Source organism: uncultured Shimia sp. (assembly GCF_913054185.1).
Classification (GTDB): Bacteria; Pseudomonadota; Alphaproteobacteria; order Rhodobacterales; family Rhodobacteraceae; genus Shimia.
On record NZ_CAJXIV010000017.1, the window covers coordinates 1 to 49793 of the forward strand.

Genomic DNA, 49793 nt, shown 5'->3' on the forward strand with positions numbered 1-49793 from the left:
TGCGGCACCACACCGGACGCCATAATGTTGCGTTGGAACACTTCGGCATACCCAGCCAGCGAGTCGACGCCTTCCTGAATGCGCGCCCCGCCGGAATCGTTCAGGCCAATTATCGGCGCACCGTTCTGAATCGCCATGTCCTGAATTTTGCAGATTTTCTGCGCATGGGTTTCCGACAAAGAGCCGCCAAACACCGTGAAGTCTTGGGAGAACACATAGACCATACGGCCATTGATCGTGCCCCAACCGGTGATCACCCCGTCACCCGCAGGCCGCTGTTCTTCCATGCCAAATTCGGTGCAGCGATGGGTTTTGAACATGTCAAACTCTTCAAAGCTGTCCTCATCCAACAGCAGTTCGATGCGCTCTCGTGCGGTCAACTTTCCTTTGGCGTGCTGACTGTCGATGCGGCGCTGACCACCACCCAAACGGGCAACTTCACGGCGTTCTTCCAACTGTTGCAGAATGTCTTTCATGGCGGGGCCCTCATTCGTCGATTTGGACAGGCGCTAAACACACTGCCCCCAAAAGCTTTGCGAAGGAGCATACGCGCGTTGCTGCACCCGCAAAAGGATTTTCCCGCAAATTTGCAAACCCTCAACAAGTAAAGTGAAGCAAATTGCAAATCTGCAAATACTTCACAATTGAAATTCATCCATGGACATTCCGGGGTCGCGCTCCTACCTCTTAGGACATGAGCAGTCTAGCCCGCGGTCAATTTCTGGACCGAACCTCACCGCCAAACATCTTTACATTGATCCTGCTGGCCGGGGTCTCTGCGTTGTGCATGAACATCTTCCTGCCCAGCTTGCCGTCGATGACCGAATATTTCGACACCGACTATGGCGTGATGCAACTCTCCATTGCGGTTTACCTCGGCGTGAACGCGGTGCTGCAAATTGTGGTTGGCCCGATCAGTGACAAATTCGGCCGCCGCCCAGTGATCCTGGCAGGCCTCGCAATCTTTCTGGTGGCAACTCTCGGCTGTATCTACGCCACCAACGCCGCCATCTTCCTGACCTTCCGCATGCTCCAAGCCGCCGTGGTTGTGGCCATGGTGCTGTCCCGCGCCGTGGTGCGCGATATGGTTTCCGCGGACGAGGCCGCCTCGATGATTGGCTACGTCACCATGGGCATGACCGTGGTGCCTATGCTTGGCCCTGCCCTTGGCGGCCTGCTTGACAGCGCCTTTGGATGGCAAGCCAGCTTCTGGCTCTTGTTTGCCACCGGCGTTGCCATCTTCTGGCTGACATACCGCGATCTCGGCGAAACCAAATCCAGCAGCGGCCTGACACTGGGCCAACAGTTCCGCGAGTATCCTGAACTCCTGACCAGCCCGCGCTTCTGGGGCTACTCTCTGGCCAATTGCTTCACTTCTGGCGCCTTCTTTGCCTACCTGGGCGGCGCACCTTTTGTGGCCACCGAGCTGTTTGGCATGAATGCGGCGCAGATGGGCATCTACTTTGGCGCCCCCGCCGTTGGCTACTTCATTGGCAACTTCCTTTCGGGCCGCTACTCCGCCCGCGTTGGCATCAACCGAATGGTCACAATGGGCTGCACCATTTGCGGTCTTGGCGTCGCTGCCTCCCTGTCAATCTTTGCCATGGGCTTTGGCTCCGCTGAAATCTTCTTTGGCTTTATGACCTTTGTCGGCATCGGCAATGGCCTCGCCATCCCCAACGCCACCGCAGGCGCGCTGTCTGTGCGCCCCCACCTCGCAGGCACCGCTTCCGGCTTGTCCGGCGCGATCATGATTGGCGGCGGCGCGGCGCTGTCTGCCCTTGCGGGTGCCCTGCTCACCCCAGAAACCGGCGCCTTCCCACTCCTGTGGCTTATGCTTGCCACGTCTGTGCTGGGCGTGACTTCCATCGTTATGGTTGTGCGTCGCGAGAAGTACATCGGCGTCTGATTTTGTGTTGCGCAGTTAACCTCTGCGCGACACAAATCCCGACCTCCGCAAAACAGCCGCGATACAGACGTAATACCGACGTCAAAATTGCCCCTTAAAACACCGGTTAACGACCAAACGCCGCAGCCCGCTTTGCCCTCTGGCGTCCATGACTTTGCAAAGCTATCTTTGCAGCTATGCAAGCCGGGAGGATTCCATGCCCACGCAAAAGCTCTACGCAGGCGCCAAACTGCGCGAAATCCGCACACGCCTCACCCTGACGCAGAAAGACTTTGCCCAAAAACTTGGGGTTTCCCTGCCCTATCTGAACCAGATGGAGAACAACAACCGCCCGGTCTCCACCACGGTTGTCCTCGCGCTCGCACAGGAATTTGGCTTAGATGTCACAGAGTTAAGCACCGGAGACAGTGAACGCCTGGTCTCTGACATGCGCGAAGCCCTGGCTGATCCGGTCCTCGCCGAAACCTCCGCACCCCTAGCAGATTTACGCCTCACCGCCTCCAACGCACCCGCCTTGGCGCGCGCCTTTCTGGAACTGCACCGCGCCTACCGCCAAACCCACGAACGTCTAGCCTCTCTTGACGAAGCCTTGGGCCGCCAAGACGTGCACATGCAAGCCAGCCCTTGGGATGAGGTCAGGGACTTTTTTCACTATTGTGACAACTACATAGACGCCGTCGACCACGCTGCCGAACGCTTCGCCCAAGGCGCTGTTGAACACGGCGGAATCCGTGCCGCAGCCCTCGCATCCCTGAAAGAAACGGGCATCTCCGTTGCCTTCACCGACATCGACCAGCTACGCCACTACGACGCCGAACATAAGCGCCTGCAAATCTCCCGCTACGCCCAGCCAGAAACCCAAACATTTCAACTCCTTCTGCAGATTGCCTTGCTGCAAAACGGCCAACTCCTAGAGGCCACTTTGGACTTCGCCCGCTTCCAGTCCGACGCCGCCCGCTCCATCGCAAAAATCGGCCTTGCCAACTACTACGCCGGTGCCGCTCTTATGCCGTACAGCACTTTCCTGGAAACCGCCCGAGACACCCGCCACGATCTGGAACTCCTGTCCAACCGCTTTGGCGCTTCTATCGAACAAGTGGCGCATCGTCTCTCCACCCTGCAACGCCCCGGCAACAAAGGGATTCCGTTCTTCTTTGTGCGCGTTGACCAGGCTGGCACCATCACCAAACGCCACTCCGCCACACGCTTGCAATTTGCCCGTTTTGGCGGCGCATGTCCGCTCTGGAACGTGCACCGGGCTTTTGAAACACCCGGCCGCTTCCTGCGGCAACTGGCTGAAACCCCGGACGGCGTACGTTACATCTCTTTGGCCCGTGACGTCTCCAAGTCTGGTGGCCACTTCGGTGCGCCAGTGCGCCGCTACGCCATCGCTTTGGGCTGTGAAATCCGCCACGCCGACGCGCTGGTCTATGCTGACCACATGGAACTCGACAATCCACAGGCCTTTGAACCCATTGGCATTTCTTGCCGGATCTGCGAACGCACGCACTGCCATCAACGGTCTGTGCCGCCACTGGAACGCCGCTTGACCATCAATGAAAACGCGCGTGGCGTGTTGCCTTACGATGTGGGTTAGGTTGGCACAATTCCTGTTCCGACTCTGCGCCTTCAGCGTGGTTTTTGCCTTTATGCTGGTGGTCGCCGCGCCGCTGCTGGAACGGTTGATGATCTACCCGCTGGACGACACGCGCGTCTCCCCTGCCGACGCCGATCTCCCAACCGTGACCGAAGAGGTTTTCCATCACGACGGCCAAGCCCTGATTGTCTGGACGGCACCACCAGCTCCCGGCAAGCCGGTGATCTTCTATCTGCATGGAAACGCAGGAAACCTCGCCAACCGCGCCTCCCGCTTTGACCTGCTTTTGCAGCGCGGCTACGGCCTCGTTGCCCCCGCCTATCGCGGCTATTCCGGCAGCACAGGCACCCCACAAGAGGCCGCCATCATCGGCGACACAGTGGCAATCTACGACAGCATCGTGCGCCCCATGAAGGCCCCCGTGGTGGTCTATGGTGAAAGCATCGGCGCCGCCGTAACCTTGGGCGTGATTGAGGCAGGCATCACGCCCGACGCTATCCTTCTGGAAGCACCCTACACGTCCCTCAAGGCCATGGCCGCACACCACTATCCAGGCAACGGTGGCTTCACAAAACATCTGTCAAATCAATGGGACAGCCTGTTTCGAGCCAGGAGGGTCACCTTGCCCCTTTTGATCCTGCACGGCACCAAAGACGAGCTCATCCCGATAGACATGGGGCGCCAGATTTTCACTGCCGCCCCATCTATTCAGAAAGAATTTGTCGAGGCACCTGGCGCCGGTCACACCGGTCTATGGCGCACCGACACCTGGCCAAAATTGACCAGCTACATCAATCAGTTTGCCTTGAGATAAGCGTAGATCTCATCTTTCAGCGCGCCGCGACGCTTGCGCAAATCAACTTCGGAAAGCTCCTCACGTGGGGCCACATTGGTTTCCGCCGCGTGCACTTTGCGGTTCAACTCGTGGTAGTCATCCGCCAGTTTTTCAAAATGCTTGTCGCTGACTTTCAGCTCATGCATTTTCTCAACAAATTCAGGGAATTCCGCAGCCAGCTCGTGTGGGGTATTGGACATGTGTTCGCTCCTTTTTTCTAAGTCGCACACACCTTAGCCCCGCACAGTCACCGTCACTTTGACGCGGATCAAGTCACCCTCAAAAACACCCATCAACGCTGCGCCTTTTCCCAGGCCGGATGCACCCAAGGCTCCGCATTGGACGACGCCAGCCGCCGCCCCAGAATGTGATCCGAAGCCTTTTCGCCGGTCATGATCGACGGCCCATTCAGGTTGCCATTTGTGATCCGCGGAAAGATCGAGCTGTCTGCCACGCGCAGGCCGTCCACACCAATCACCCGGCACTCACTGTCCACCACCGCCGACGGGTCATCCACGCTGCCCATCTTGCAGGTGCCACATGGATGATAGGCGCTCTCTGCATGTTCGCGAATGAAGCTGTCGATCTCATCATCCGTTTGCATGTCTGCTCCGGGCTGGATCTCACTCTTCACAAACGGCTGCATCGCCTCCTGCGCAAAAATCTCCCGTGTCAGGCGAATACAAGCGCGGAAATCTTCCCAGTCCTGCTCGGACGACATGTAGTTGAAAAAGATGTTTGGCGCAGCTTTCGGATCAGACGACGCTAACGTGACCGCGCCGCGCGAAGGTGAGCGCATCGGCCCGACATGCGCCTGAAAGCCATGTCCTTCTGCCGCTGCCTGACCATCATAGCGCACAGCTATGGGCAGAAAGTGATACTGAATATCCGGATAGGATATCCCGGCGCGCGATCGAATAAACCCAGCCGTTTCAAACTGGTTAGAGGCACCAAGACCAGCTTTGGTAAACAGCCACTGCGCCCCTATTAGCCCCTTGCTGATCAAGTTCCAATATTTGTAGAGTGTGATCGGTTGCTTGCAGGCCATCTGCATGTAGACCTCTAGATGGTCTTGCAAATTCTGCCCCACGCCGGCGCGGTCTGCGACCACCTCAATGCCATGTTCCGCCAGATGTGCCGCCGGCCCTATGCCCGACAACATCAACAGCTTTGGCGAGTTTAACGAAGATGCCGCCAGGATCACCTCGGCATTGGCGCGGATCACCTGAACTTGACCGCCACGTTCAATTTCGACCCCCGCAGCCCGTCCGTTTTCCATCACCACCCTGCGTGCCAATCCACGCACAATGTCACAGTTTTCACGCTGTAACGCAGGTTTCAGATAGGCATTGGCTGCCGACCAGCGCTGACCTTTGTAGACGGTCATATCCATCGGGCCAAAGCCCTCTTGTTGCTGCCCATTGTAGTCGTCCGTCACCGGATAACCCGCCTGTCGTCCTGCCTCGACAAAGGCTCCGTGTAGCGGATTGTTCCGTGGGCCCCGACTGATGTGCAGGGGCCCGTCAGAGCCGCGCCATTCCGCGTCCCCACCCTGCCCACTCTCGTGCCAATTCTCCATGCGTTTGAAATACGGCAGAACGTCCGCATAGGCCCAACCATCCGCGCCGCTCTCAGCCCAATGATCATAATCGCCCGCATGCCCCCGTACATAGACCATACCGTTGATTGAACTGGACCCACCAATCACCTTGCCACGGGGGCACACCAACGTACGACCACCCAGATGCGGTTCTGGTTGGGTTTTATAGCCCCAATCATAGAGGCTCATGTTCATCGGGTAGCTCAGCGCCGCCGGCATCTGAATAAACGGCCCCGCATCGGTGCCGCCATGCTCAATCACCAGCACGGATTTGCCCGCCTCGCTCAACCGGTACGCCAATGCGCATCCAGCGGAGCCCGCACCCACAATCACATAATCTGCCTGCATCTTGTTCTTCCTGACAGAGCCACCAAAGAGAGGATTAGTAGGGCGCTTCCACGTCACCCATACGCACGTAGACCGACTTCACCTGGCTGTAGTGGTTGATCGCTTCTTTGGAGTTTTCACGCCCGACACCGGAATTTTTCACCCCGCCAAACGGCGCTTCCACCGGCGCATCGTTGTATGAGTTGATGAAACAGCTGCCCGCTTCCAACTGGCCAATCACACGGTGTCCGCGAGACAAATCGGACGTAAACACACCAGCGGACAAGCCATATTCGGAGTCATTGGCCCGCGCAATCACCTCTTCTTCGGTGTCAAAATCCAGCACGGACATCACGGGGCCAAAAATCTCTTCTCGCGCGATGGTCATGTCATCGGTCACATCGGCAAACACAGTTGGCTCCAGATAAAACCCGTCGCGTTCCAAACGCTTGCCACCATAAACCAGCCGCGCGCCTTCTTCTTGTCCTTTGGCCATGTAGCCCAGCACGATATCCATCTGACGTGCGCTGACCATCGGACCAAAGCTCGTCGCCTCGTCGAGCGGATCCCCAATCACAGCTGTGCGCAGGCGCTCTGCCAAACGGGCCAGGAATTTTTCCTTGATCCCCTTCTGCACAAACACCCGCGTGCCGTTGGAACACACCTGTCCGGAGCTATAGAAATTGCCCAGAATGGCACCACCCACGGCGTTCTCCACATCCGCATCATCAAAGATGATCAGCGGAGATTTCCCGCCCAGCTCCATGGTCACATGCTTCATGTGGCTCGCTGCTGCCGCGTAGACCTTCTTGCCGGTAGGGACCGAGCCGGTCAGGCTGACTTTGTCCACACGCGGATCATTGACCAGCGCTGCGCCAACTTCACCCATACCTTGGATAACGTTGTAGACGCCCGCTGGCACGCCCGCTTCATGTAGGATTTCAGCAACTTTCAAGGCGCACATTGGCGTGGTTTCCGACGGCTTGAACACCATCGCATTGCCACACGCCAAAGCAGGCGCACCTTTCCAGCAAGCAATCTGTGTAGGGTAGTTCCACGCGCCAATGCCAACACAGACACCCAGCGGTTCACGTACCGTATAGACCCAATCTTCGCCCAGTGGTATGTGCTCACCGGTTAGGCTGCCCGCAAGGCCGCCAAAATACTCCAACGCATCCGCACCAGAGGTGGCGTCTACCGCGATGGTCTCTTGGTAAGGCTTACCGGTGTCATAGGTTTCCAGAACCGAGAGCTCGTGATTGCGCTCCATGATCATCGCCGCTGCACGGCTCAGGATGCGCCCACGCTCCCGACCGGTCATCGCCGCCCAGATCTTTTGACCTGCCTTTGCGCTTTCAAGCGCCTGATCGATGATCGCTGGCGTTGCTGCATGCACCTTGCCAATCACCTCGCCTGTGGCCGGATAGATGATCTCAATTGGTGCGCCCGCCGTGTCCTCCACGTAAGCCCCGTTGATGAAATGGCTGGCCGTCGGTTGCAGCTGCATCGCGCGTTCCTTTTCTACGCCCCTCCCAAAGGGGCTGCGGATTCTCAATCTGGCAGACAAACTAACATCATGAGTCATTTTTTTAAATGACCATTTAAAAATTTTATTGAGACAACAACATTGCCCCTCCGGGCGATCTCGCTAAAGTGGCGTCATGGGCCGAACACGTATCCGCGATATCCGACATGAAGAGTTGATCAACGCCACCATTACGGCGGTGCACAAACGGGGCTATGCCGTTGTCACTATGGCAGAAATTGCAGCCGAAGCCGGAGCATCAGCTGCCTCGATCAACTATTATTTCGGGTCAAAGGAAAAGCTGATGGAGGCGACCATGCGCCGCCTGCTGACCTTGTTGAAACAAGCCATGCTGGAGCGATACGCCACTGCAAAAACACCGCATGACCGGCTGATGGCGGTGCTTGATGCCAACTTCTCGGACCGATTGTTCACCAATGAGCAGTGCTCGATTTGGATACAGTTTTGGGCCAACGCGCCTTATGCGGAGAGTCTGCAACGCTTACACCGCATCAACCGATCTCGTGTAACAGCTCACTTCCGCGCCGAGCTGCGCGCACTGGTTGCCGACGATCGCCGCGAAACCCTGCGTGAGGCGTTGCAATGTTACATGGACGGGGTTTGGCTCGAGGCCGCGCAATCGGACGCACCGCTGGACCCGGCCCAAGCACGCAAAGAGGCCCGCGAAGTGGCGGACCTCATGCTCAAATCTGAAAGCTAATACCGACTACGGACGCACGTATTTGAACAACGTGCCATCGCCCCCGGCCAATTGCATGATCATCTTTTCAGCTGTCACCGCTTCAATGATCATACAAGGCGGCTCATCCCATGGATTGATGTGGGCAATCATCACCGGCCCCTGACCGTTTGATTTCTCACAGCTATCGGCCAATTGCAGTGTGTACTCTGACGAGTAGTCCCCATTGATCTCCTCGGTCACCCGATCCCCCCAAACGCTCGAGGTATACGCGGGGTCCGCCGCAAAGACCCATTGCCCCTGCAGATTGGCGCGGATCTCCGCAAAAGGATCCAGAGCTGGATCATGGCGCATCGCAAGTACTGTCACCTGTGCCGACATGTCCCCCATCTCAACAATGTCAGCCCGCAGCCACAGCGGCGCATTCACATAAAGCGTGCCCATCGCCTCCACGATGTAGCTCGGCGTGGATTCATTCCAACTCACCCAATAGGTGAACCCGTTACTGGTCAGCTCGCAACTTGGCACTTCCTGCTCGAACACACAGCCCTGCAGCATCGCCACATCTTCCAGCGGCTCACCGTAGGTGCCGCTCTCCACACCGCTATCAATGAACATCTGCGCCTGCGCTATGCTCGCCATGGCCATCGCGACCCCAGCCAACATCAGTGTTTTCAACGTCATAGACCTATCCCCTTCGCATTTGGCGCAGCCTAGGGGCACAAGCCTTAACAATCTACTCCCTCATGTGCGTTCTACTCCCCACGCGGAAACCGCTGGTTTTCCTCAACCACATTCAGGTCCATGTGATTGCGCATGTAGCGCTCCGAGGCCTTTTGCAGAGGTTGATAATCCCATGGAAAATGTCCTCCTTCTCGCAACGCCTCATAGACCACCCAGCGCCGCGCCTGACTTTGCCGTACTGCCGCATCAAAGGCCGCCAGATCCCACTGCGCTTCGGACTTGGCCCGCAAGCTCTGCAGCGTGCCCCGATGCGCCGGTTCCTCCGCCAGGTTGGTCAGCTCATGAGGATCGGCCTCCAGATCAAATAGTTGATCCGGGTCGAGCGCACAGCGATTGTACTTCCACCTGCCATAGCGCAGCGACACCATCGGCGCATAAGAGGCTTCTGCCGCATATTCCATCATCACCGGCGTGTCGCGCTCTCCGCCTTGGCCGAGATGCACCAGGCTCTCGCCTGTGGTCCAGGGCATGACCTCTTCCATGCTCACGCCCGCCAGTTCACAAAGCGTTGGACAGACATCGATGTTGCTCACCGCAGTGGTCACCAACCCGGGTTCCATATTCGGAGCCGCGACCATCATCGGCACGCGGCTGGAACCTTCATAAAAGCTCATCTTGAACCACAGCCCGCGTTCGCCCAGCATATCACCATGGTCGCTGACAAAGACGATAATCGCCTCCTGCCGTGTGGCCTCTAACGCCTCCATCACCTCACCAATCTTGTCATCCAAATAGCTGATGTTGGCAAAATAGGCTCGACGCGAGCGACGGATGTCCTCTTCGGTGATGTCAAAGCTGCGCCAATCGTTGGCGTCAAAAATGCGTTTGGAATGCGCGTCTTGATCTTCATAAGGAATGGCCCCCACCTCCGGTAGCAGATGGTCGCAATCCTCATAGAGGTCCCAATACTTTTTGCGCGCCACGTAAGGGTCATGGGGATGGGTGAAGCTGACGGTCAGGCACCACGGACGGTTGTCCTGCCCCCGCGCCAGATCATAAACCTTGCGGGTGGCGTGATAGGCAACCTCGTCGTCATACTCCATCTGGTTGGAAATCTCAGCCACACCGGCACCGGTGACGCTGCCCATATTATGGTACCACCACTCTATCCGCTCCCCCGGCTTGCGGTAATCCGGCGTCCAACCAAAATCTGGCGGATAAATGTCGGTGGTCAGCCTCTCCTCAAAGCCATGTAGTTGGTCCGGTCCGACAAAATGCATCTTACCAGACAGGCAGGTTTGATAGCCGGCCCGGCGCAGATGGTGCGCGTAGGTCGGAATGGAGGAAGCAAACTCCGCCGCATTGTCGTAAATCCCAGTGCCGCTCGGCAACTGCCCCGACATAAACGCCGCCCGCCCCGGCGCGCAAAGCGGACTGGCAGTATAGGCGCTTTGAAACCGCGTCGACCGTGCCGCCAGTTTTTTCAGGTTGGGTGCGTGCAGCCACTCCGCCGGCCCATCCGGAAACAACGTCCCATTGAGCTGATCCACCATAAAAATCAGGATATTGGGACGGGACATGGCGGCACTCCTTGGGCTGTTTGCCTCACCCTATGGAGGGCAAGGCATCCCGCTCAAGACGTTTCGCGACAAATCATCGCCGATAAACGAACGGCTGCGGATTGCCGTAGTAAAACAACACCATCTCATCATCCGTGACACTGTCGATCATGTAACAATATGGCTCTCGATCCTCCGGATTGGTCTGCAACAACACCGGCCCACCTGGCCCAGCATCACAGCCCGACGCAATCTGCAAAAAATACGTTGCCGCTGGCTCGCCATTATACATGTCCGTCCATTCCGCGCCCTCAATCAAAATTTGCGCGGTCGGGTCCGTCATATCGCGCCACATCCCCATCATTGCTTCGCGAATGTGCTGATAGGGGTCCAACTCCGGAAAATAACTCACCTCCCGGATCACCGTGTCCACCGTGACGTCGCCATAACTGATCATGTCGCCGCCAAAGGCCACCGGAGTGCCCACCGGTAGGAACTCCAACGCATCTAACAGCGCGTCCTCGGTGCCATTGCCGTAGTTGACGTAGTATTTCCAACCCTCCGCGTGAAAGCTGCAAAACGCATCTTCGTACTCATACGCGCAGCCCTGAAAAACGCCGACCTGTGAAAACGGTTCGCCAAAAAATCCAGAGTTTTCCATCGGCAGATACAGCGGCAAAATCCGCCGCGCCTCGGACTCAGTTGTATAAACAATCTCTGCCGGTGGGGTCGCCGCCGAACCACCCGAACTCCCGGAATCAAGCGCCGTGAAAATCCCCGCCTTGATATTCAGCCTATAGTCTTTGGCGGTCTTACCCGTATCGATTTTGGCAAACATCGACTTGTCATAGCCACGCGCCTCACAATCTTCGTCTCCAACAATCGAGAAACCGGACAGCTCCGTACAAAAACTATACCGTTCCGCCGGATCAAACTCATATCCAGTTGCCGTCGCAAAAACATAGTAGTAGCGCCGTTTCAGCTCCCCAGTGACGGGCGTGTCACACTGGCCCGGATCAAGGTTCCACCACCCGCGTGAGCGATAGGAATCGCCGTCCTTATAAGCCACGGCCACGCTCTGCGAAAAATTGGCTTCATTGCAGATTTCCAGCTCCGCCTGAACGGTCAAGGGGGCCGTCGTCACCGCCAGCGCCACCATCCAGAAAGTTGATCTCATCGTGTCCCCCCCCCGATTTCCTTCAGGATAGGCGCACTTTCAGCGTTGTGGCAAATCTCAGAGCTTGGTCTGCCCTTCCAGCGGCGTGATCTGGCGCCGCGTCAGCACCGCTTCACGCCAGGTGATAAAGCTGATCGCACCAATGATAATCAGCGCGCCCACCAAGACCCAGACATCCGGCTGCTCGCCAAATCCAATCCAACCAAGCAGCACAGCCCAGACCATTTGCAAGAAGCTCACCGGCTGTGTCACGGTCACTGGCGCCGCCTTAAACGCCAATGTCATTGTGAAATGCCCCGCCGTGGCAAAACAAGCGACACCAAACAGGATCACCAATTCTTCCAAGGTGGGCGTCACCCAAACTGACAGCGCCAAAGGCGCAAGCCCTATGGTCACCGTGACCGACAACATGCCCACCACCACCATGGGGCTGACCTCTTCACTCAGCCGCTTGGCTATCAGATAGCCGCCGGCAAAGCCCAGCGCGGTGAACAGCATCGCAAAATGCCCGGGGCTCAGCTCTCGAAACCCGGGGCGCAAAATGATCGCCACCCCGATCAAAGCCACAATCACCGCCGCAATCCGGCGAAACGCCATCTTTTCCCCTAGGAACAACGCGGCACCGATAGTGACATAAACAGGTGAAAGGTAATTAATCGCCGTGACTTCTGCGATTGGAATCCGCGCCATGGCAAAGAACCAGGCCACCACTGCCCCCGTGTGCAACACGCCCCGCAGGCTAAACAAGCCAACCTGTCGTTTGGTGAGCTTGGCATCCAATATCGGCTTGATCATTGGGATCAGGAACACAATGCCCAGCGCATAGCGCAAAAACGCGGTCTCTGATGCCGGAAGCCGCGTGCCCACCAGTTTCACAAGCGCCGTCACAGCCACAAAGCAGAGCCCCGTGACCAACATCCAAAACACGCCCTTTAGAGGGGAAGTGGCACCTTCATCCGTCATGCCGCCACATACACATGCCCGGACAGCAGTGTCGAGATAGGAAACCTGTTAAGCAAAACTTTGCCGCGGCGTTATACCATCCGTTTGGGCAATGGAGTGAATTCCTCATCATCCCCGGGCGGCAATTGAAACCGCCCATGCGCCCAATCGCCCGCTGCCCAATCGGCTTTGGCGGCTTGGATCTTTTCCTTGCTGGAGCTGACAAAATTCCAGGAGATGTATCTCGGCCCGTTCATGGTTTCCCCGCCCAGCGCCATCAGCCGTGCGCCCTGCGGTCCCGCCGTCACTGTGATCGCGTCTCCAGGCCGAAACACCACCATGCGCCCCGGTTCAAACACATCCCCGGCGATCTCCACGGCACCTTCCAAAACGTAAAGCCCCCGATCCTCATGGTTATCCGGCATCGGCAACTTCGCCCCCGCCTGCAACGCCACATCGGCGTAAAACGTCTCCGACATCATGGTAACCGGCGCCTGCGCGCCCCAAGCATCCCCAAGGATCAGGCGCACTTCTTTGCCTTCGCCCTCAAGGTACGGCAGCGCCTCTTTGCCGTGGTGCTCAAACGCCGCCGGATCATCCTCACGCGCGTCTGGCAAAGCAATCCAAGTCTGGATGCCAAACAACGAGCTAGGCGCTTTTCGAGTCACTTCCGAGGTGCGCTCCGAATGGGTCACGCTATTACCCGCCACCATCCAGTTCACCTCACCTGGGTAGATCATCTGATGTGTGCCCAGACTGTCGCGATGCTCAAATTCACCGCGATACAGGTAAGTCACCGTGCCCAATCCGATATGAGGATGCGGACGCACATCAATGCCCTGCCCGGTCAAAAACTCCGCTGGTCCTGCCTGATCAAAGAAAATGAATGGCCCCACCATCTGTCGCTTTGGTGCAGGCAAAGCCCGCCGTACGGAAAATCCACCAAGATCACGCGACCGTGGGACGATAACTGTCTCAATCGCCTCCAACGCGGTGGCATCGGGCAATGTAGGTTCTAAGGCCGGGTTCCAACTCATGGCGTCCTCCTAGGTTGCTTCCTGAAGGATATGTGCATTCTCCCTGCGCACAAAACAGGCACCACCCCACACCTTATGTGCGCAAACTCACGGGAGCGTTGATTTTTGATACCCCATCCCGGGATCTCCCACCGCAACAGTCTCCTGCGTCCATTCCCAATCCACGCGGTCGCAATTTTCAATATACGCCCCCCGCAACACTTCCTTGCCTGCATCCGCGAGATCAAACACCACCTGTTCGACAATCGGCACCAGAACTGATGTACCCGGTGAGCCCGCATAGTATCGCAGCACGGCTACATTGGGGCGATCTGTTATGGGCCGGTCGAAATACAAAAGCTGCGGAGTCACAGGGGCCTGCGGATAAAGCGGCAGCTTCACATTCTGGTACATCTCGCTGATCGCATATGGCTCATCATTTTGCCAGATGACCGACCATTGGTTTTCCTCAATCGAAGCGTGCACTTCAAAAGGATAACACTCCGCCCAGGCAGCGGCTGGGATCAACGCCGCCACCGCTGCCGCCAACAATCTTTTTTGCATCTGTGATCTCTTGTTGCTCAAATTTTCAAGAGTAAACTGAGCGCTATTCCCCACATGGTCAAGCCAACCAAACCATCCAAGACCTGCCAAGCGCGTGGGCTGGTGAACATCGGACGCAAAAGCTGCGCTCCATACCCAAGGCAAAAGAAGAAAGCAAAACTCGCAACTGCTGCGCCAAGTCCAAAAGCCCAAGACGGTTCATATTGCGCCGAAATGCCTCCCAATAAGATCACGGTATCCAAGTACACATGTGGATTGGCCCAGGTGAGCAACAAGCAGGTTGTGAAAGCTGCTACAAGGCTGCCCGCCGTCCGCCCCTTGTCTTCCAACTTTCCGCCTCCGGCGAAGGCTGTTTTAAAATTCAGGGCGCCATAAACAAACAAAAACGCAGCTCCGGCATAAAGCACGATGGTCAGCGCCCAGTCATTGGCGGCAATCAACGTCCCAAACCCCGCGACGCCCAGCGTGATCAACAGCGCGTCACTCATCGCACAGGTCAGCACCAGCGGCAGCACATATTCGCCCCGCAATCCCTGACGCAGCACAAAGGCGTTTTGCGCCCCAATTGCCATGATCAGCGAGAACCCCAATGCAAACCCTGCCAATGCTGGTCCCATAATACCTGTTTCACCCATGCCTATCGCGCCTTTGTCTGTCGTTTATCTTGGGTTTGACTACGGCTCGCGAGTGGATTACTCAAATTAAAAGAATTGGCGGCACATTAGGAGCACTTATGAATCTTCCGAGCTACAAACTCCTACCGCCCGCCAAAGGCGAAAGCAACGTAGCCTATTGCCGCCGCCTGGAGGCCGCTGGCCATGATGAACTCTTCCTGCGCAAGGCACTGGCCTTCCATTTCCAGCTGCCGCAAGACGACATGAAGCATTGCCTGGACCAATTCCCCGAAGCCCGCTTGCGCCACATCGACACGCTCACAAAACTGCACCCAGCCCGCTCTGCTTATGCACTCGCGGATAAATTGGCAGTGAACTTAGGCTTGTCGCTCTCCGAAGCCAAAGACTGGGCGCTGGCCCATGACAGCTCGACATTGAGCCCTCAGCAGTACCGGCTCACCCCCACCCACGGCACCGCAGCAAAGCTACAATGACCCTCGACTACGCCCAACTCGCCGCCCTCGCCGCAATCTTGCGCACCGGCAGCTTTGAGGCTGCTGCGCAAGAGCTTGGCGTCACCCAATCTGCCATCTCCCAACGCCTAAAAACACTTGAAGAACGTGTGGGCATGCCCTTGGTCTTACGCGGCACGCCCTGCGAAGGCACTGAAACCGGTCGCAGGCTCGCCGCCCACCTCGATCAGGTGGGGATGCTGGAAGGCGCACTCTCCCGCGATCTTGCAAAACTCTCCCCCCGCACCGCGCGCCTGCGCATCGCGGTCACTGCCGACAGCCTCGCCACGTGGTTCCTGAAAGCCGCCGCGCAAGTGCCTGACCTTTTGTTTGATCTGGTGGTGGATGATCAGGACTTCTCGGCGGATTGGCTCCGGCGTGGCGAAGTGGTCGCCGCCGTCACCGCGCATGAAGCCCCCATCGCAGGCTGTGACAGCACCCCGCTCGGACCAATCCGATACGTCCCTTCTGCCAGCCCAGCCTATATGGCCAAGCACTTTCCAAATGGCGTCACCGCCGCGGCCATTGCAACAGCCCCACTCCTGATCTTTGATGCCAAGGACCGCTTGCAAGACACCTGGATGGCAACCAACCTGGGCGTCACGCCCACACCACCCAGCCACCGCCTGCCGTCTTCCACCGGATTTGTCGAAGCTTGCTTGCTTGGCCTCGGTTGGGGCATGAACCCGGAACCTTTGGTGCGCGCCCACCTGCAAACCGGTGCCTTAGTCCCTCTGATCCCAAACACCACCTTCGACACGCCGCTATTTTGGCAATCGAGCCGCCTTTTGGCACCGGCTCTCAACCCACTGACCAAGGCGGTGCGCCAAGTGGCCCGCGCGCATCTTAACTAGCGCTGCGCGCCGCCAAAACTTGCCGCCGCCGCACCACACCGTAGTGAATGAAATACGGGATCAACATGTACCCGGCTTGAAATGCCACCGCCCAGCCAAACCGTGCTGTCGCGCCCCACTGCGGCAGCAGATACGCAAACAGTGCAATTACATAGACGTGGATTACAAACATCTGGATTGCCCAAATGCCGCAATACCGCAGCAGCGGCAGCGAGAAGTACCAACGAAACACTTTGGTCAACCACGCCGTCAACGGCACAGCGCGGATCATGACAACAGTGACAAATGCCGCCACCGCAAACGTCCGTAATATGTGCACCGGATGTAGATGCATCCTAAACCAATTGCCCGGAACGCCGTCCGGCATCTCGCCCAAAGCTGGGTACCAAAATGCCCAGCGCTGACCCAAAGCAAACCCGGCGCAAATAACGAGAAGGGCCACAAACGCCGTCTCACTGAGGTCATTCACCCAGTCAACAATCTCGCGAAAATACAACCCGGCCAAATACGACAGGAAGAACAGAAACTGCCAGGCCGCGATGTCAAAAACCAGAAACTTGCCGCCCCAACCAAACACGCCACCATCATAATTGAACAGGCTCGCCACATAGATCAGAGCTGAGGGTATCAACAACGTTATCTGCGGCAGGTAGGCCAGCCCAAAACTCAGCACAAACAACAATGCAAAACAGTAAACATAGATCGGCAAAATATCCGAATAGGCCCCGCCATTCTGAATGAGGAGGACCTCGCCCACGCCGAAAGCAAACTGCCCTAACCCGCCCCCTTCCAACACCAGGAACATCAAAAACGGCCCGGCTGAGATCAAATAATAGACGTAGATCTTGCGAATACGTTGATTGAGAAATCGCGCCAGTTTCCGGCGTTCCTGAAACTTGATGACATACAAAATGCCGACCAGCAGCCCCGACAAAATCACCAGAAACTCAGCGCTCAACAACTGAATGATCCGCACATGATGCACATCATAAAGATAGCCCATGCCAGGTTGTGCCCCCAAATGCGCCAGCATCATCATAAAAAGCAGGTGTCCACGCACCCCGTCCAGAAGGTCAAACCGCATGCCTTCAGTCCCTCAAACCAATCTTTTTTGATAGTTCCAATGTCAAACTACCAAAAAATTGCGGCAAAACTATGGGATGGGTAACCGGCCCAAGCAAAAGCCCCGCCAGCGGCGCTGACGGGGCTTCAAAAATTACAATGAAGGGAGAGACTTATAGCTGCTCCATCACCTCATCCGAGGCTTCAAAGTTGGCGGTCACGCGCTGCACGTCATCGTCATCTTCCAGCGCATCAATCAGGCGCATCAACTTCTGCATGCCTTCCAGGTCCAGCTCGGTTGTGGTGGTGGGCTTCCACACCAGCTTGGTGCTGACAGATTCACCCAACGCCGCTTCCAACGCGTTGGACACGTCGTTCAAATCGGTGTCTTCGCACCAGATGATGTGACCCTCTTCAGAGCTTTCGACATCCTCAGCACCGGCTTCAATTGCCGCCTCAAAGACAGAGTCCGCATCGCCGGCATCCGCGCCGTAGGTCACTTCGCCTTTTCGGTCAAACATAAAGCCAACTGACCCGGTCTCACCCAAGTTGCCGCCACTCTTGGTGAAAGTGGAACGCACGGTGGAGGCTGTCCGGTTGCGGTTGTCGGTCATGGTTTCGACAATCACAGCCACGCCACTGGGGCCATAGCCTTCATAGCGGATTTCTTCGTATTCGTCGCCTTCGCCTGCAACCGATTTCTTGATCGCGCGATCAATTACATCTTTAGGAACGGACTGGCTCTTGGCTTCCTTCACCGCCATCCGAAGACGTGGGTTTTTCTCTGGATCAGGGTCGCCCATCTTGGCTGCAACCGTGATCTCCTTGGAAAGTTTGGAAAACAGCTTGGAGCGCGCGGCGTCCTGACGCCCTTTGCGGTGCTGAATGTTTGCCCATTTACTGTGGCCGGCCATGGTTCGCCTCCGGTTATCTATTGGCAGTATCGCTTTTTCAGGGCTCTCTATACGTCAAGGCAGCCAAAGGCCGCAAGCGACTTGCGTTTCTCATGGCTCTGCGATTGACTCCGGTGCAACAAAATTTGCGCACAGGCCTTTTTATGACACCCGATCAGATCATTTTGTTCAGCCTCTTTGGTGGTGTATTTGTCATGCTGCTTTGGGGGCGCTTCCGTTATGACATGGTGGCTTTTGCCGCTCTTATGATTGCTGTTGTCGCGGGCGTGGTGCCCACCAAAGATGCCTTTTCCGGTTTTGGCCACCCGGCCACGCTCATTGTGGCGCTGGTTTTGATTGTTTCCGCAGGACTTGTGCGCTCCGGTGCTGTGGGCCTGATCACCCGCACCTTGGTCGACAGCGCCCGTTCCCTTGGCAACCACATCGCCATCATGGGCGCGGTAGGTGCAGTGCTCTCCGCCTTTATGAACAACGTCGCCGCATTGGCCCTACTGATGCCGGTGGACATCCAAACCGCCCGCAAAGCAGGCCGCAGCCCGTCGAAATCCCTGATGCCACTCAGCTTTGCCACCATCCTTGGCGGCATGGCTACGCTCATCGGCACGCCGCCAAACATCATCATCGCCTCTATCCGAGAGGAGCGCTTGGGCGAGCCGTTCAAAATGTTTGACTTCGCACCCGTCGGCGGCCTCACTGCCATCGCAGGTTTGTTGTTTGTCGCCCTCATCGGCTGGCGGCTGATCCCGGACCGCGAAGACGCAGGCAAAAAGGTCGCGGACCTCGGCCAATACATTGCCGAACTCACCGTACCCACAGACAGCAAACTGATTGGCAAACGCTTGGGAGAGCTGGAGCCGGACGCCGAAGAAGCGGACGTGCAAATCATCGGCATGATGCGCGGTGGCAAACGCCTCTACGGCTCCGCCCGCACCAACGTCCTGCGCGAAGGTGACGCCCTGGTGCTCGAAGCCACACCAGACGCGCTAGACGAGTTCCGCGCGGCCCTCTCGCTCAATTTCTCCGACGAAAAACGCGAGGAGCAGCTCAAGGCCGCTGGGGACGGCCTCGACATTGTTGAAGTCGTCGTACCCGAAACCGCCCGCATTGCCGGCAAAACTGCCGCCGCCCTCGGCCTTGCTTGGCGACAAGGCGCTGTGCTGATGGGCATCTCCCGCGAAGGCCGGCGCATCCGCAGCCAGATCCGCAAAACGGTGGTGCAACCGGGCGACATTCTATTGATTCTTGTGCACAAAGACCGCGGCCCGGACGTGACCGACTGGCTTGGCTGTTTACCGCTCGCGGACCGGGGCTTGTCGGTTACCGCCAACAGCAAGATGTGGCTGGCCATTGGTCTCTTTGTTGGCGCTGTTGCTGCCGCCTCTTTGGGCCTCATCTACCTGCCCATTGCTTTGGGTCTCGTGGTGATTGCATACGTCCTTGCCAAAATCATTCCGCTCTCCGAACTCTACGATCATGTCGAATGGCCGGTGGTGGTGCTGCTTGGCTCCATGATCCCACTTGGTGCGGCGCTCGACAGCTCCGGCGGCACCTCCCTGATTGCCAACGCACTTGTTGGCCTCACCTCCGGCCTGCCCGCTTGGGCTGTGCTGACAGTCTTGATGCTGGTCACCATGACCCTCAGCGACGTGCTCAACAACACCGCCACCACCATTGTCGCCGCCCCGGTTGGCATCCAAATGGCGCAGGCACTTGGTGTGTCCGCGGACCCGTTCCTGATGGCGGTCGCAGTCGCCGCCTCTTCGGCCTTCCTCACGCCCATCGGTCACAAGAACAACACGCTTATCCTTGGGCCCGGAGGCTACAGCTTTGGAGATTACTGGCGCATGGGTCTGCCGCTGGAAATTTTGGTAGTTGTGGTATCGATCCCGGCCATTCTGGTGTTCTGGCCACTTTGACCGCGCGGTGTGTTTACCATTTGCGCGACCACAATACCCGCACCGACGTGAAACCGACGCGATACCAACGTCATACAGACAGAAAACAGGCCCTGCAAACCAAGGTTAACGGGGCCTGTTGCATCTCTTCAAATGTGGCTTAGCCGTAGGTCGAAACTTCAGTGCCCGCCAACGCAGCAATGTTCAGCAAACCACGCACAGTAATCGACGGCGTCACGATGTGGGCACGGTTGCCCATGCCCATCAGGATCGGCCCAACTTCCAGCCCATCTGATACTGATTTCAAGATGTTACGGGTCGCGCCCGCCGCATCTGTGTTGGAATAGACCAGCACATTTGCTTTGCCGGTCAAACGCCCACCGGGGAACAAACGCTCGCGCAACTCTGGATCAAGGGCGGCATCGGTGTGCATTTCCCCTTCATATTCAAAGTCATAGTCGTTCTGATCCAATAGATCCAACGCCCCGCGCATTACCCGACCCGAGTGTGAATCCAAGTTGCCAAACTGGCTCCCGGAACAGAGCGCAATCTTTGGATCCACCCCAAACCGCCTGACGTGCCGCGCCGCCGCAATCACGGTTTCCGCAATTTGCTCAGAGGTAGGTTCAATGTGAATATGGGTATCCGCTAGGAACAGCGGCCCCTTGTCCAGAATGATCAGGGACAGCGACCCAACCGGATGCAAGTGCTTGTTTTTCAACATCTCTGTCACGTAGCGCAGATGCCAGCGATACTCGCCAAAGGTGCCGCAGATCAAGCTGTCCGCATCCCCACGGTCCACGGCGATTGCCGCAATCGCCGTGTTGTTGGTCCGCATGATTGCCCGCGCACTGTCTGGGCTAACACCCTGACGGCGCAGCTTTGCGTGATAGTGCGTCCAGTAATCACGGTACCGCTCATCTTGCTCAGGGTTGATCAGTTCAAAATCCACCCCCGGCTTGATCTTTAGCCCTGCCTTTTCAAGACGATGTGCAACAACCTCGGGTCGACCAATCAGCACCGGAGTGTCAACTGTATCCTCCAACATCGCCTGCGCCGTCCGCAGCACCCGCTCGTCTTCGCCCTCAGCAAACACAACCCGACGGCGGCTCATGCTCGCGGCCTCATACACGGGGCGCATGATCATTGAAGAGCGGAACACCTGCGCCTGCAGCTTGTTCTCATACGCATGCAAATCAAGTTCCTTGGTTGCCACGCCAGAATCAAGTGCAGCCTTGGCCACCGCCACTGCGATAGTCGGCAATAGACGCGGATCAAACGGCTTTGGGATCAGGTAGTTAGGGCCAAACGCCAGAGTTTCGCCTTTGTAAGCGACCCCGACTTCCGCACTGGTTGTTTCCCGAGCCAAACCGGCAATTGCCTCAACACAGGCCAGCTTCATTGCGTCGTTGATCTCGGTCGCGCCAGCATCGAGCGCGCCCCGGAAAATGAACGGGAAACACAGCACGTTGTTGACCTGGTTCGGGTAATCCGACCGACCAGTCGCAATCAACGCCCCAGGTGCAGCCTCACGTGCCAACTCCGGCATGATCTCAGGCGTTGGATTGGCAAGCGCAAAGATGATCGGATCATCCGCCATCTGTTCAACCATTTCTTTGGTCAACAACCCAGGACCGGACACGCCAAGAAACAGGTCCGCCCCTTCCATGGCCTCTATTGTTGTCCGCTTATCAGTGTCTTGCGCGAATTCAGCCTTCTCTGCGGTCAAGTCATTGCGCTGTTTGTGCACCACGCCCTTGGAGTCCAGCATCAAGATGTTTTCGTGCTGCACACCCATGGTCATCAGCATCTTGAGACAGGCGATCCCCGCCGCCCCCGCGCCCAGTGCCACAACTTTGATGTCTTCGACGTTTTTCTTCGCCACAATCAAGGCGTTGAACGCCGCGGCAGCCGCCACAATCGCGGTACCATGCTGATCGTCGTGGAACACCGGAATGTTCATACGCTCTTTGCAGATCCGCTCCACCAAGAAGCAGTCCGGCGCTTTAATATCTTCTAAATTGATTGCCCCGAAAGTGGGTTCCAGACGGCACACCAAATCTGCGAGTTTCTCCGGATCGGACTCGTTTACCTCAATGTCAAAACAGTCGATCCCGGCAAATTTTTTGAAAAGAACCGCTTTGCCTTCCATCACAGGTTTGGAAGCCTGCGCGCCGATATTGCCAAGGCCCAGCACGGCCGTGCCATTGGAAATAACCGCAACCAAATTGCCTTTAGCGGTATAACGCGTTGCATCTGAGGGATTTTTCTCAATTTCGAGACAGGCATCCGCCACACCCGGGCTGTACGCGCGGCTCAGATCACGCCCTGTTGCCATCGGCTTGGTCGCGCGAATTTCCAGTTTTCCGGGCTTGGGAAACTCGTGGTAGTCTAGTGCGGCCTGACGCGCGCGGTCCTGATCTTTGGTATTTGTCATCTCTTGTATTCTCCCAAATCCCCTCGCGCAGCTCAGCGCCGCCCCATGGTCCTGGCCATATCCAACATCCGGTTGGAAAAGCCCCATTCATTGTCATACCAGCCAAAGACGCGCAAAAGCCCGCCCACAGACACGCTGGTTTCTCGCTCACTCAGTATCAACGATTCCGGTCGCGCCCGTAGGTCGGTGGAGACAAGCGGCTTCGTGCTCCAGCCCAAGATACCCTCTCGTTCCGACGCTGCCTTCAAGCACGCGTTAACCGTTTCAACTGTCACATCTTTTTCGGTCTGAATTGTCAGATCAATTGCAGACACGCTGGCCGTTGGCACCCGTATCGCCCGTGTTTCCACGCGGCCTTTGAGGTGTGGCAAAACTTTATCAATCATCCGCTGCGCCGACGTGGTTGTAGGCACCATCGACAACGCTGCCGCCCGGCTCCGTGCCAAGTCTGCGCGCGGTTGATCCACGGTTGGTTGACTGCCGGTGTAGCAATGCACGGTGGTCATATGCCCACTGATCAGTCCAAACTCCGCATCCAATACCCGCATCAACGGCGCCAGCGCATTCGTAGTACAAGAAGCATTTGACAGGATTTTCTGATCCCTCAAAAGCTCTTCATTGGCACCAAGCACAATTGTGTCGTCAGCCTCGTCAGAAGGGCCGGAAATCAACACTTTGGTCGCACCTGCGGCCAAGCCACGTTCAGCAATCGCCCGCGTCCCCGCCATGCCAGTGCATTCCAGCACCACGTCGACATCGCGTAGGTTCAGCGTACTCAGGTCGCGTTCGTCAAAAAAAGGAATGGTCAGGCCGTCCACGCTGAGCGCTTGTCCGTCGTTCTCAACAACCCCAGGATAAGCACCAAAAACACTATCAAACTCAAATAGATAGGCACAGGTTTCGAGCGGTTCGATATCGTTGATACCAACAATCTCAAACTCTGCATGCTGGCCTTTGGCAAGGATACGCAAAACCGTCCGGCCAATGCGACCAAACCCATTGATGAATATTTTGATCTTGCGTTCGGTCATGACACGCGTCCCAGCTTGCTCTGAAAGGTCAATTGATAGGGTTTGGTCTGCAATTGCCACCCCAAAAGGGGCGGAAAACCCGCCAACAACCGTTTGTTATCGCTACCAAGTAAAGGCATTTTGCCACAACCCCATGAGTTGTATGCAAAACACCCTTATTACCCGTTTTACAGAGTCATATGCCGGTTCACATCTTTGTAGAGCAGGTAACGGAATTTGGCTGGGCCACCCGCATAGCAGGCCTGCGGGCAGAAGGCGCGCAGCCACATATAGTCACCTGCTTCAACCTCAACCCAGTCTTGGTTGAGCTTATATACCGCTTTGCCTTCCAGCACGTAGAGCCCATGCTCCATCACGTGTGTCTCCAAAAACGGAATCACGCCACCCGGTTCAAAAGTAACAATATTGACGTGCATATCGTGGCGCAGATCATCTGGTTCCACAAAGCGCGTCGTGCCCCACTTCCCATCCGTATCCGGCATATAGTTGAGCGGCGTTTCCGCATCTGAGGTGACAAAGGCTTCTGGGGCGTCAATGCCCTCAACCGATTCATATTTTTTGCGAATCCAGTGAAACTTCGCGGGTGCATCGCTGGAATTCTTGAGCGTCCATTCACAGCCTGCTGGCAGATACGCATATCCGCCGTCACCCAGCTCATGGAGCCTTCCATCGATTGTGACGGAAATACTGCCCTCGACAACAAACAACACACCTTGCGCCTCGGGATTGAGCTCTGGCTTATCGCTCCCCCCACCAGGAGCCACTTCAGCAATGTAATGGGAAAACGTCTCCGAGAAGCCACTCATCGGCCGTGCGATCACCCACACACGGGTGTCCGACCAGAACGGCAAATTAGACGTCACAATGTCTGTTAGCGTGCCTTTTGGAATGACGGCAAAGCTCTCGGTGAACATCGCTCTGTCAGTGAGCAATTGGGTTTGTGGTGGCAGACCGCCTTGCGGTGCATAATACGAAGACCGGGACATGGGACCCTCCAAAAAGTTCATCCCATCATCTCAGGCCAAACGCCCCACGCCAAGCCACTTGCGGCCCCTCAGAAGCTGAAGGATTGTCGCGCATTTCTTGATAATCCACGGCCAACCTTCGCGCAAAATCGAATACTAAAGCGGTTCGATTAGATCCGGACCCGCAGCGCGGTTTGAGTTCACCGCTCGATCAACCTGATGAAAAGACAGCAGGCCTTCATCTGCCGCCGTCATCAAAGTGGCCGCCCCATGCCCTTGTTCCCCAAGCCACAGCCCCCAATCTTCTTCATCAATCACCACAGGCATGCGATGATGGATTTGCGACATGGTTTCATTGGCTTGGGTGGTCACAATCGCGCATGTGGACATGGTGTCTTCGCCCTGCGACCACTCTTGCCACACCCCAGCCAAAGCCAAAGGCACCTCTGCTGAAATGTACCATGGCCAACGCACACCTTCACTGTCTTTGGTCCACTCATAAAACCCGGTCACCGGGATCAAACACCGTCGTTCTCGGCAGGCGGCTCGAAAGGCCGGCTTTTCCGCCAATGTCTCCGCGCGTGCATTGATCAGCAGTGGTCCATCCGATGGCGCGTTGTACCATTTAGGAATGACCCCCCACCGCATGGACACCAACCGCCTTGCGGCCTCATCTTCGCCCAACACGACGTGAACCTGATTGGTTGGGCAGACATTGAAGTTGGGTACGTCCGGCAAATTGTTGGCTGGCGTTGCCGAAAACAATTGCGCCATCGCATCGGGTGGCAGGGTGATCGCAAACCTCCCACACATCAGCGTTGCGCTTTCTGTGCCAATACAAACTCGACGTCCATCATCGAAATCTCTTTCAAGATGTCCTGCCGTCGATTTTTTTCAGCAGTCTCGTGCAATTCTTCCCGAACCCAGTTCAAATCCCGCGACAGCGACACAAACTCCGGAGCCCAACCGACCTCCCCCATCAGTCGATTGAGTCGCGCATTGTCAACGTCATCCTCTTTGGGCAAAGGCCCGCCCACTGCCTTAAGGTTACCAAACGCACCTATGGCTTCCGCCTCGCGGATTTTCTGGTCGATCAGATCGATAGGTGGTCGGTCCATGGCTGCCTCAAAAGAAAACCCCCGCCAGTTTCCTAGCGGGGGCATAAATCGTCAAGTCAGACGACTTACTTAATGGTGATACGGCCATCCAAAAATGGCTTGAACGGGCCTTGAGCCGCCAGATACTCAGCGGTTACATCCGCCAGGTCCGGACCATAATCATAAGCGTTCTGCGCATCGCGGAACATTTTGTAGCCGTCGCCGCCATTACGCACATAGTTGTTGGACACCACGCTATAAAGTTTGCCAGCGTCGATTGGCTCACCGCCAACCATCACGTCACTCACACGGCTGCCAGCTTCCTTGCTCGCATCAAACGCATAGGACATGCCCGCGACCTGTGGGAACCGACCGGCACCTTCTTCGTGCTGGCTCACTCCATTTTCCAGAGCGGCAACAATGGTTTCGCCTGTTACTTGGAAAGTGGACAGTGTGTTCTGGAACGGCAGCACGGTCAGCACTTCGCCCATGGTCACCTCACCCGCATCAATGGAAGCGCGAATGCCGCCACCGTTTTGGATGGCAATCTGCACGCCTTGGTCTTTCACACGGTCCAGCATCGCGTCGGCAATCAGATTGCCCATGGTGCATTCTCCAGCACGGCAGGAGCCACGCTCACCGTCAATCGCTTCTGCTGTCTCCGCGACCACCCGCTTGCGGATTTCTTCCAACGGTGCCGCAGCTTCAGCAATACGCGCTTTGGTGGCTTCATCTTCGGCCACGGCTGCATCCATAATGATCGGTTCACCGGCGGCTTCCACAATTTCGCCTGCGTCGTTGAAGGTCACGTTCAACTCGCCAAGGAACTTGCCATACGCGTAGGCAGACACAATTGCAGTGCTGCCAACCATGGTTGGGTATGGGCCTTCGGCACGATCAGACGTGTTGGACAGCAGCGTGTTGGAGTGCCCACCTACAATCACGTCCACACCAGTGGTGTTTGCCGCAACCTGTTGGTCCACACCGTAACCAGAGTGGCTCAGCACGATGATTTTGTTCACACCCATCTCGGTGAGTTTATCGACCTCACCCTGAACCGCTTCTGACGGGTCAGTGAATGTAATGTTTGGACCTGGGCTCGCAAGCTCGTCGGTGTCCTGTGGGGTAAGTCCAATGAGACCAATCTTTTCGCCGCCGCGCTCAATCACAGTGGATTTGAGAAGTTTATCCGCCAGAAGTTCTTCACCGGAGAAATCTGCGTTGGACATCAGAACAGGAAAATTCACCGCATCCATGAAGCCACGCAGAACTTCTGGGCCGTCGTCAAACTCGTGGTTGCCAACGGTCATGCCGTCGTACCCAAGCTTGTTCATCATTTCCGCCGCAAGTTTACCTTTGTAGTAGGTATAAAACAGCGTGCCCTGGAATTGGTCACCACCGTCCACAAGGATCGAGTTGTTAGAACGGGCACGGGCATCAGCCAGCGCAGTCACCAAACGCGCAGAACCGCCAAAGCACTTGCCCTCCGCGTTGGACTCTTCGCCACAACCGGAGTCGTATTTGGAAATAGGCTCAAATCGAGCATGGAAATCATTGGTGTGCAAAACTGTCAGCGTATAATCCGCTGCGGCCATACCGGCTGTTACGGCCAGTGCTGCCGCCCCTGTCATCAAACGAGCAATCATGGAGAATCCCCTCTCTTTTTATCATTCAGTCAATATCGTGCCGTTTAAACGGCTCAAATGTCAAAGATATTACATCTAAGGACACGCTTGACCTAGCCCCTTGTCCGTTGCATGAGCAGGCCATGCTGATCTTCAAGATATTCCGCTCCGATGAATGGGCGGCCCTGCGTGCCAACGGGCAATCCGCCGGCGCCCCCGTTGATGTGGCCGATGGCTACATTCATTTCTCCACTGCAAAGCAAGCCGCTGAAACTGCGGCCAAGCATTTCGCGGGCGAAGGGGACTTATTCCTTTTGGCCTGCGAAGCGGCATCGTTGGGGGAGGAACTAAAATGGGAAGTTTCCCGCGGTGGCGCGGAGTTTCCACATCTGTACCGCGAGTTCCGCTTGTCTGATGTGACCTGGGCCCAACCTCTGCCGTTGATTGACGGAAAACATGAGTTTCCTGCCGGAGTATTATCATGATTCTGAAACGAGGTCTCGAAGCTTTCGGAATGAACGTGCTGCGCAGCATGGATCCCGAAAAATCACATGGACTGGCGCTTAAGGCACTGGAAATGGGCCTAGGAAATGCGCCCGGAACCATTACGTCTTCACGCCTAAAGACAAATTTAGTCGGACTCGAGTTGCCAAATCCGGTTGGCCTCGCGGCAGGTTTTGACAAAAATGCCACTGCGTTGGCCGCGCTGTCTAAATCCGGTTTTGGCTTTATTGAAGTAGGCGCAGCCACACCACGTCCGCAGCCAGGAAACCCAAAACCTCGCCTCTTCCGCCTGACCGAAGACAAAGCCGCGATCAACCGATTTGGGTTTAACAACGACGGCATGGAGACAATCGGCGCAAGGCTTGCGCACCGGCCCAAAGATGCCGTGATCGGCCTCAATTTGGGCGCCAACAAAGACAGCGAGAACCGTGCCGAGGATTTTGCACGCGTACTGGCGCACTGCGGCGCACATCTAGATTTTGCCACCGTGAACGTCAGTTCTCCGAACACCGAAAAATTGCGTGATCTACAAGGCAAAGCGGCGCTCTCAGCACTTTTGGCTGGCGTTATGGAAGCCCGTGAAGGCCTAGATCGCAAGATCCCAGTATTTTTGAAAATCGCACCGGATCTGACGGAGACAGAGCTCTCTGAAATTGCCGAAGTGGCTGCTGAAAGTGGTCTAGACGCAATCATCGCAAGCAACACAACCCTGTCTCGCGAAGGCCTCGTGAGTGCCCACAAAGATCAAGCCGGCGGACTGTCCGGCGCGCCGCTGTTTGAAAAGTCCACCCGTGTTCTGGCGCGGTTGTCCAAATTAACGGAAGGCACCATACCTCTGGTTGGCGTTGGCGGAGTTAGCACAGCAGAGCAAGCCTACGCCAAAATTTGCGCCGGCGCGAGTGCAGTGCAACTCTATACCGCCTTGGTGTTTAGCGGCTTCTCTCTTGCGGAAACCATCATTCGCGACTTGGACAAACTTCTGCAAAACGACGGGTTTGACAATGTTTCGGAGGCTGTGGGCAGCAAACGTGAGGGCTGGCTATGATCTGCATTTGGCACAACCCACGCTGCTCTAAGTCCCGACAAACTCTGGCACTTGTTGAGGAAAAAGGCGACGTTACTGTGCGTCTTTACCTCGAGGACACTCCAAGCCTAGAGGAACTGGCATCGGTCAAAGCCCTCCTAGGCGTGACCACTATCGAAATGATGCGCCCAAAGGAGGCGCTGTTCAAAGAGCTTGGCCTCTCCAAATCGGATGACGACGCCACGTTGCTGAGCGCAATGGCCGCACACCCAAAGCTGATTGAACGCCCAATCGTGATCGCCAACGACAAAGCCGCATTTGGCCGTCCGCCAGAAGCGGCTCTCGGCATTCTCTAAAGGACGTTAGCCCGCCTGATACACAGCGCTGACTTCCGCCCGAATGATGCCTGCGATCAACACGCAATCCGCTTCCGAAAATGTGAGCGGGATGCGCATATCGACAATGCCTTTCAGAATGCGGTCCGTCTTTGGCATCGCTTCAGACGGCGCGTAGCGCCAACTGTCGTATCGGGACGTGAAGGCAACCGGTTCAGCGCCACCAAACCATTTGAGCTCGACCCCCCGCCTACCGCAGCGGGTCAGCACCTCGTTGATTTGCTCCTCCGACCAGTCCAGCAAAACGACCTGTATGGAGCTGCCAACGTATGCTTCCCCGTCAGGCCTCTCAACAACCGCAAGCCCTGGCGTTCCCCGCAACCCTGACAGCAAAATGTCGTGCCGCGCATTCCAGGCTGCAACTTGCACATCCAACTCCCGCAATTGCGGCCGTAAAATAGCCGCGCGCAAATGATCCATCCGACCGGACACATTGGGGGTGTGGTACTTTATACGCTCAAACACCTCTGGAGACGGCGCAGCGCCATGCCGCTCATAAAGCATATAGCTACCCGATAACATCACCGCACGGGCCATTAACTCTTCATCATCGCTGATCAAGAATCCGCCTTCCCCGGAGTTGATATGTTTATAAGTCTGCGTGGAATAACAAGCCATTGCGCCATGTCGCCCTGAGGGTATGTCCTTCCAGCCTCCCCCCATCGTATGCGCACAATCTTCGATCACTTTGACATTATGCGCGTCGCAGATCGCCATAAGCGCCTGCATGTCACAGATATGCCCGCGCATATGAGACAACAGGAGGACATCCGCCTGGCCCGCCTTAGCTTCCAAGTCAGCCAGATCAATCACCAGCCCCGCCGTCACACCTACAAAAACCGGCACCGCACCGATGCTTGCAATCGCGCCCGGAACCGGAGCCAAAGTGAACGCGTTGGTCAAAACTCGATCGCCCGGCGTCACTTCCATCGCGCGTAGAGCACAGGCAAGCGCATACCCTCCTGAGGCCACCGCGAGGCAGAACTTGCTCCCGACGTAGGCTGCAAATTCCTGCTCGAGAAGCGAAACTTCACCAATCTCGCCCTCCGAAAGGTTGTAGCGATGCAGCCTCCCATTTTTCATCACTGAAACAGCTGCTTCGATTGCCTCCTCGGAGATCGGCAACTGCTGGGTGAAATTGCCTGTAAAGTTTTCGCTCATTTTTGGCACTCGCAGTTGGGTTGTCACATCAAGGATGGGTTGGCGACTTTCATTTGAAATCAATTCGGGTTTTGGCCAATCAACGCAGCAACAAGCTGAGGTAGCGCCTCAAAGTCATGTAGCAATGCCTCAGGTTCCAGCGCGGCCATATCCTCGCCGCTTGGCCCAAAGGTCACCAAAATGCTGGGCACCCCTGCGGCACGTGCCGTGTTCCTGTCCGTGTCGCTGTCACCAACAAGCACCGTTTGCGCTGGATCGCCGTTCAACCGCCGTGCAGTTTCCTGCAATGGCAAAGGATCGGGCTTGCGTACAGGCAAAGTGTCAGCGCCAACCAAAGCCCCAAAAGCCTCCCTGACACAAAGCGCATTCAAAAGTTGCTCAGCCAGAGCTTCCGGCTTGTTGGTACAGATGCCGACGCCGTATCCGCGTGATTTGAGTGTCTCAACCGCTTCCATGGCCCCATCGTATAGCACTGTGTGCGTCGCAATTGCACCACCATAAGCCTCTAACAAAATGGGATAATATTTAGTCACAACGGCCTCATCCAGTGCCTCTAAACGCGCAAGTCCTTCGGTCAACATGCGCCGTCCGCCACGCAAGGCGACGCCTGCGTCTCTTTCCACCGATAGAACATCCCCATGTCCCATATCGCGAAAACACACATTGGCAGCTTCAATCAAATCACCGCTTGTGTCCGCAAGTGTTCCATCCAGATCAAAAACCACTGTTCTCATGTAGTGCTCCCTGCCGCCTGCGCGACTTCCCGCGCATCGCTGTTACAGGGCGCAACCTGAATTGATGGCCGTTGGCCTTGCACCCTTCCTGCACTCGGATAAAACGGGGGCAATAGAAATAAAAGAGAAATCAGATGAGCATTGCACTTGTCATCCTCGCCGCAGGCAAAGGCACACGGATGAATTCAGACCTGCCGAAGGTTCTGCACCCCATCGCCAACGCACCCATGTTGGTCCACGCCATGCAGGCTGGTACCGCTTTGGCACCGGAGCGCGTCGTGGTTGTGGCTGGGCACGGGTTTGACGCGGTGCAATCCGCCGCAGAAGATTTTAACGAAGAAGTCGTTGTCGTCGAGCAAAAAGAGCAAAACGGCACCGCCCATGCGGTTGAGGTTTGCCGTGAAGCGCTCAAAGACTTTGGCGGCGATGTAATTGTCCTGTTTGGCGACACGCCCTTTGTTAGGGCCGAAACATTGAAATCCATGGTGGCCGCTAAGGCCGAAAACGCCGTGGTTGTTTTGGGCTTTGAAGCGGCGGATCCAGGAAAATACGGCCGATTGCTCATGTCAGGCGACCAGCTGGATCGGATCGTCGAGTTTGCCGATGCCTCAGACGAGGAGCGCGCTGTAACCTTTTGCAACTCCGGCGTTATGCTGGCTGATCGAGAAACGCTTTTCTCTTTGATCGATGACATTACTCCAAACAATGCGCAGGGCGAGTACTACCTTACCGATGTGGTTGGGCTGGCCCGTCAACGTGGGTTGGGTGTGACCGCCGTGGCGTGTGAGGAAAGTGAAACACTGGGGATCAATTCCCGGACCCATTTGGCAGAGGCAGAAGCGGTTTTTCAGGCCCGTGCGCGCCAAGAACTGATGGAATTGGGTGTAACGCTTCAGCAACCAGATACTGTGATGCTGTCTTTTGATACCGTCATTGGGCGCGACACAACAATTGAACCAAATGTCTATTTTGGCTCCGGAGTGACCATAGAATCCGGCACGCGCATTCGGGCGTTCTCGCATCTCGAAGGGTGCCATGTTTCACGCGGGGCCGTAGTTGGACCGTACGCCCGCCTCCGGCCCGGCGCTGAGCTCTCAGAAAACGTGCATGTTGGTAACTTTGTTGAAATCAAAAACGCCGACGTGGGCGAAGGCACCAAAGTGAACCACCTTTCCTATATCGGCGATGCAACATTGGGGGCTGGCACCAACATCGGTGCGGGTACAATCACTTGCAACTACGACGGTGTCATGAAGCATCGAACTACAATTGGCGACAAAGTCTTTATCGGATCCAACACAATGTTTATTGCACCTGTTACCGTGGGCAACGAGGCCATGACAGGCTCTGGTTCCGTGATTACCAAAGATGTACCAGATGCTGCGCTGGCAATTGCCCGCTCAGAGCAACAGACAAAACCAGGTGTTGCCCGAAAATTGTTCGAAATCTTAAAAAAGAAAAAACAAAAACGCGCATTGGAGAACAAATAATGTGTGGAATTGTTGGGGTACTCGGCGACCATGAAGTGGCACCAATCCTTGTTGAAGCGCTCAAACGGCTGGAATATCGAGGCTATGACAGCGCCGGCATAGCCACTGTTAACGACGGCACATTGGATCGCCGTCGTGCGGTGGGCAAGTTAGTCAATTTGTCTGATTTATTGGTTCACGAGCCATTGCGCGGCAAATCGGGGATTGGCCACACCCGTTGGGCGACACATGGTGCACCAACCATCACCAATGCACACCCGCACCAAGCTGGTCCGGTCGCAGTTGTACACAACGGGATTGTCGAAAACTTCCGCGAACTCCGTGAAGAGCTTGCCGAAAAAGGCATCTCGTTTGTGACGGAAACCGACACTGAAACTATCGCTCTTGTCGCCCAATCACACATTCAGTCCGGCCTGCAACCAGTTGACGCGGCACTGAAAACGATCGAGCAACTTGAAGGCGCTTTCGCATTGGTTTTTCTGTTTGAAGGGGAAGAAGATCTGATTATTGCCGCCCGCAAAGGCTCCCCATTGGCCATCGGGCACGGCGATGGCGAAATGTTTGTTGGCTCTGATGCCATCGCGCTTGCCCCTCTCACCGACCGGATCACCTACCTAGAAGAAGGCGACAGCGCTGTTGTTACGCGCGCCAGCGTGACAATAAGGAACGACGCAGGCGAAACTGTTCAGCGAGAGTGCAAAACCATCAACATCGACCAAACACAGGTCGATAAGGGCGGTCATAAACACTTCATGGCCAAGGAGATTGCCGAACAACCAACGGTGCTGGGGGAGGCCATCCGGCACTACTTGCCGAACGATGGCACACAAATCCGACTTCCCGGCGGGGACCTGGATTTTTCCAAAGTGAAACGACTGGTCATGGTGGCATGTGGCACTGCGTCTTATGCTTGCTTGACCGCAAAATATTGGTTTGAACAAATCGCTGGCATTCCTGTCGAGGTGGATGTGGCATCCGAATTTCGCTATCGGGAACCTCCGATCACCGACGGTACCGTTGCACTTTTTGTGTCACAATCCGGTGAGACCGCAGACACACTGGCGGCGCTACGCTATTGCGCAGGCAAAGCCGACCAGATTGTCTCAGTCATCAATGTCCCCGAGAGCTCAATTGCCCGAGAAAGTGATCTTGCGCTGCCCATTCTCGCCGGAGCTGAGATCGGCGTGGCCTCAACCAAGGCCTTTACTTGCCAACTCAGTGTTCTCCTCATCCTCGCATTGAAAGCGGCGCAGGACCGCGGACGGCTTGAGACGGAGGAGTTAAACCACATCCTCGCTGATCTGCGTGCTTTGCCTGGCCTTATCAATCAAGCCATTGGATCTGAGTCTCAGATTGCACAAGTGGCGGCAAAACTGGCCGAAACGCGCGACATCCTGTTTTTGGGACGGGGCCGCATGTTCCCACTCGCCTTGGAAGGCGCTCTTAAGCTCAAAGAGATCAGCTACATACACGCAGAAGCTTATGCTTCAGGTGAGCTTAAACACGGACCGATCGCTCTCATTGACCAACATGTGCCTGTTGTTGTTCTGGCGCCTCACGACGAACTTTATGACAAGTCTATCTCCAACATGCAGGAGGTCATGGCACGCGCAGGCAAGGTGCTTTTGATAACAGATGCGAAAGGTTTGAAAGACGGAGCAGAAGGCACATGGGACACAATTCAGATGCCACAAGTCTCTGACATTCTGTCCCCCATTCTATATGCCATTCCAGCACAGTTGTTGGCTTACCACACAGCTGTTGCAAAAGGGACGGACGTGGACCAACCCCGCAACCTCGCAAAATCGGTGACGGTGGAATAATGGAACTTCAAGTTGCCCTAGACGCGCTGGAAGCGTTGATCGAGCCAGGTCGTGCCGAAGGTATGGCGGCGTATCACAAACAGACACGGCGGGTACTGGGCATTCCCAATCCTGCTCTAAACGATTTAAGCAAGAGTTGGCGCCAGTCTCTAACCGTAGAGCAAAGGGTTTCACTCGCTTCTGAACTCTGGAAAACCGACATCTTCGAGGCGCGCATTGTCGCCTCAAAAGTTCTCACTCAGGCGCGGCTGCGGCCTGACGATGGTGCTTGGGACCTGATCGCAAGTTGGACCGCAGATTTTGACAGCTGGGCCATTGCCGATCATGCCTGTATGGCTGGACAAAAACGCCTGGTCACTGATCCCTCACGCTTGGACGCGGTGGAAGCCTGGACGGCATCGGAGCACATGTGGACCCGCCGGGCAGCACTAGTGATCACACTGCCATGGACAAAGCAGAACTTTCCAAAACCCGCAGAGCTGGAAGCCAGAGACCGGGTTTTGGGATGGGCCGCGTCTTATGTCACTGACCACACATGGTTCATTCAGAAAGCTGTGGCTTGGTGGCTGCGTGACCTGTCCAAACACGATGCGGCGCGCGTACAGGCATTTCTGGAGCGACACGCCGACGACATGAAACCATTTGCGGTCAAAGAAGCCTCAAGGTTCCTTCGGATGCGCGAACAGTAGCTTTTTTGCACGCAACTAGGCGATCGAGAGAAACAGGCAAGTGACAGCTACAACTTTTGCCGCCCTTGCTCATTTCTGATTGTCAGACTACCAATGCAGTATGACAACACCATTGATCGATCCGTTCCATCGCGCCGTGTCTTATCTGCGCGTATCCGTCACTGATAGATGTGATTTTCGCTGCGTGTATTGCATGGCAGAAAACATGACATTCCTTCCCAAGAAGGAACTGCTGACGCTTGAAGAGCTGGATCGAATGTGCTCGACGTTTATTCGTTTGGGTGTGGAAAAGCTGCGGATCACCGGCGGTGAACCTTTGGTCCGTCGCGATATCATGACCTTCTTCCGCGGAATGAAGCGGCATTTGGACAGTGGCGCGCTCAAAGAACTCACGTTGACGACAAACGGGTCCCAGTTGGAGCGTTTTGCAGAAGAACTCTATGCCTGCGGCGTTCGGCGCGTGAATATTTCTCTGGACACCATCGACGAGAAGAAATTTGCCGATATCACGCGCTGGGGACGTCTCGAACAAGTCATGCGCGGCGTTGACGCGGCACAAGCTGCCGGTTTGCGGATCAAAATCAATGCCGTGGCTCTCAAAGGTTTCAACGAAGACGAACTCTTCACACTGGCCGAATGGTGTGCGGATCGTGACATGGACATGACCTGGATCGAAGTCATGCCCATGGGAGACTTGGGCAACGAAGACCGCATTGGCCAATATTGGTCCCTAGAGGAACTGCGTGGAAAGTTGGCGGAACGCTACACTCTGTCAGATCTCGCGGAACGGACAGGTGGCCCTGCCCGGTACGTCCGCCTAGAAGAGACCGGCCAAAAAATTGGTTTCATCACTCCGATGACCCATAATTTCTGTGAAAGCTGCAACCGCGTGCGCCTCACGTGCACTGGACAGCTCTTTATGTGTTTGGGGCAAGAAGACATGGCCGATCTGCGTGGCGCCTTGCGGAGCAGCGAGGGAGACACCGCGCTGGAGGATGCTATTCGAGCGGCCATTGCGCTTAAGCCAAAGGGGCATGATTTTGATTATTCTCGCCAGAAAGTGGATGGGCAAATGTCCAGACACATGAGCCACACAGGCGGCTAATTTTTTGCCGGTCAAACCTCGGTCTTTTTCGAGACAGGTCCCGTACTTTGGCGATCCACCAGATAGACCGGCATAACTGTTGGCGTGTTGATCTCAGCCCCATTGTCTCGGAGTTGCATTAACAATCTGCGTGCTGCTTCATTCCCCATCTTGTTGCGATGCTGGTGAATTGTGGTCAGCGGCGGGTCAAACACTTCCGTCATTTCGATATTGTCAAAACCTGTCACAGACACATCTGTCGGAACCCGCACCCCAGCTTTTTTCAGGCCCGCAATTAAGCCAAACGCGATTTGATCACTTGCACAAATCCAAGCCGTCGGTGCCTCTTTCATACCGATCACTTGTGCGGCTACCTCTTTTCCAGCCGCGATGGAAAAATCACCAGGCAAAACCCATTCGGGCCGTAGCTCTCCACCAAGACTAACAACATGATGCTCAAACGCGCGTTGGCGATGGTGCGACAATACATTTGTAACTGGACCGGAGACGTGCCCAAATTTTCTGTGACCTTGGTCCCAAAGGTGATCCACAAGCATGCGAATCCCGCCTTTGTTATCCGCCCGAACAGAAGCTCCGCTGAACCCCTCGACCCACTCACAAGCAAAAACAATTGGCACAGTTGGTGTTGCAGATTGGACAAGTTCAAGTTGCTGTAATTCAACCGCTCCGTCCAAAATGATTAACCCGTCCGCCTGCCCGGCAGAAACATAGCGTTGTATATGATCCGCGGTCAGTTCCACCTCTCCACTGTCAGTCACCAACAAGCTATAGTCCGCTGCATTTAGCTCCCTCTCCAACCCGGAAAGAATGTTAGAAAAGAATGGGTTGGACAAATTTGGAACCAATGCAAGGATTGTACGAGACGTATTGGTTCTAAGACTACGCGCCGCCCGATTCACGCGGTAACCCGTCTGTTTGACTGCAGCCAAAACTGCTTTCCTCGTCGCTTCTGACACCACTTCAGGGTCGTTTAAAACACGACTTACAGTTGCGGTTGAAACCCCTGAGAGACGCGCGACGTCGATAACCTTGGGTTTTCGTTGCAGTGCCATTATTTTTGCGCCTCAAATTATTTCTTGACTCAGATCGAAGGGGGGAGCTACCTCTATGTAATCGATTACACATTACTGTCAATGGCTCGGCTCTGTCCCTCTAATTGGGAGATGTTCTGTCAAAGTGATGTTCTGGGAGAAAATGTAATCGATTACACGACCGCGTTGGTCGACATTGGGAGGAAACGATGAACTACTATAAAACAACCACTGCGGCTGTTGCTTTTTGCGCAGCTGGCGCTGTCTCTGCCGCTGAGTTGGAAGTCACACACTGGTGGACTTCCGGCGGTGAAGCGGCGGCGGTCTCAGAATTTGCAAAAGCCTTTGACGCCACAGGAAACACCTGGGTTGACGGTGCCATTGCTGGCTCAGGTGGCACCGCGCGACCGATCATTGTTAGCCGAATTATTGGCGGGGATCCGATGCACGCCACCCAGCTCAACCACGGGCGCCAAGCCGAGGAGTTGATTGAAGCGGGGCTGATGCTAGACCTGACTGATGTGGCCGAGGCTGAAGGCTGGACTGATCTTGTGAACCCAACGTCTCTGCTCGACAGCTGTACGGTTGATGGCAAAATTTATTGCGCTCCGGTCAACATCCATTCCTGGCAATGGATTTGGCTCAGCCATCAAGCCTACGCCGACGCAGGTGTCGCTGTGCCGTCCAACTGGGATGAGTTTGTTTCATCCGCAAAAGCCCTTGAGGACGCTGGAAAAATCCCTCTCGCGATGGGACAACAGGCTTGGCAGTCCTCAGGCGCATTTGGCGTCATTAACGTAGCTGTTGGTGGCCCAGATCTCTGGAACAAAATCAACGTCGAGAAAGATGCAGAGGCTGCAGCAGGCCCTGAGATGGCGAAGGTGTTTGAAGCCGCCTCCGCCGCACGCGCAATGGCCGCCAACTCGAAAGTTCAGGACTGGAACCAAGCCACCAACCTCGTCATCACTGGTCAAGCTGGTGGGCAGGTCATGGGGGACTGGGCGCAAGGCGAATTCCAGGTCGCCGGCCAAGTGGCTGGCCAAGATTACACTTGCCTGCCTGGGCTTGGCGTAAATGAGATTATCTCCACCGGAGGCGATGCCTTCTATTTCCCAAAGCAAGATGATCCGGAAATTGAAGCCGCGCAAAAGGAACTGGCTAAATTGTTGCTTAGCCCCGAGGTGCAAGTCAACTTCAACCTCAAGAAAGGCTCCCTGCCCGTCCGCGGAGATATTGATCTCTCTTCCGCAAATGACTGCATGAAAAAGGGGCTCGAAATTCTTGCAGCTGGTAGCATCCTGCAATCCGGTGATCAGGTTCTTTCTGCAGACACCACCGGTCAGATCGAGGATCTGATGGTCGAATTCTGGAATGACCAGTCATATTCTGCCGCAGATGCCCAAGCGAAGTACGCCGAAATCATCGCAGCAGCGGACTAATGATCTGTCATGGAGCCTGCCCAGGCGGGCTCCACCTCCCCCTGCTACCTTTTCCAAAAGGATCTGATGACTGTCCCCAAAGACGCATCAGGCTGGAGACTTAAGCCATGGCTGTGACCGACGGCGCACCGATGATGTCCTCGCCGACATCTTCCAAGCGACCCAACCGCCTCTTCAAAAACTTGACCGCAAAAATCGCCACCATTCCAATGATTTTCACCGCCCTTGTGGTGTTCATTGGATGCACGGTTTGGACAATCTACCATTCGTTCACCAAGTCAAAATTGCTGCCAGCACCAGAAAAGTGGGTTGGCTTGGACCAATACGAGCGTTTGTGGAGCACACGTCGTTGGCTGGTGTCCATCGAAAATCTCGCGATTTACGGATTCTGCTCGCTTGTCTTGAGTTTGGTAATTGGCTTCACGCTGGCCGCCCTCCTGGACAGAAAAATCCGTGGCGAAGGCATATTTCGAACGATTTTTCTATATCCGTTCGCGCTCAGCTTTATTGTTACCGGTCTTGTCTGGCAGTGGATTCTAAATCCACAATTCGGCATTCAAGGCGTTGTGCAGAGATGGGGATGGGACAGCTTCACCTTTGACCCGCTCAACAATGCCAACATCGTCATTTACGGAATTCTCATCGCTGGTATATGGCAAGGATCTGGCTTCATCATGGTGATCCTTCTTGCTGGATTGCGCGGTATTGATGAGGACATCTGGAAAGCCTCCCGTGTCGAAGGCATCCCGGCCTGGAAAACCTACATTTTTATCATCATTCCCATGATGCGGCCGATTTTTGTGACCGCTCTGGTGCTGATCGCAGCCGGCATCATCAAAGTCTACGACCTGATTGTCGCGCAGACATCCGGTGGTCCAGGCATCTCCTCCGAAGTGCCCGCCAAATATGTCATCGAGAAGATGTTCCAATCCCAAAACCTCGGCCAAGGCTTCGCCGCCTCCACCATGATGCTGCTGTCGGTCCTCGTCGTGTTGATCCCATGGGCCTATCTCGAATTTGGAGGCAAACGCCGTGACTGATGCTACCCCTGTTTCCGGCGTGACACCGCGTGGTACCAAGCCCCGCAAACGCCTCACGCCCACCAATATCATGCTGTACGGCACGCTTTTTGTGGCTTCTGTTTACTACCTTTTGCCGCTCTACGTGATGGTCGTGACCTCACTCAAGGGCATGCCGGAGATTCGGCTAGGCAATGTTTTTTCGCCTCCGGTCGAAGTCACTTTTGAACCCTGGGTCAAAGCATGGGCTCAAGCATGTACTGGCATTAATTGCGACGGACTGTCTCGCGGCTTCTGGAATTCCGTGCAGATCCTGGTCCCGTCCGTTGTGATCTCCATCGCGATCGCATCCATAAACGGCTACGCGCTGTCTCTTTGGAAGTTCAAAGGCTCCGAGGTTTTTTTCACCATTCTGATTTTTGGCGCCTTCATTCCCTATCAGGTGATGATTTATCCAATTGTGATCCTGCTTAGGGAATCTGGGGAGGTTCTTTCAGCGATCACCGGTACTAAGATCCGGCTGATGGGCAGCATCTGGGGTCTTGTGATCGTGCACACAATCTTTGGCATGCCCATCCTGACCCTCCTGTTCCGCAACTACTTTGCGTCCGTTCCCGAAGAACTCTTCAAAGCTGCGCGTGTGGACGGTGCGGGTTTCTGGCAAATCTACTTTCAGATCATGCTGCCCATGGCACTGCCGATCTTTGTGGTGGCCATCATCTTACAGGTCACCGGCATCTGGAATGACTTCCTCTTTGGCGTAATCTTCACCAAGCCGGACACCTACCCAATGACGGTGCAACTCAACAACATCGTGAATTCGGTGCAAGGCGTGAAAGAATACAACGTCAATATGGCCGCGACGATGCTCACCGGCCTTGTTCCCCTCATCATTTATTTTGCCTCCGGCAAACTCTTCGTGCGCGGCATTGCCGCTGGCGCAGTAAAGGGCTAACCATGACCAATGTAACCGTAAAAGACCTGACTCTCGATTTTGGCGCCGTCAGAGTTCTGGACAAACTGAACATCGACATTCAGGAAGGCGAGTTTCTCGTGCTTCTGGGCGCGTCGGGATGCGGCAAATCTACTTTGCTCAATTGCATTGCAGGCTTGTTGGACATTTCCGACGGCGAAATCCACATCGGTGGCCGAAATGTTACTTGGGAAGAGCCCTCAGAACGTGGCATCGGTATGGTGTTTCAATCTTACGCGCTCTACCCGCAAATGTCGGTGGAGGGTAACCTCTCCTTTGGCCTCAAAAATGCACGCGTGCCGAAACCCGAAATCGCAAAGCGTGTTGCTCGGGCTGCGGAAATTCTACAAATCGAGCCTCTCTTGAAGCGCAAGCCGGCAGCTCTTTCCGGAGGACAGCGGCAGCGGGTCGCCATTGGCCGTGCGCTCGTGCGAGACGTGGATGTTTTCCTGTTTGATGAACCGCTTTCCAATCTTGATGCAAAACTTCGCGCTGACCTTCGGGTAGAACTCAAGCTGCTTCACCAAAAACTCGACAACACCATGATCTACGTGACGCACGATCAGGTTGAAGCCATGACCTTGGCTGACCGAATTGCAATCATGCGTGGTGGTGTGGTGCAACAAATTGCTAGCCCGTCAGAGGTTTATAACCACCCATCCAACAAGTACGTGGCCGGTTTCATCGGTTCCCCCACTATCAATTTTTTTGAAGGCTCCATTATGGACAGCGGCGGCGAGTTCCTTTCCGCTGACATGCGCTTCCCGCTCACGGGATATGAAGCCACACAGGGTGCCCTCACAGCACGCCCGGCATGGCTTGGCATCCGTCCCGAAGCTGTGATCACGGGTACCGATGTGGCACAACAACCTTTCACCTCTGATATCATTGTGGAACTTGTGGAACCCATGGGCTCTGACACGCTGATCTACACCACACTGGCAGGAACTGCCTTCCGGTTTCGCATGAGCGGGAAGGCTACGGTTGCCGCCGGTGATGCTCTCACAATCGGCTTTGATCCTGCTCAAGGATCCCTCTTTGACAAATCAACTGAAAACCGTCTTTGACGCTCATTTCTGGAGACTTTCATGAGCTTTTCTTTCCAATTGTACTCCTCTCGCAACGTCGCGAGCCAAGAGGATTTTCTCTCTCAACTTGCCGAATTGGGCTACACCAGTGTCGAAGGATACGGTGGCGTCTATGGCGATCCGCAGTCGTTTTCCTCGGCGATGTCCGCAAACGGCCTAACCATGCCCAGTGGTCACTTTGGAATCGACGATCTGCGGGACGACTTCGGCGGCGTCATGATGCTCGCGCAGACATTTGGCATCAAACACGTGATCGTGCCTTACCTCGTGGCTGAGGCCCGCCCTAGCAACAAGGCCGGCTGGCAAGCATTGGCTAGGGAACTGTCTAAGATTGGAACCAAGGTCCGCGAAACCGGCAGAACCTTCTCCTGGCACAACCACGACTTCGAATTTGAAGCATTGGAGGACGGCAGCTACCCGATGGACGTCATCCTTGAAACTGCGGCTGATATCAGCTGGGAGGCCGATTTGGGCTGGGTTGCGCGCGCGGGACTGGACCCGGCGCCAATCGTGTCCAAATACGCCGACCGGATTGTCGCTATCCACGTAAAAGACATCGCCAAAGACGGCGAAGGACTAGAGGAGGACGGCTGGTCCGACATTGGTGAGGGAGTTATGGATTGGCCAGGCTTGATCCGACAAATCCGTGAACAGGCCCCCAATGCCATTCTGGTCGCCGAGCAAGACAATCCAAGCGACGCAGTGCGGTTTGCATCCGTCTCCATGGCCAACCTGAAGGACATTTGATCATGAGTACGGCGGTAAAAGTTGGCATTATTGGATGTGGAAACATCTCAACAACCTACATGCGCATGGGACAGTTTTTTAAAGACTACAAAGTTGTGGCATGCGCTGATTTGAATCCCAAAACTGCAGAAACACGGGCCAAGGAATTTGGGCTGCGCGCACTGAGTATCAAGGAACTTCTAGCGGATCCTGAGATTGAAATCGTTGTAAACCTCACCATTCCCGCGGCCCATTTTGAAGTATCGAGTGAAATCCTTAAGGCTGGAAAACATGTCTATTCAGAGAAGCCTTTTGTGCTAACCGCGGAGGAAGGTGCACAGCTGTCTGAGCTAGCATCGGCCCGCAATTTGCGCATCGGCTCTGCACCGGACACCTTTATGGGGGGAAGCCACCAAAAGGCGCGTGAATTTATCGACGGTGGAGAAATTGGCCAAGTGACTTCCGGCACTATCCACGTGATGAGTGGTGGTATGGAACATTGGCATCCAAACCCGGATTTCTTCTTCCTACCCGGTGCCGGTCCTATCTTTGATCTTGCCCCCTACTACGTGACCAACCTTGTTCAGTTGCTTGGTCCTGTAGAAAGCGTCACTGCCATGAGCAGCACGCCACGCAGCCACCGCACTATCGCCTGTGGCCCGCGCGACGGCGAACAAGTTCCAGTTGAAACGCCAACAACTGTGCACTCAATCCTGAGGTTCGCAAATGGGGCGATAATAAGCTACGGCACCAGCTGGGATGTGAAATCGCACGAACACAACAATATGGAACTCTACGGTTTGGACGGGACGCTCTATGTTCCTGATCCAAATTTCTTTGGCGGACAATTGCGCCTGGTCCGAGGTGATGAAGACGAGGCCCTTATTTCTTCGGGTCACCCGTTTTCCAAACCCAATGATGGAGAAAACGCCAATTATCGTGGCGCAGGACTGGCGGACATGGCTGCGGCGATACGCGATGGCCGTCAACACCGCTGCAACAACGAATTGGCACTACATGTGGTCGAGGTCATGGGCGCAATCCTGCAATCAGCCGACAGCGGCACCCCGATTGCGATCAAAAGCACCTGTGACCGTCCGGCGCCTTTCAATGCAGATGATGCCTTCGCTTTAATGGAACTGGAGGAAACCTAATGCCGGCAAACCTAAAAGGGCCAGGCTTATTCCTCGCGCAGTTTGCGTCTGACAACTCCCCATTTAATTCCCTTGAGGCTATAGCGGACTGGGCGGCTGGCCTTGGCTACAAAGGGCTTCAAATCCCATCCGGAGACCCTCGTTTTATTGACTTGGAAAAAGCGGCTACATCCAAAACCTATTGTGACGAGCTTTCAGGAATGCTGTCGGATCGCGGGCTGGAGGTGACCGAGCTCTCGACCCACATTCAAGGGCAATTGTTGGCGGTACATCCAGCCTACGACAAACAATTTGACGGTTTTGCGCCACACTCGGTGCGGGCCAATCAAGGCGCAAGGCAAGAGTGGGCGCACGATCAGCTCTTAAAAGCTGCCAAAGCCTCAAAAAACTTGGGGCTTTCCACATCCGTCAGCTTTTCTGGCTCTCTCGCCTTCCCTTTCCTCTACCCGTGGCCACAACGCCCTGCAGGGCTCATTTCGGAGGCATTCGACGAGCTTGCCAAGCGCTGGCTTCCGATCATGGATGCCTACGAAGACGTCGGAGTGGACATCGCGTTTGAACTGCACCCAGGCGAAGACCTTTTTGACGGCGCAACCTTTGAAATGCTGCTCGATCGCCTCAATGGACATCGACGCTGCACAATCAACTACGATCCAAGCCACTTCCTGCTGCAACAACTCGATTATTTGGCATTCATCGATATCTATCACGAGCGTATCACTGCTTTTCACGTGAAAGACGCGGAGTTCTGTCCTGATGGCCGCCAAGGTGTCTACTCTGGCTACCAACCCTGGATACAACGTGCGGGCCGCTTCCGCTCCCTCGGCGACGGTCAGGTCGATTTTGGTGCAATCTTCTCAAAATTGGCCCAATACGGATATGACAGCTGGGCTGTACTTGAATGGGAGTGCTGCCTCAAAGACGCGACTACGGGCGCGACCGAAGGCGCACCGTTTATCGCCGATCACATCATCAAGGTTACTGAAAAAGCCTTTGATGATTTTGCGGACAGCGGCCTCAGCAAAGCCGACACCCGTGCCTTACTTGGGCTTTAGGAAATCACATGCGTAAACTAAAATTGGGCATGGTTGGCGGCGGCGATGGGGCTTTTATCGGAGCGGTACATCGAATGGCCGCTCGACTGGACGGCCATTGGGATCTGGTTGCCGGCTGCCTTTCGTCCACCGCTGAGAAAGCCCATCGCAGCGCAGAAGCATTGGGGCTGGCGCGCAGCTATAGCTCTTTTGAAGAAATGGCAGCAGTAGAGCGCGCCCGCGCAGATGGCATTGACGCTGTTTCAATTGTAACCCCAAACCACATGCATTTGCCAATCGCCCGCGCTTTTCTGCAGGCAGGCATCCATGTGATTTGTGATAAGCCTCTGACCACGGACTTGGCCCAAGCCGAAGCTTTTGCAACGGAGTGCGAAAATTACCACCCCCATTTCTTCCTGACCCACAACTACAGCGCCACCCCTATGATCCGTCAGGCCAAAGCGATGGTCGCCAACGGCGACTTGGGTGACATCCGTCTGATACATGCAGAGTATCTGCAAGACTGGCTTTCTCGCCCGGCGGATCCAGACAATGCGCAAGCCGCTTGGCGCACCGATCCATCCCGCACCGGGGGCGCGGGTGCCATCGGAGACATTGGCACCCACGCCTATCACCTCGCGACGTTTGTTTTAGGCGAAGAAGCCAGCCACCTAGCCGCCGATCTCAACAGCTTTGTGGAGGGGCGGAAAGTGGATGACAACGCCAACATTCTATTGAGGTTCGAGTCTGGCGCTCGTGGATCAATCTTTGCCAGCCAAGTGGCCACAGGATCAGAAAATGGGCTTAAACTGCGCATCCATGGGACAAAAGGCGGACTGTTTTGGGAGCAAGAAAACCCAAACCAATTGCTATTCTCCGCAATGGGTGGCGTCGAACAACGCATCACGCGTGCAGGATCTGGTGCAGGAGAAGCAGCAAATGCAGTGTCTCGCATTCCTGGAGGCCATCCAGAGGGGTACCTCGAAGCCTTTGCCACACTCTACCGAGACATCGCTTGTTGTTTGACAGGTGAACAAGACGCTGCAAAGGACGTCCCTAGTTTGACCGACGGTTTGGCTGGGATGCGTTTCATCCATGCCTGCCAACAATCCTCAGTAGGGAACGCCGCTTGGCACGAGCTCTAATTTGGGCGCGCGCTAGGTCTGTTGCCACATCGACGCAATTTCTGGCGCCGCTCTGACTTTTACTTGAAACGTTGCGGCGCTTCCCTTCTGATATTTGTGGGAGGGAGGTTTAATGCGCAAAAAGACCATAGTTTGCGGAGTTGCGTTTACGGTTTGCGCCGCCTCCGTTGCTGTGTCTCAGCAAAAGGAAAGTCCACCCCAAGGGTTTGCCGTTTATGGCCAGGTCAACAGAGGCGTTCTGCTGTATGACGATGGCCCAACGGATCAAACCTATTGGTTTGTTGACAACTCCAAGTCTGTTTCTCGCCTAGGCGCGACTTACGACACACATTTGGACAACGGCTGGCGTCTTCACGCGCGTGGAGAAATTGCTCTGAAATGGAAAGAAACAAATACCGTCAGCCGAAATGATCCACACGATGAGGCATACAAGTTCGACCGCACAGAACTTCGAAAACTTGAGGTTGGGTTTGTCCATGACACCTTCGGTAGGATTACATTTGGTCAAGGCGCAATGTCCGCGGACGGCATCACGGGTCTAGACCTATCTCTCACCACTGTTGTTGCGGGCACACCTGTCCAGGACGCCGCCGGTGGACAGTTTTTGGTCCCCAATGGCGCTTACGATCCCAGCAACAAAAGAATAAAACAGGCTTTCCGATCGATGGGCAGCTCCCGTCGCCTCCGGCTTAGATATGATGCACCCAAACAAAACGGCTGGCAATTCGTTGCTGCTGCTGGCCAAGAAGTTCTTTCGTATAATGATGACCAATTTTATGCGGACGCCTCTTTGCGGTATGACGGAGATCACGGTGATTTCCGTGTTCGGGCCGGCGGTGCATTACGATGGATTGAAGAGCGCCCGAATGTAGCTATCGCCTCAGGCTCATTGCTTCACCGACCAAGTGGTTGGAATGTCACCTTGGCCACCGGGCACGAAACAAGCGGCGCGAATTACTATTACGGCAAAATCGGATACATCGGCCGTTGGTTTGATATTGGACAGACCGCAATCTCGGTTGACATGTACGACGGAGATGACATCTACCAAAACAGATCATCGCCAGTTCAAAGTAGCTCCAGCCGCTCCTATGGCGTCGCAATTGTCCAAAAGATTAAATCCCCCAAAATTGACCTTTATGCGCTCCTGCGCCGGTACGAATACAACGACTCCGCAGCCCAGTATCAAGACAGTCTGGCTCTTCTGGCAGGTGCACGATGGACATTTTAATCCAAACCTACCTTCACCCCGAATTTTCCATACTCTCACACGGATTGGCACATACGCCAAAAAACGTGTCTCAAACTCTTAAGTGAATCCCGTTAACTTACCCCATCTGTAGTTCATGAGATGAAGCGAGAACTTCGAGGGCTCCAAAAAGGGAAACGCGAAATCTCTCCAACACCAAGAAACACCATTTGGAGGGAACTATCATGGAAAAGAACATCATTGTCATCGGCGGCGACGGTTTCTGCGGCTGGCCAACATCCTTGCATCTGTCCCGTAGCGGCTACAATGTCACTCTTGTGGACAACCTGTCCCGCCGGCGGATCGACGAAGAGCTTGGCGCCCGAAGCCTCACGCCCATTGCATCCATCGAGGACCGCCTGGCAGCTTGGAAAGAAGTCAGCGGCAACACCATTCGCTTCGAAAACATCGACGCGTCTCGGCAGTTTGACGCTCTGCACTCCCTGCTGGATGAACTAAAACCAGAAGCGGTGGTCCACTTCGGCGAACAGCGTGCGGCCCCCTACTCCATGCGCGGCTTGACCGAGAAACGCTACACCGTGGACAACAATATCAACGCCACTCACAACCTCTTAGCCGCAATTGCAGAACTTGACCTGGACACACACGTTGTCCACCTCGGCACAATGGGCGTCTATGGCTACGATGGCGACGGTTTGGAAATTCCCGAAGGTTATCAAAAGGTAATGGTGGCAGGCGACGACAACGTGATTTACCAACGTGAAATACTCTACCCCACCAATCCGGGCAGCGTTTATCACATGACCAAGTCGATGGATCAGTTGCTTTTCCAATTCTATGCGAAGAACGACCAGATCCGTGTCACTGATCTGCACCAGGGGATCGTATGGGGCACCCAGACACCGGAAACAAAATTGGATGAGCGCCTTATCAACCGTTTCGATTATGACGGCGACTACGGCACAGTCCTCAATCGGTTTTTGGTCCAAGCCGCGGTTGGACACCCCCTGACCGTGCATGGCACTGGTGGTCAGACCCGGGCATTCATTCACATTCGGGACACGGTGCGCTGCATCCGCCTGGCCATTGAAAACCCGCCCGCCAAAGGCGACCGCGTTGTGATCCGCAACCAGATGACTGAAACGCACCGCGTGCGGGATCTGGCCAAACTTGTGGCATCCACAAACGGTGCGCAAGTGGCCATGGTTGACAACCCACGCAAAGAGGCTGCCGAAAACGACCTGCGCGTCAGCAATGCAAGTTTCATCGCGCTTGGTCTGAAACCGACTACCCTGGAAGAAGGTCTGCTGGAAGAAACCGTGGAGATTGCCGAACGCTATGCAGAGCGCTTTGACAGAGCCACAGTGGCTGCAGCTTCCACCTGGACCAAAGAACAGCACGCGGGCGTTGTGACCAAAGAAGCGCTGATCGCGGGCCAAGTTCAACCGGCTGCCTAATTTATTCCCAATTACACACCCGGTCCGATACAATAATCGGGCCGGGTTTTTTCCTTCAATTAGAGATTTCGGGTGAGCCAACCGCAGAAAGCATCCCAAAACGAATACTGGTCCGTCGACAGCCAGCCTGCCAAGCTGTCCGGCCCCGTTGCGCTTTGGAAAGCTCCCGCGGTTCTGGCGACCTTTGCGATCTTAAGTATGCTCACGCTGATTATTCTGCAAAACGACACGTTGTTAGGCGCATTTTTCCCTGCCAACGATTGGGTGTTTGCGCCGGTGCCGGGGCAACATTTCATTGCTATCCGGCACTTCCTATTGGTGTTTTTTGTGAGTTTTGGACTGTTCGCAAACGGCCCTCTCCTCATCAAATTTAAGTTCACAGCAGATCTATGCCTGTCTTTTCTAGCAGTTTGTTTTGCCATAGACCTCTTTTCGGTCTTTCTCTCCCGCAGTTTTTCGGTTCCGGTTTCTCTCAGAAATCTTCAAATCGCGACAGGTTTGGTTGGCTTCGCGCTGTTCTCTGCGCGCCTGTATTCTTGGGGTGAAATGCCTGCCCCGGTTCATATGAGAGTTACGCCTGCGCACCCAGGTCGTTCTTTCGGTCGATTTTGGATACTCGTGGCTGCAGCAGGCGTTTTGTCCTGGTGGATCAATCAACTGGACCTTGAAGGTGTGGCTTGGCTGCGTGGCAGAGCGTTGCTGGGTGGCTTGGGACCGGGCGTATTTCTGTTTCTGCCCTCGTTCTTCTTGATGCTGTACATCTTGGCGATTTGGGACCGACGAAAAGAAGGGCGCACTGATGGGTTCACCCCAGATGTCACAATCGTCATTCCCGCTCACAATGAAGAATACATCATTGCCGACACGCTCAAAGCCTTGGATGAGGCCGCAGGTCACTACAAAGGGCGTGTCATTATTTATATGGTCAACAACAACTCAGTGGATGCCACTTTCGACGTTGCACAGGCCGTGTTCAGCTCTTTTGAAAACGCTGAAGGACGTGTCATCAATGAACCGCGCGCAGGAAAGGCGCACGCCCTCAACAAAGGGTTTGCCGCTGTCCAAACCGAACTGGTCATCCGCATCGACGCGGACACGCAGATCGACAAAGACTCGCTGACCTTTGCGCTTAGGCATTTTACGGATCCGCA

47 protein-coding genes are annotated in these 49793 nt (G+C 55.4%); 25 read left to right on the forward strand and 22 right to left on the reverse strand.

Features of this window, described 5'->3' with window-relative positions:
• Positions 1-476, reverse strand: a 476-nt coding sequence (locus tag QZ517_RS05735; RefSeq protein WP_294223526.1) for a carboxyl transferase domain-containing protein, incomplete at its 3' end; no start/stop codon positions are given.
• Positions 477-694: 218 nt separating this feature from the next.
• On the opposite strand from QZ517_RS05735, the gene QZ517_RS05740 reads away from it, so the two are divergent.
• The 3 genes from QZ517_RS05740 (at position 695) to QZ517_RS05750 (ending at position 4320) form a co-directional block, all read left to right on the forward strand.
• Positions 695-1909: a multidrug effflux MFS transporter gene (locus QZ517_RS05740; protein ID WP_294223527.1), complete on the forward strand. Its 1215-nt coding sequence runs from the start codon at positions 695-697 to the stop codon at positions 1907-1909.
• A 196-nt stretch (positions 1910-2105) separates the two neighbouring features.
• Entirely contained in the window at positions 2106-3506 is a 1401-nt protein-coding gene (locus tag QZ517_RS05745; protein ID WP_294223529.1) for a short-chain fatty acyl-CoA regulator family protein, read from the forward strand.
• A 1-nt stretch (position 3507) separates the two neighbouring features.
• Positions 3508-4320 (forward strand): alpha/beta hydrolase, encoded by an 813-nt coding sequence (locus QZ517_RS05750; RefSeq protein WP_294223534.1) that lies wholly within the window; start codon positions 3508-3510, stop codon positions 4318-4320.
• On the opposite strand, the gene QZ517_RS05755 is transcribed toward QZ517_RS05750, so the two are convergent.
• The 3 genes from QZ517_RS05755 to betB form a co-directional block, all read right to left on the reverse strand.
• Positions 4302-4541 (reverse strand): DUF465 domain-containing protein, encoded by a 240-nt coding sequence (locus QZ517_RS05755; RefSeq protein ID WP_294223537.1) that lies wholly within the window; start codon positions 4539-4541, stop codon positions 4302-4304. The two genes, QZ517_RS05750 and QZ517_RS05755, sit on opposite strands and share 19 nt — an antisense overlap.
• Before the next feature lie 92 nt (positions 4542-4633).
• Positions 4634-6289 (reverse strand): choline dehydrogenase, encoded by a 1656-nt coding sequence (betA, locus tag QZ517_RS05760; RefSeq protein ID WP_294223540.1) that lies wholly within the window; start codon positions 6287-6289, stop codon positions 4634-4636.
• Between the two features lie 34 nt (positions 6290-6323).
• Complete coding sequence (gene betB / locus QZ517_RS05765; RefSeq protein ID WP_294223543.1) at positions 6324-7775, reverse strand: betaine-aldehyde dehydrogenase; 1452 nt, start codon at positions 7773-7775, stop codon at positions 6324-6326.
• Between the two features lie 154 nt (positions 7776-7929).
• On the opposite strand from betB, the gene betI reads away from it, so the two are divergent.
• On the forward strand, positions 7930-8514 hold the full coding sequence (gene betI / locus QZ517_RS05770; protein ID WP_294223547.1) for a transcriptional regulator BetI: 585 nt from the start codon (positions 7930-7932) through the stop codon (positions 8512-8514).
• 6 nt (positions 8515-8520) lie between these two features.
• On the opposite strand, the gene QZ517_RS05775 is transcribed toward betI, so the two are convergent.
• The 7 genes from QZ517_RS05775 to QZ517_RS05805 form a co-directional block, all read right to left on the reverse strand.
• Positions 8521-9177, reverse strand: a complete 657-nt coding sequence (locus QZ517_RS05775) for a hypothetical protein (RefSeq protein WP_294223550.1) — start codon at positions 9175-9177, stop codon at positions 8521-8523.
• 71 nt (positions 9178-9248) lie between these two features.
• Entirely contained in the window at positions 9249-10757 is a 1509-nt protein-coding gene (betC, locus tag QZ517_RS05780; protein ID WP_294223552.1) for a choline-sulfatase, read from the reverse strand.
• Between the two features lie 73 nt (positions 10758-10830).
• Complete coding sequence (locus QZ517_RS05785) at positions 10831-11913, reverse strand: DUF1036 domain-containing protein (RefSeq protein ID WP_294223556.1); 1083 nt, start codon at positions 11911-11913, stop codon at positions 10831-10833.
• Positions 11914-11970: 57 nt separating this feature from the next.
• Positions 11971-12876, reverse strand: coding sequence for a DMT family transporter (locus QZ517_RS05790; RefSeq protein ID WP_294223559.1), 906 nt, complete (start codon positions 12874-12876; stop codon positions 11971-11973).
• 71 nt (positions 12877-12947) lie between these two features.
• Positions 12948-13892, reverse strand: a complete 945-nt coding sequence (locus QZ517_RS05795) for a pirin family protein (RefSeq protein WP_294223563.1) — start codon at positions 13890-13892, stop codon at positions 12948-12950.
• Positions 13893-13979: 87 nt separating this feature from the next.
• On the reverse strand, positions 13980-14435 hold the full coding sequence (locus QZ517_RS05800; RefSeq protein WP_294223566.1) for a hypothetical protein: 456 nt from the start codon (positions 14433-14435) through the stop codon (positions 13980-13982).
• A 17-nt stretch (positions 14436-14452) separates the two neighbouring features.
• Positions 14453-15052 (reverse strand): LysE/ArgO family amino acid transporter, encoded by a 600-nt coding sequence (locus QZ517_RS05805; protein ID WP_294223662.1) that lies wholly within the window; start codon positions 15050-15052, stop codon positions 14453-14455.
• Between the two features lie 116 nt (positions 15053-15168).
• On the opposite strand from QZ517_RS05805, the gene QZ517_RS05810 reads away from it, so the two are divergent.
• Together QZ517_RS05810 and QZ517_RS05815 are read left to right on the forward strand one after the other, a co-directional pair.
• Complete coding sequence (locus QZ517_RS05810) at positions 15169-15543, forward strand: hypothetical protein (protein ID WP_294223568.1); 375 nt, start codon at positions 15169-15171, stop codon at positions 15541-15543.
• On the forward strand, positions 15540-16415 hold the full coding sequence (locus tag QZ517_RS05815; protein WP_294223571.1) for a LysR family transcriptional regulator ArgP: 876 nt from the start codon (positions 15540-15542) through the stop codon (positions 16413-16415). The genes QZ517_RS05810 and QZ517_RS05815 overlap by 4 nt, the downstream gene beginning before the upstream one ends.
• On the opposite strand, the gene opgC is transcribed toward QZ517_RS05815, so the two are convergent.
• Together opgC and QZ517_RS05825 are read right to left on the reverse strand one after the other, a co-directional pair.
• Entirely contained in the window at positions 16408-17499 is a 1092-nt protein-coding gene (opgC, locus tag QZ517_RS05820) for an OpgC domain-containing protein (RefSeq protein WP_294223573.1), read from the reverse strand. The genes QZ517_RS05815 and opgC overlap by 8 nt on opposite strands.
• A 151-nt stretch (positions 17500-17650) precedes the next feature.
• On the reverse strand, positions 17651-18391 hold the full coding sequence (locus QZ517_RS05825; protein ID WP_294223576.1) for a YebC/PmpR family DNA-binding transcriptional regulator: 741 nt from the start codon (positions 18389-18391) through the stop codon (positions 17651-17653).
• A 143-nt stretch (positions 18392-18534) separates the two neighbouring features.
• Here QZ517_RS05825 and QZ517_RS05830 point away from each other — a divergent pair, with 143 nt between their 5' ends.
• Positions 18535-20307 (forward strand): SLC13 family permease, encoded by a 1773-nt coding sequence (locus QZ517_RS05830; protein ID WP_294223578.1) that lies wholly within the window; start codon positions 18535-18537, stop codon positions 20305-20307.
• Between the two features lie 139 nt (positions 20308-20446).
• Here the strand turns inward: QZ517_RS05830 and QZ517_RS05835 are convergent, their stop codons facing one another.
• From QZ517_RS05835 to QZ517_RS05860, 6 genes are all read right to left on the reverse strand, one after another.
• On the reverse strand, positions 20447-22723 hold the full coding sequence (locus QZ517_RS05835) for an NADP-dependent malic enzyme (RefSeq protein ID WP_294223581.1): 2277 nt from the start codon (positions 22721-22723) through the stop codon (positions 20447-20449).
• Positions 22724-22755: 32 nt separating this feature from the next.
• Positions 22756-23754, reverse strand: coding sequence for a type I glyceraldehyde-3-phosphate dehydrogenase (locus QZ517_RS05840; protein ID WP_294223585.1), 999 nt, complete (start codon positions 23752-23754; stop codon positions 22756-22758).
• Positions 23755-23921: 167 nt separating this feature from the next.
• Positions 23922-24740, reverse strand: a complete 819-nt coding sequence (locus QZ517_RS05845) for a bifunctional allantoicase/(S)-ureidoglycine aminohydrolase (protein ID WP_294223587.1) — start codon at positions 24738-24740, stop codon at positions 23922-23924.
• A 135-nt stretch (positions 24741-24875) separates the two neighbouring features.
• Positions 24876-25532 (reverse strand): SOS response-associated peptidase, encoded by a 657-nt coding sequence (locus QZ517_RS05850; RefSeq protein ID WP_294223592.1) that lies wholly within the window; start codon positions 25530-25532, stop codon positions 24876-24878.
• The gene (locus QZ517_RS05855) at positions 25532-25837 is read right to left on the reverse strand and encodes a DnaJ family domain-containing protein (RefSeq protein ID WP_294223595.1); all 306 of its coding nucleotides are present in this window, start codon (positions 25835-25837) and stop codon (positions 25532-25534) included. Before QZ517_RS05855 ends, QZ517_RS05850 begins: the two co-directional genes overlap by 1 nt.
• A 65-nt stretch (positions 25838-25902) precedes the next feature.
• Positions 25903-27462, reverse strand: a complete 1560-nt coding sequence (locus QZ517_RS05860) for a bifunctional metallophosphatase/5'-nucleotidase (RefSeq protein WP_294223598.1) — start codon at positions 27460-27462, stop codon at positions 25903-25905.
• Between the two features lie 122 nt (positions 27463-27584).
• Between QZ517_RS05860 and QZ517_RS05865 the strand changes: the two genes are divergently transcribed.
• From QZ517_RS05865 to arsC, 3 genes are read left to right on the forward strand one after another with little or no spacing between them, the layout of a single operon-like run.
• Entirely contained in the window at positions 27585-27926 is a 342-nt protein-coding gene (locus QZ517_RS05865) for a DUF952 domain-containing protein (protein WP_294223600.1), read from the forward strand.
• A complete protein-coding gene (locus QZ517_RS05870; RefSeq protein ID WP_294223603.1) occupies positions 27923-28990 on the forward strand; it encodes a quinone-dependent dihydroorotate dehydrogenase in 1068 nt (355 codons plus the stop codon). Before QZ517_RS05865 ends, QZ517_RS05870 begins: the two co-directional genes overlap by 4 nt.
• The gene (arsC, locus tag QZ517_RS05875; RefSeq protein ID WP_294223606.1) at positions 28987-29325 is read left to right on the forward strand and encodes an arsenate reductase (glutaredoxin); all 339 of its coding nucleotides are present in this window, start codon (positions 28987-28989) and stop codon (positions 29323-29325) included. Before QZ517_RS05870 ends, arsC begins: the two co-directional genes overlap by 4 nt.
• A 6-nt stretch (positions 29326-29331) precedes the next feature.
• Here arsC and QZ517_RS05880 read toward each other — a convergent pair whose 3' ends face one another.
• Positions 29332-30525: an aminotransferase class I/II-fold pyridoxal phosphate-dependent enzyme gene (locus QZ517_RS05880; RefSeq protein WP_294223609.1), complete on the reverse strand. Its 1194-nt coding sequence runs from the start codon at positions 30523-30525 to the stop codon at positions 29332-29334.
• A gap of 59 nt (positions 30526-30584) precedes the next feature.
• On the reverse strand, positions 30585-31259 hold the full coding sequence (locus QZ517_RS05885) for an HAD-IA family hydrolase (protein WP_294223612.1): 675 nt from the start codon (positions 31257-31259) through the stop codon (positions 30585-30587).
• Between the two features lie 134 nt (positions 31260-31393).
• On the opposite strand from QZ517_RS05885, the gene glmU reads away from it, so the two are divergent.
• The 4 genes from glmU to moaA all read left to right on the forward strand — a co-directional run bounded on the left by glmU (position 31394) and on the right by moaA (position 36366).
• On the forward strand, positions 31394-32749 hold the full coding sequence (gene glmU, locus QZ517_RS05890; protein WP_294223615.1) for a bifunctional UDP-N-acetylglucosamine diphosphorylase/glucosamine-1-phosphate N-acetyltransferase GlmU: 1356 nt from the start codon (positions 31394-31396) through the stop codon (positions 32747-32749).
• Positions 32749-34572, forward strand: a complete 1824-nt coding sequence (gene glmS, locus QZ517_RS05895; protein ID WP_294223618.1) for a glutamine--fructose-6-phosphate transaminase (isomerizing) — start codon at positions 32749-32751, stop codon at positions 34570-34572. The genes glmU and glmS overlap by 1 nt, the downstream gene beginning before the upstream one ends.
• Complete coding sequence (locus tag QZ517_RS05900) at positions 34572-35261, forward strand: DNA alkylation repair protein (RefSeq protein ID WP_294223621.1); 690 nt, start codon at positions 34572-34574, stop codon at positions 35259-35261. The genes glmS and QZ517_RS05900 overlap by 1 nt, the downstream gene beginning before the upstream one ends.
• A gap of 100 nt (positions 35262-35361) precedes the next feature.
• Positions 35362-36366 carry a GTP 3',8-cyclase MoaA gene (gene moaA / locus QZ517_RS05905; protein ID WP_294223625.1) on the forward strand — a complete coding sequence of 335 codons (1005 nt, stop codon included), beginning with the start codon at positions 35362-35364 and terminating at the stop codon, positions 36364-36366.
• Positions 36367-36377: 11 nt separating this feature from the next.
• On the opposite strand, the gene QZ517_RS05910 is transcribed toward moaA, so the two are convergent.
• A complete protein-coding gene (locus QZ517_RS05910; protein WP_294223628.1) occupies positions 36378-37418 on the reverse strand; it encodes a LacI family DNA-binding transcriptional regulator in 1041 nt (346 codons plus the stop codon).
• A gap of 188 nt (positions 37419-37606) precedes the next feature.
• On the opposite strand from QZ517_RS05910, the gene QZ517_RS05915 reads away from it, so the two are divergent.
• The 11 genes from QZ517_RS05915 to QZ517_RS05965 all read left to right on the forward strand — a co-directional run.
• Complete coding sequence (locus tag QZ517_RS05915) at positions 37607-38836, forward strand: ABC transporter substrate-binding protein (RefSeq protein WP_294223631.1); 1230 nt, start codon at positions 37607-37609, stop codon at positions 38834-38836.
• A 107-nt stretch (positions 38837-38943) separates the two neighbouring features.
• The gene (locus tag QZ517_RS05920; RefSeq protein WP_294223634.1) at positions 38944-39876 is read left to right on the forward strand and encodes a sugar ABC transporter permease; all 933 of its coding nucleotides are present in this window, start codon (positions 38944-38946) and stop codon (positions 39874-39876) included.
• A complete protein-coding gene (locus QZ517_RS05925) occupies positions 39869-40810 on the forward strand; it encodes a carbohydrate ABC transporter permease (RefSeq protein ID WP_294223636.1) in 942 nt (313 codons plus the stop codon). Before QZ517_RS05920 ends, QZ517_RS05925 begins: the two co-directional genes overlap by 8 nt.
• A gap of 2 nt (positions 40811-40812) precedes the next feature.
• Entirely contained in the window at positions 40813-41895 is a 1083-nt protein-coding gene (ugpC, locus tag QZ517_RS05930; RefSeq protein ID WP_294223640.1) for a sn-glycerol-3-phosphate ABC transporter ATP-binding protein UgpC, read from the forward strand.
• Positions 41896-41916: 21 nt separating this feature from the next.
• A complete protein-coding gene (locus tag QZ517_RS05935; protein ID WP_294223642.1) occupies positions 41917-42663 on the forward strand; it encodes a sugar phosphate isomerase/epimerase in 747 nt (248 codons plus the stop codon).
• 2 nt (positions 42664-42665) lie between these two features.
• Positions 42666-43796, forward strand: a complete 1131-nt coding sequence (locus QZ517_RS05940) for a Gfo/Idh/MocA family oxidoreductase (protein ID WP_294223645.1) — start codon at positions 42666-42668, stop codon at positions 43794-43796.
• Positions 43796-44851, forward strand: a complete 1056-nt coding sequence (locus QZ517_RS05945; protein WP_294223648.1) for a sugar phosphate isomerase/epimerase — start codon at positions 43796-43798, stop codon at positions 44849-44851. The genes QZ517_RS05940 and QZ517_RS05945 overlap by 1 nt, the downstream gene beginning before the upstream one ends.
• A gap of 8 nt (positions 44852-44859) precedes the next feature.
• The gene (locus QZ517_RS05950; RefSeq protein ID WP_294223651.1) at positions 44860-45975 is read left to right on the forward strand and encodes a Gfo/Idh/MocA family oxidoreductase; all 1116 of its coding nucleotides are present in this window, start codon (positions 44860-44862) and stop codon (positions 45973-45975) included.
• 112 nt (positions 45976-46087) lie between these two features.
• The gene (locus QZ517_RS05955) at positions 46088-47206 is read left to right on the forward strand and encodes a porin (protein ID WP_294223654.1); all 1119 of its coding nucleotides are present in this window, start codon (positions 46088-46090) and stop codon (positions 47204-47206) included.
• A 203-nt stretch (positions 47207-47409) separates the two neighbouring features.
• On the forward strand, positions 47410-48642 hold the full coding sequence (locus QZ517_RS05960) for an NAD-dependent epimerase/dehydratase family protein (RefSeq protein WP_294223657.1): 1233 nt from the start codon (positions 47410-47412) through the stop codon (positions 48640-48642).
• 72 nt (positions 48643-48714) lie between these two features.
• Positions 48715-49793 (forward strand): glycosyltransferase (locus QZ517_RS05965; RefSeq protein ID WP_294223660.1); only part of this gene is annotated, 1079 nt, incomplete at its 3' end.

Bases quoted from the DNA above. Each gene is read 5' to 3' on its own strand.
- QZ517_RS05740 (WP_294223527.1), top strand. From the start codon at position 695: ATGAGCAGTCTAGCCCGCGGTCAATTTCTGGACCGAACCTCACCGCCA.
- QZ517_RS05745 (WP_294223529.1), top strand. From the start codon at position 2,106: ATGCCCACGCAAAAGCTCTACGCAGGCGCCAAACTGCGCGAAATCCGC.
- QZ517_RS05755 (WP_294223537.1), bottom strand. From the start codon at position 4,541: ATGTCCAATACCCCACACGAGCTGGCTGCGGAATTCCCTGAATTTGTT.
- betA (WP_294223540.1), bottom strand. From the start codon at position 6,289: ATGCAGGCAGATTATGTGATTGTGGGTGCGGGCTCCGCTGGATGCGCA.
- betB (WP_294223543.1), bottom strand. From the start codon at position 7,775: ATGCAGCTGCAACCGACGGCCAGCCATTTCATCAACGGGGCTTACGTG.
- betI (WP_294223547.1), top strand. From the start codon at position 7,930: ATGGGCCGAACACGTATCCGCGATATCCGACATGAAGAGTTGATCAAC.
- QZ517_RS05775 (WP_294223550.1), bottom strand. From the start codon at position 9,177: ATGACGTTGAAAACACTGATGTTGGCTGGGGTCGCGATGGCCATGGCG.
- betC (WP_294223552.1), bottom strand. From the start codon at position 10,757: ATGTCCCGTCCCAATATCCTGATTTTTATGGTGGATCAGCTCAATGGG.
- QZ517_RS05785 (WP_294223556.1), bottom strand. From the start codon at position 11,913: ATGAGATCAACTTTCTGGATGGTGGCGCTGGCGGTGACGACGGCCCCC.
- QZ517_RS05790 (WP_294223559.1), bottom strand. From the start codon at position 12,876: ATGACGGATGAAGGTGCCACTTCCCCTCTAAAGGGCGTGTTTTGGATG.
- QZ517_RS05795 (WP_294223563.1), bottom strand. From the start codon at position 13,892: ATGAGTTGGAACCCGGCCTTAGAACCTACATTGCCCGATGCCACCGCG.
- QZ517_RS05800 (WP_294223566.1), bottom strand. From the start codon at position 14,435: ATGCAAAAAAGATTGTTGGCGGCAGCGGTGGCGGCGTTGATCCCAGCC.
- QZ517_RS05805 (WP_294223662.1), bottom strand. From the start codon at position 15,052: ATGGGACCAGCATTGGCAGGGTTTGCATTGGGGTTCTCGCTGATCATG.
- QZ517_RS05810 (WP_294223568.1), top strand. From the start codon at position 15,169: ATGAATCTTCCGAGCTACAAACTCCTACCGCCCGCCAAAGGCGAAAGC.
- QZ517_RS05815 (WP_294223571.1), top strand. From the start codon at position 15,540: ATGACCCTCGACTACGCCCAACTCGCCGCCCTCGCCGCAATCTTGCGC.
- opgC (WP_294223573.1), bottom strand. From the start codon at position 17,499: ATGCGGTTTGACCTTCTGGACGGGGTGCGTGGACACCTGCTTTTTATG.
- QZ517_RS05825 (WP_294223576.1), bottom strand. From the start codon at position 18,391: ATGGCCGGCCACAGTAAATGGGCAAACATTCAGCACCGCAAAGGGCGT.
- QZ517_RS05830 (WP_294223578.1), top strand. From the start codon at position 18,535: ATGACACCCGATCAGATCATTTTGTTCAGCCTCTTTGGTGGTGTATTT.
- QZ517_RS05835 (WP_294223581.1), bottom strand. From the start codon at position 22,723: ATGACAAATACCAAAGATCAGGACCGCGCGCGTCAGGCCGCACTAGAC.
- QZ517_RS05840 (WP_294223585.1), bottom strand. From the start codon at position 23,754: ATGACCGAACGCAAGATCAAAATATTCATCAATGGGTTTGGTCGCATT.
- QZ517_RS05845 (WP_294223587.1), bottom strand. From the start codon at position 24,740: ATGTCCCGGTCTTCGTATTATGCACCGCAAGGCGGTCTGCCACCACAA.
- QZ517_RS05850 (WP_294223592.1), bottom strand. From the start codon at position 25,532: ATGTGTGGGAGGTTTGCGATCACCCTGCCACCCGATGCGATGGCGCAA.
- QZ517_RS05855 (WP_294223595.1), bottom strand. From the start codon at position 25,837: ATGGACCGACCACCTATCGATCTGATCGACCAGAAAATCCGCGAGGCG.
- QZ517_RS05860 (WP_294223598.1), bottom strand. From the start codon at position 27,462: ATGATTGCTCGTTTGATGACAGGGGCGGCAGCACTGGCCGTAACAGCC.
- QZ517_RS05865 (WP_294223600.1), top strand. From the start codon at position 27,585: ATGCTGATCTTCAAGATATTCCGCTCCGATGAATGGGCGGCCCTGCGT.
- QZ517_RS05870 (WP_294223603.1), top strand. From the start codon at position 27,923: ATGATTCTGAAACGAGGTCTCGAAGCTTTCGGAATGAACGTGCTGCGC.
- arsC (WP_294223606.1), top strand. From the start codon at position 28,987: ATGATCTGCATTTGGCACAACCCACGCTGCTCTAAGTCCCGACAAACT.
- QZ517_RS05880 (WP_294223609.1), bottom strand. From the start codon at position 30,525: ATGAGCGAAAACTTTACAGGCAATTTCACCCAGCAGTTGCCGATCTCC.
- QZ517_RS05885 (WP_294223612.1), bottom strand. From the start codon at position 31,259: ATGAGAACAGTGGTTTTTGATCTGGATGGAACACTTGCGGACACAAGC.
- glmU (WP_294223615.1), top strand. From the start codon at position 31,394: ATGAGCATTGCACTTGTCATCCTCGCCGCAGGCAAAGGCACACGGATG.
- glmS (WP_294223618.1), top strand. From the start codon at position 32,749: ATGTGTGGAATTGTTGGGGTACTCGGCGACCATGAAGTGGCACCAATC.
- QZ517_RS05900 (WP_294223621.1), top strand. From the start codon at position 34,572: ATGGAACTTCAAGTTGCCCTAGACGCGCTGGAAGCGTTGATCGAGCCA.
- moaA (WP_294223625.1), top strand. From the start codon at position 35,362: ATGACAACACCATTGATCGATCCGTTCCATCGCGCCGTGTCTTATCTG.
- QZ517_RS05910 (WP_294223628.1), bottom strand. From the start codon at position 37,418: ATGGCACTGCAACGAAAACCCAAGGTTATCGACGTCGCGCGTCTCTCA.
- QZ517_RS05915 (WP_294223631.1), top strand. From the start codon at position 37,607: ATGAACTACTATAAAACAACCACTGCGGCTGTTGCTTTTTGCGCAGCT.
- QZ517_RS05920 (WP_294223634.1), top strand. From the start codon at position 38,944: ATGGCTGTGACCGACGGCGCACCGATGATGTCCTCGCCGACATCTTCC.
- ugpC (WP_294223640.1), top strand. From the start codon at position 40,813: ATGACCAATGTAACCGTAAAAGACCTGACTCTCGATTTTGGCGCCGTC.
- QZ517_RS05935 (WP_294223642.1), top strand. From the start codon at position 41,917: ATGAGCTTTTCTTTCCAATTGTACTCCTCTCGCAACGTCGCGAGCCAA.
- QZ517_RS05940 (WP_294223645.1), top strand. From the start codon at position 42,666: ATGAGTACGGCGGTAAAAGTTGGCATTATTGGATGTGGAAACATCTCA.
- QZ517_RS05945 (WP_294223648.1), top strand. From the start codon at position 43,796: ATGCCGGCAAACCTAAAAGGGCCAGGCTTATTCCTCGCGCAGTTTGCG.
- QZ517_RS05950 (WP_294223651.1), top strand. From the start codon at position 44,860: ATGCGTAAACTAAAATTGGGCATGGTTGGCGGCGGCGATGGGGCTTTT.
- QZ517_RS05955 (WP_294223654.1), top strand. From the start codon at position 46,088: ATGCGCAAAAAGACCATAGTTTGCGGAGTTGCGTTTACGGTTTGCGCC.
- QZ517_RS05960 (WP_294223657.1), top strand. From the start codon at position 47,410: ATGGAAAAGAACATCATTGTCATCGGCGGCGACGGTTTCTGCGGCTGG.